The organism is Dyadobacter sp. CY343 (assembly GCF_021390335.1).
Taxonomy (GTDB): domain Bacteria; phylum Bacteroidota; class Bacteroidia; order Cytophagales; family Spirosomataceae; genus Dyadobacter.
This window is the reverse complement of the sequence record NZ_JAJUXK010000005.1, coordinates 173,015-230,685: the sequence shown is the minus strand read 5'-3', so window position 1 is coordinate 230,685 and position 57,671 is coordinate 173,015. Positions and strand designations below refer to the sequence as shown.

Sequence of the window (57,671 nt, the reverse complement as noted above, 5' to 3'; positions counted from 1 at the left end):
ACTCGCATTTGACGGTAAGGTAATACCGGCGGATAAAAGCAATCTGAAAGGCGATATCCGGATCACTAAAAAAACGGAAACGACGGTGGATGCCGAACTTGATATTCAAACCAGGGACGACGAAGAATTTATGGTGTACGACGTGAGTGATATCAAGCTGGTGGAAAATGGGAGCACAGTGGAACTGGTTTACGAAGGAGAAACAGTAGCCAAGATCACCGGTAAGAAGCTCGTGGTCAATGCGACCGACGATACCGGCACCGATTTCACGCTTACTGCCACACGCTAGGCAGGAAATTTCGTTTCGGAATGGACGTGTTGTCTTAACTTTACGGCAACACGAACCATTTCACAGATCTTGAAAAATAAAAAAATCATATTCCTCGTCCTCATCGTTCTCACGCTCGGCTTTATTATCTACGACTCTACTTCCATACCTGGGGTAGATGATCTGGAAGGTAATTTCAAAGAAGTAGCCGTTTACCGAAACGAAAATAACACCGGCCCGATCCAGCGTATCTACGCGGTGACAACCGAAAGCCGGGCGTGGGACGAGATGGAAAAATACGGGGAGCTGATGCCGTACACCAAATATGGTACGACAACTGTTTATTTCTTTGATGCGTCAAAACCTGCACCCGGCAAGTTGGTTCCGGGAGAGCCTAATTTTGATGTTGCATTCAATGCCAATTGTCTTGCTATGTATTCCAAAGACCAGAATGGCGTAGTTTCTTTTAAAAAATCTCCATTTTCCGCACCTCTGTGATATCTCTCGCGCTGATGTAGGGAATGATATCATTTACAGCTGATTAGGCATTATTTATAGCATTAATATTGCTATACCAATATACTCATCGGCTTCTATCCACTGACATATTCCAGGCTGACTGGTCAATAAGGGTGATTTTAAACAAGTATTCTGCCTATCCTTCAAGGCTTTAATAGTTGTTTATTTCCAAACCCTAAAACCAAGCCTATTATGCGAATTATACGTGGTTGTTTACTGACCCTGTTCGGACTGGCATTTTTTGCTATTTCGGTGCAGGCGCAGTCCCGGCAGGTAGCCGGTAAGGTGCTCGACGAGGCCAATGCGGCTGTTCCGGGCGCGAGCGTTTTAATTAAAGGTACCACTACGGGTACGAACACGGACGCCGACGGAAAGTTCTCGATCGGCCTTCCCGAAGGAGATCAAAAGCTCACCGTTTCTTCGATCGGGTTCCAGACTATCGACGTGAATGTGCCGCGCTCGATGACGGAAATCACAGTGAAACTTTCGGCCGATGTGAAAAGTCTGGGCGAAGTGGTGGTAACCGCGCTCGGTGTGCAGCAAAACACACGGAATGTGGGTTATGCGATCCAACAGATCGGCGGAGGGAGTATTCAGGAAGCACGTGAAGTGAACTACATCAACTCGTTACAGGGAAAACTCGCAGGCGTCCAGATCGGTGGTAACAGTGGCTCTATGGGCGGATCTTCCCGGGTTACGATCCGGGGTTTGAAATCCATTTCGGGTAATAATAACGCATTGTTTATCGTCGACGGTGTGCCGATGGCGAATATGAATATGAATGCATCCAGCGTAACCGGCGGCCAGGGAACAGGCGGCGGCGGCTTTGATTACGGAAATCCGGCACAGCTGATCAACCCGAATGATGTGGAGAATATCTCCGTTTTGAAAGGAGCTGCGGCGACGGCACTTTATGGTAGCCGCGGGCAGAATGGGGTGATTTATATTACTACCAAAACAGGCAAGGGATCGGGTAACCTTTCTCTGAATTATGACCTTAATGTGCAGCTGGACCAGGTTTCTTACCTGCCTAAATTCCAGAACGTATATGGCGGGGGCGGCAGCTCAAATTTCACCAAATTGTATGTGAAAGATAATCCGAGCGGCTTCCTGCCGGGCGGAGGTACTTATGATGATAATGATGGAAAAGGCAAATACGACCTCATTCCCGACTACGGAACCGACGAATCGTGGGGGCCGAAAATGGACGGGACGCTCGTGCGCCACTATTGGTCGTGGGACCAGGACCGGAACAATCCGAATTTTGGAAAAACTGCTCCATGGAGCCCACAGCCCGATAATGCAAAGGATTTCTTCAAAACGGGGGTTACGTTTTCCAACAACCTGTCGGTGGCTAGCAGCAGCGACAAAGGTTCTATCCGTTTTTCCGTCGGACAAACGAAACAGAACTTTATCTACCCGGGCAGCGAGCTGAAACGCTTTTTTATCAGCTTGAATACCACCTATAAGTTTACGGACAAATTCACTTTCAGCGGCGGGATCAACTACGTGAACGACCATTCGAAAGGCAGGCCGGGAACTGGCTTTATGGGCAATAACCCGATGCTTTTCTATGTGATGTATGGCCAGCGGCAAATTGACAATAACTACCTCGAAGATTACAAATATGCCGACGGGACCGAGCAATCGTGGAACCGGACTGCGTGGAATATCCAGAAACCAGCGTTCAGCCAGAATCCTTATTGGAACCAGTATGAAAACTACAATACGGACAGAAATAACCGCTATTTCGGCAATGCAGGGTTAACTTATAAATTCACCGACTGGCTTTCGGCCGACGTGCGTGTATTTTCCGATTACTTCGATCACATGGACGAAGTGCGGAGTGCGAAAGGATTTTTTGTGGGTAGCTACGCAAAAAGGCAGCTTCGGAACAACGAGAACAATTACCAGGCTACTTTGAATGTCAATAAAAACCTGAGCGACAAATTCAGTCTGGAAGCTGTGGCGGGGAGTAATATCCTGAGTATCAAATCAAGTGTGGAATCCGGCACGACCAACGGCGGGCTGCAAACCCCGCTTGTGTATGTGCTGCAAAACTCAGTGACGCCGGCTACGGTTTCTACCACTTACGGAAACAAACAGATCAACTCGCTCTTCGGATCGGTTACATTGGGTTATAACAAATACCTGTACCTGACCGCCACAGGCCGTAATGACTGGGCTTCGACTTTGAAACAAACGGGTAACTATTCCTATTTCTATCCGTCGATCGCAGGTTCGTTCGTATTCTCTGACGTGATCCAGAAAACTTCCTGGCTGACGCTTGGAAAAGCGCGGTTATCTTATGCACGTGTTGGAAATGATGCTGATCCTTATTCAGTATCAAGGTATTACGATATCGTGACGCAGTTTGGCACATTCCCGCTGCAAAGTACGCCGGACAGATTACACAATGCCCGCCTGAAACCGGAACTTTCGGCAGAAGTGGAAGGTGGTGTTGATCTCAAATTCTTCAATGAAATACTGGGCGTAAACTTCACTTACTACGATCGTCGCACCGAAAACCAGATCTGGAACGTACAGATCCCGGCGGAGAGCGGATTTTCTACCAAGATCGTAAATGGCGGAACGGTGCAGAACAAGGGTATCGAACTCTCGGTGAATATCATGCCGATTATGACCAAGAATTTCAGCTGGAGAGCGTCCCTTAATTTTTCCAAAAACAAAAACCGGGTACTTAACCTGAACAGCTCGGATGAAAGCATTCAGGGAATCGAGCGATTTGTAATTGGGACAGAACGCCGCACAAACCGCGTTTCGATGGTGGCGCAAAAGGGAAAATCGCTTGGTACGATGCTCGGAACAGATTATGTGTACGATGCCCGAGGCAACAAGATCGTAGGCGCCAACGGAACGTATGCAGTTACGCCTACACCGGTGATCATCGGCGACGCTAACCCTGATTTTATTGGTGGGTTGAACAACACATTCAGCTACAAAAGTCTTTATCTGGCGGCGCTTGTCGATTTTCAAAAAGGCGGTGATTTCTTCTCTTATACCAATTTGTATGGAAACAAATCGGGGATGTTTGAAGAAACTGCGCTGCCTGGAATTCGTGAAAACGGACTGGTTAATCCGGGCGTGAAAGAAGACGGCAGCCCGAACGATATTGTAGTAGCGGCACGAACGCACTTCAATTCCGACGGCGGTAACCGGATCAGCAAAGCGAATCTGTACGACGGCAGCTTCATTTACCTGCGCGAGGTTAGACTTGGCTGGCAACTACCGGATGCATTGGCGAAAAAGATCAAAATGCAAGCATTGCGCTTTACCCTTACCGGTCGCAATTTGTGGTTGATCAAAAGCAATGCACCCAATGTGGACCCGGCGAATATCACCAACTCGATCGGTAACCAGATCGGCTTTGAAGGCGGCGCATTACCTCCGGTACGCAGCTACGGGGCGAACCTGAACTTTACATTCTGACCGGTTTTTTCAAGAACTCAATCCAAATCATATTCATATGAAATTGAAAATCATTATCCTGCTGGCGGCGTGCATTTTCGTCCTCCCCGGATGCGACAATTACGATACCCTGAACAGCGACCCCGCGCGGTCGAGCGAAACGCAGCCTGAATTTTTGATGGCCAATGCGCAAAAACGGGCTTCTGACTTGCTTTACGACACTTATTTCAACGGGCGTGTCGGCATGCAGCTCGCACAATACTGGACCGGAACAGACAAAACGGGTGAAAGCCGGTTCCTGTTTACAAACGACGGGCTTTGGAACGGCATGTACGCCGGGCCGCTGATGGATTTGCAGGAAATCAGAAATTACTACGAAAGGCATCCGGCAGAATCCAGCGAGCACATGCTGGCCGCGACGGAAATCATGAAAGCCTGGCTTTTCCATATCCTCACGGACGTTTATGTGGATATTCCCTATTCGCAGGCATTGAGAGGCGACGTGACGGTTCAGCCGGTTTATGACAAAGGAAAAGATGTGTATACGGCATTACTCGCTTCGCTCAAAACACAGGTGGATATACTCGCCGGCCCAACTTCCGGCGCGATCCGCGGTGATATTATCGGAGGCGGCAGCGCGGCACAATGGATCCGGATCGGTAATGCGCTGCGTATGCGGATCGCCATGAGAATGGCCGATGTGCAGCCTGCGGAGGCAAAAGCGGTGATTGAAGATGCTGTGAAAAACACTTTTACCGCAACAACCCAGGACGCATTTTTCCCTTACAATACCGCGGCGGCGACCAACCGCTTTCCTTATAACGATGTAGACCGCCCACTCGTGGAATTCGCGGTGACTTCAACGGTAATCGACTACCTGACAGAATTGAAAGATCCCCGCCTTCCCGTGTACGCCCGGCCGGACGAAACCAATGGAAAATATGTAGGTAAACCTTATGGTACTGAGGCGAATACACCGACAATGATCGGACTGTCAAAACCCGGCGTAATGGCTTACAGCGGTTCGGCGAGAGGGAATATGATCACTTATGCGGAAGTTGCATTCATTAAAGCCGAGGCCGCGGCGCGGGGCATGAATGTGGGCACTGCTACGGCAGATACGCTTTATAACGAAGCAGTTACCGCTGCGCTAACGCAATGGGGAATTACAGATGCAAAGGTCGTGAGCACTTACCTGGCGAGCGTTCCTTACAAAGCGGGCAACTGGAAAAATGTGATCGGATCCCAGAAGTGGCTGGCTTTGTATATGCAGGGTATTCAGGGCTGGATGGAAAGATTGAGACTGGATATTAAAAAGCCGAGCGGCGCGGATCTGTTTATTGCACCGGTTTCGGGAAGTCTGGATCAGGAAGTGAAAGATGGTGTTGTAAAACGACTGAAATATCCGAGCGCCAGCCGAGCTTCTAATGCGGTTAACAGCGAGGCCGCCGCCAAAAGTATCGGCGGAGATTCGCAGGCCACCAAGAACTGGTGGGATATTAACTGAAAGATCAAGCTCCGGATCCACAGCCCGGAGCTTTTTTTTAACCAAAAATCAATAATATAACCTTAACATTTGCGCCCCGCTGAGTTCACACTGCTGCCCTACTTTTAGGTTTCAATACAACCAAAAGCCGGACTGCCTGATGATCGGACATTTTTTCAGCAAACGTTACGCCTATTGCGGCTTCCTACTCCTCATGCTCTGGCCAAGTGTCGAATTCAAAGCTACTCTCGGCGCCATTTCCCTCAAACATGCCCACGATCCGGTTCTTGCGGACACAGCCGAAACCGGTCAATTTTCAGTCCTTACCTACAATATCGCTGGCTTACCGGAAATCATTTCGAGCGCACAAACCGAGCGTGCAAGCAGTATTGCAGAGATCGGAAAACGCTTAAACCGCTTCGATATCGTGCATGTGCAGGAGGATTTCCATTACAATAAAGAGCTTTACTTATCCGGGAATGCGCACCCTTACCGGAGTGAATCGAAAGGCAGCATTCCCTTTGGCGACGGCCTGAATACGCTTTCCCGCTACCCACTCTCTGCTACTGAACATATCTCCTGGGACGATTGCACCGGCGCAGATTGCCTGACCCCGAAAGGTTTCACTTTTTCGCGCGTTCAGATCGGGAAAGAACTGTTTATCGAATTTTATAATATTCACTCCAATGCATTCAACGATCCGGAGGCAGCCGCCGCGCGACGAAAGAATATCGAGCAGCTATCGACATTTATAAAAGAAAATTCTGCGGGGAATGCAGTGATTGTGATGGGAGATTTAAATGGCCGCTACCATTTTTCTTCCGACAATATTCAGGAACTGCTGATTGCAAACAGCCTGCGCGACGCCTGGATAATGCTCGAAAACGAGGGCCTGCTTCCCGCAGCTTCACCCAATATCCCGCCCCGTGACATTCTGAATATAACCGAAAAAATGGAGTCGATCGATAAGATCATGTTTCGCAGCAGCGACGCGCTTGAACTGTTTCCTGCGGAATACGCGCTGCAATCGGAGCTGTTTGAAGATCAGTCGGGGAAGCCCTTATCCGATCACTTACCTGTTGGCTTGACTTTCAACTGGAAATTAAAACACGAAAAAAGAAGCTTCCAATACGTTACTAATACAGTTTCGCGGCAACCTTGAAGGTATTTGCATGTGCATGAATGATAGTCCGGAGCTCGGGCGAATAGCCGCCGCCCATGCTGCATTGAACAGGAATATTGTGCTTCACCGCCAGCTTCAACACCATTTCGTCCCGCAGTTCGCAGCAACGAACCGTACACGACATCCTGCCAATTTTATCAGTCTCCAAAATATCAACACCAGCCTGATAGAAGATAAAATCGGGCTTTATTTTTTCAACCAGATCGGGCAAGATTTTTTCCAGCGTTTGCAGATATACATCGTCGCCGGTCCAGTCTTCGAGCGGCACATCGAGGTCACTTGTCTCTTTTCGAAAAGGATAGTTGTTTTTTCCGTGCATTGAAAAGGTAAAAACCTGCGGTCTGCCTGCGAATATATTGGCTGTTCCATTTCCCTGGTGCACATCCAGATCGATGATCAATACCTGCTTCGCTTTCCCGTGATCCAGCAGATATTGCGCCGCCACCGCCTGGTCATTGATCATACAAAAACCCTCCCCCTGATCGCGCCCGGCGTGGTGCGTACCCCCGGCGATATTGAATGCAATACCCGTCTCAAATGCTTTCAGCGCGCCTTCGACGGTTCCATTGGTGATACGCAGCTCCCGCTCGGCCAGCAAGGGTGTCTGCTCAAAACCGATCCGCCGCATTTCCTGGCGGGTTAGTTTTCCGTGCAGAAACCGGTCGGCATATTCGCGGCCGTGCACCGCATATACCGCCTGCATATCGATTGGTTCCGGGTCAAAAAAATCAGACTGCTCGACAATACCTTCCCGCAACAATTGCATGGGCAGCAGCTCATATTTATCCATTGGAAACCGGTGCCCGTCAGGCACGGGGTACTTATAAATGGGATTTAAAGCGATTGGAAACATTCGGTTGATAAAAAAATTCAGGATGGCGGGAAACCTATGACATAGGGCTGTCACCCGGGCCATTTTCCTTTGTGTTGTAGAAATAATGTTTAATCTTAAAATCGAAAGACAATGGTAAATGTATTCTCCGAAATCGCATGGTTAAGTGTTTTAGCCGCATTTGTTCCTTATTTTCTTTTGGGCGCGTTGTGGTTCACCCTGCTTTTCCCCACGCCCTACAAAGTTTCCTTAGGCAGGGAAAATAACATGCCCGCAAAACCTGCACCGATATTTATTATCGGCCCGGCGATTTGCTGTCTGGTTATTACCATCGCCAGCGCGGTATTAATGTATATGTTAAAGATCGATTCTTATGAAGGCGCGCTAAGTTTTGCATTGACCGTCGGAATCGGATACCTGGTTGCCAACACTGTCAATATTGCGATCAACCCGAATATCCCGCGGCCACTTTTGTATGGACTGATCAGCGGCGCGTACCACCTCGTGGGTATTGTCATTGTTTGTCTCATTTTGGTTGCTTTAAAATAGCGGTTCAATGGGGAGCGACATATGATGTGTTACTTTTTGTTAAATTCAGCAACCGGTTATGAGTGAGCGCATGTTACATACTAATTGTCAAAATGATTGATCCGGAAGTAACACGTCTTTCACGTCTGGTAGCATTACTGACCCTGCTTCAAACCAAACGTGTGGTGACCGCCACTGAATTAGCGCACAGGTTTTCTGTCAGCACGCGCACGATTTACCGGGATATCAGGACACTTGAAAGTGCGGGTATTCCGGTGGTAACACTGGAAGGAAAAGGCTACGCGATGCTCGACGGCTACAGGTTACCGCCCGTGATGTTTACGCGGGACGAAGCGATTGCATTACTCACTGCTGAAAAGCTCGCCGCGCAGCGCACCGACGCGACCACAGCCCAACTTACCGGCGCGGCTATGGACAAACTGCGTGCCGCACTCCGCCACACCGACCGCGATCATCTCGAAACGATTGCGCCGCACATTCAAGTACTCGAACCGGCTAGTCCGCCTGCCAATACGAATGCATACCAGCAGCTCGTGACTGCCGTCACTATTCGCAGTGTGGTGAATATCAATTACCTGGCGGCGGAAACGGGCTTGTCAACCGCTCGGGATGTAGAACCGATCGGTATCTATCTGAGTCAGCACTGGCACGTGGTCGCCTATTGCAGGCTCCGGCAGGCATTCCGCGATTTCCGGCTCGACCGCATTCAAAACCTGAAACTCACTGAGGAAACATTTACCGCCCGACCCGAAACGTTACAGCAATACTGGGCCGAAGAAGCGAAGCGGCGATCCAGGGAAAAGGTCATAATCCGTTTCCAACCAGCTGCCGTCATCCCGCCCCTGGCACAGCACATGCTCGACACCCGGCACCACTACGGCTGGACCCACGAAAAGCCGCTACCTGACGGAAGTATAGAAATGCTATTCCTCATCGGCTCGCTCCCCTACCTCGCCACCTGGCTCCTCCCTTTCACGAATGCAGTTACAATTATAGAGCCGGAAGAGCTGAAAATCCAGTTGCAGGAGCTCGCTCAAAAGGCTTATGCTCATTTTTTTGAATTGTCATCCCCGGGCTGAAGCCCGGGGCAATTGATTTGTTGGGCGGTAGCGCGGCGGCCGCCCCCCCCTGGGAGGCACCACCCCCAACCCCCTGGGAGGGGGCTTTGCATTTTGCATTCAGACCAACGAAAAGTCCCTTTAGGGATTTAGGGTAAGCATGCACTCACGCTCACCACCCCCAACCCCCTGGGAAGGGGGCTTTGCATTTTGCATGAGACCAACGAAAAGTCCCTTTAGGGATTTAGGGTAAGCATACACTCACGCTCACCACCCCCAACCCCTTGGGAGGGGCTTTGCATTTTGCATTCAGACTGACGAAAAAGTCCCTTTAGGGATTTAGGGTAAGCATGCACTCACACTCACCACCCCCAACCCCCTGGAAGGGGGCCTTGCATTATGCATTCAGACTGACGAAAAAGTCCCTTCAGGGATTTAGGGCAAACATGCAACAACGAACAAGTCCCTTCAGGGATTTAGGGTAAACAAGCCCCCGCCCCTGTTCCCAAATCCCCCCTCTATTCGACCCATTTACACCTACATATTCCTTCATTTAATGCTTAAAATTGCATTTCCAGTTAATTAAAAACCAAAACATTTATGACACGAAAAGCAAAACTGACCTATTCGATGCTGACGTCGTTGGATGGTTATACCGAGGATGCGGAAGGGAAATTTGGATGTAGCGCGCCTAATGATGACTAGGTAATGTCTTATATCAATGAGCTCGCGTCTTCCCTGGGCACCTATTTGTATGGAAGGAAAATGTATGAGACGATGGTTTATTGGGAGACGGCCCACGAACAGCCAGATATGACGCAGGTTGCGTTGACCTGGGCTGATCAGTGGAAAGCGGCGGAAAAAATCGTGTTCTCAAAAACCTTGACTGAAATCCGCAGCGAACGTACCCGGATCGAACGGGACTTTGATGCTGAGAAAATAAGGCAGTTGAAAGCAGAGTCTCCACATGATATTTCTGTCGATGGAACTGAACTGGCGGCGGTGGCGATCAAGGCAGGACTCGTTGATGAGATACATCAGATTATCTGTCCCGTGCTTGTTGGCGGTGGAAAGCGATTTTATCCCGATGGCGTAAAATTGGATCTGAAACTGTTCGACGAGCGGCACTTTGATAGTGGCGTAGTTATCCTGAAATACGCTGTTCTAAACAAATAATACTGGTAGTTATCACTTCCTAATGTGATTTGTCCATAATCCACTGGCGGCCCTTATTACGGTACCCGTGAATATTGGCACTAATAAAAATAATCACAGCAGCTCCGATAGCGGTAAATACAACCGGCTGCGCACCATTCCAGTTTGCGACAGCCACCGCTACCAGCGCCCACACACCGACCATCGCCGATTCGCGCAAGTTTCGTTTCCAGGTAATTGCAATATTAATGGCCGCAGCGGCTAGGATCATACCAATGGTCCAGGTTTGCGCCGACAGACCAAATCCGTTCCATTCAATTTTAGTAAGGTAAGCCGCAACATTGGCGATCAATGCAACATTGATCCAGCCCAGATAAAAAGCAAAAGGCCAGCTTTCCAGCGCGATCCGCTTGAAAGAAATGAGGTCCATCTGCATTCTGGTCGCGATGACAATGCGGATCAGGCAGATGAGCAGCCCAATCATAATGATAACCGACAAGCCGGTGTAATCATAAAGCCAGGCGATCACCCACAGACAGTTGGCAACACACGAAAGCACAAAAGTCCACCCGATCCTGTTCACCACTTCCGGCGTTTCACTTTTGCCCAACAAACCTTTGCTTTGATATATCACAAAGCCGATCAATCCCAGGTAGATAAACCCCCAGATCGAAAATGCATAACCGGCTGGTGTGAACAGGTTTTCGTAAGAAGCCGAAACCGAGGCCATTGTTTCATTATTGAATACACCCGTGTTTGACAGGTAATTGACGATGATCGTTATGATGAGGGCGACGATATTCGATATCTGTAAGGTCTTTTGCATGATATTAAGTATTGATATTTTTCTTCAAATGCGATAAAGTCAATACACAATTATTGTTCCCGGAGGCAGCAAGAGCGACAACAGGCTCCCTGATCAGCTATTTTTACCAGAAAGAAGGTCGCTCAGTGGTTCCTCCGGCAGTGCGGCAGTCGGTGCAATTCGCTGATGCTACCAATACCGAATCTGCCCGCACACCCCAATACGTCAGCAGCAACTGGGCTGTATTCAATGCACAATTGTCGTCGCGTCCCCTGCATCTTAACGGGATTGTGTCGGGCTCGGTACACCTTGGGAAACTACCCAGTTTGGGCGTGATGGTAAGTCTGCGCGTTTCCTCCGTCGAGGCGCTGAAATACCCGAAAACCAAATCTGCCGGGTCCGAAATATTCCGGATATTCCCTGTCACCTGAGAAGGTTGCGGATCAAAAAGGCTTCCTGTCGCCTGAGTGGTTTTGGCAAGATCTGTCCAGTATTCGAAAGCAGGTCGCGAGAGCCCGTACTGTTTAACGAGGATACTATATTTAATGTAAAGCTTATTGGTCGAAACCGGCACTCTATTCAGCGGGAGATTTTTGATAATATCGCTGCTCAGCCGGATCGTACTACCCAGCAGAATACTGCCCGAATTTTTGCGACCCCAGCATTTATTGATGTTTTCTTTCCTGATAACAATCTGTTCATCAACCTTTTCCAATGCCGAATAGTAGGTAGCATCGTACTCCCAGGTCTCATCGAATTTCCACCGGTAAAATTGCGTCCGGTTTTGCGCGTCGTGGGTATTCACATAAAAAACCGCCTCGTTCTGCACCGGATCGACTTTATAGGTCAGACTGTCGATCTCCGGCGTGCGGTTCACAGCCACATATTCCGACATATATTCCTGTCCATTCTCAGTTATGATCCGGATCCTGTATTTACCAGACATATTATATAAACGCGGCGGGAGCTGGTACAAGCCTTTTTTGGTTTCAGCAAATGTATGCACTGCTCCGGCTTCCTCTTCCACCGTCACCGAAGCGCCTGTTACGATAACCGGCGGTGTAGTTGTATTCACATGCTGCGTCCTTCGCAGCTCGATCCGGCTGGTATCCGTTCCGCCCGCATTGAAAAAACCATCGACAACCAGGTAGTTTCCATCTGAGTTGATTTCAGGCGGCGAAAACGGCTCAATACAGCTTTCTGTGAGAAACAGTAGCAAAGACAACAGCAGCAAAGCAGTGAGAAGCGGACTGTACAATCTGGGATTTTTCACTTCGTCAATGATTTAAATGACCTTAAATCAAATTGCGGTAACCAGGTAAATTGCAGAAATACATTTTTGACTTGTACTTAAAAGAGTTAGCGCAGCAAACAATACCTGATTTTTGGGCCGAAAAATTTTGAGAATGTTATAAATTGACGCCGGTTCTATGCCAGAGCGGCACTACACTTACTGCACTGCGTTTTTCCATGGAGCCGATCTCAATGAAATCTTCTTCGAAACAGGATACGCAACCCGGGATAAAAACGGGCTTTTTCAATTTTAGTCAGATCGAAAAATACTTCGTGAATGCCGGCCAAGAAAACGTTTTCCAGCGAATATCCGACCGGACTTTCCAGGATCTTGACCTCGAAGATGTATTCCGGTTTATCGACAGAACCGTTTCGTCCGTTGGCCAGCAATACCTCTACCACCGCATTCGCACGATTCCCCTGGGCACTTCGCGCACCGAAGAGCTGGGAAGCTTTATTTCTATTTTAACCAAAAACCCTCCTTTGAGAGCTACTGCGGCAGCAAGTATATCGAAACTCAACCAGAAAGACGCTTATTACATTACCTCGCTGTTCCAGGAGAAATACATGCCGCGACCGAAATGGTTCTGGCTCATTCAATACCTTTCAGGTCTGAGCGTTGCCGCAGTATTACTTTCCTTCTTTTTTCCTCAAATCCTGATTTTCCTGATCGTCCTTTTGCCTGTCAACCTAGGTATTCATTACTGGAATAAAAACCATTTGTACAGATATGCCAGCTCACTTCCGCAGCTAGTTTTGCTTAACAAGACCGCCCGCAATCTATTAAAAACTGCGGAATTTGAAGGACAAGATCCCGATTTACAAAAGTCGGTGCGCGTACTCGACCGGCTTGGTATCACAATGTCGGTTTTCCAAATTGAGGCCAAACTGCAAAGTGAGATCGGGCAGTTCATTGAATACTTTCTGGAACTGATCAAGGCGCTTTTTCTCGTCGAGCCGGTCCTGCTTTTTGCTACATTAAAAATGCTGGATAACAGGCGGCAGGACATCAGCAATGTGTTTCATTTTGTGGCAGGACTGGACGTAGCACTTTCTACGATGAGTCTGCGCGAAAGTCTTCCTTACCACTGCGAGCCGACATTCGTAACAAACAACCAATTGACCGTCAATGAGTTGTATCACCCGCTAATCTTCAATGGAGTTGCAAACAGCATCGAACTGAACCGAAAATCAGCGCTTTTGACGGGCTCCAATATGTCCGGCAAAACTACCTTTATCCGCACCATAGGGATCAATGCAATTCTTGGTCAGACGATCCGCACGTGTTTTGCAAAGGAATTCGTCATGCCTGTTATGCAGGTACATTCTTCTATCCGGATATCGGACGATCTGCTCGGTGAGAAAAGTTATTATTTTGAAGAAGTTATGACGGTCAGGCAACTATTGGAAGAGAGCAGGTCCGGTGCCTGCAATCTGTTCCTGCTCGACGAACTTTTCAAAGGTACCAATTCAGTGGAACGCATTGCGGTGGGCAAATCCGTGCTCAGTTACCTTACGCAAGGCGGAAATCTGGTACTCGTTTCCACACACGATCGCGAGCTGGCAGATTATCTGGCAGACACTTTTGACCTCTATCATTTCACCGAAGTAATCGATGGAAATGATATCCATTTTGATTACAAGATCAAGCCCGGAAAACTGACCACAACGAACGCAATCAGGATCCTCGAACTAAACAGCTACCCTGCGGAAGTTGTAAATGAGGCACTTAGATTGTCGGCGCATATGAAAGAAACCAGCGATAATGCGTAAAAAAGGCACATTACTAAACGTAGGTGCCGAGGAAATGTCACCGCTATATTACTACTACATCGGGAGTTTGGCAGCATTCCCGTTCCATCTATGGATTAATAGTACTCTTGATTTGTAATTCAAACATATATCGCAGTAAATTGCGCAGTCCGGATGTCTTTTGGTCGGGTGCTCCGCTTTGCGGGACTTGTTCATTCCGGGCTTCCCTTCATAATAATAACTATTGACATGTCTCAAATGCAGGCCATTTTATTGGAAAGCTTGCCTGATGCCGTTTTTCAGCTGGATAACTTTGGGAATATTCAGTACTGCAATGCCGCCGCCACCGTACTGACTGGCTATGCGCAAAATGAGCTCCTTGGAAAGCCGGTTTCTTACCTGACACCAAATCAGGTCGACAACTTCAAAACCACTTACGAACTCAACCTTGCCACTACAAATGGCATATTGGCTGTCAACGGTTGGCATTTAACAAAAGAAGGCCGCAAATATTGGGGGGAGGTTACCTACTCCACGATCCGCCAGGCTTCCGGCGAGCAGCTGGGTTTCGCTTGTATTATCCGGGATATTACCGAGCGGAAAAATGAAGAAAACGCGCTGATTGAAAATGAAGAGCGATTTCGTTTGCTCGTCGAAGGTGTGCAGGATTACTCGATTTATATGCTCGATGTAGATGGGAATATCGTAACCTGGAACGAGGGAGGACAGCAGCTTACCGGATATTTGTCAAGTGAAGTTATTGGAAAGCATTTTTCCATTTTCTATAATCCAAATGACCTGCTTGCTGAAAAGCCTGCCAGAGAGCTGGAAACGGCCAAACGCACGGGAAGGTATGACGAAGAGGGTTGGAGGGTCAAAAAAAACGGTTCCGTATTCTGGGCCAGCATTGCGCTTACAGCCGTTTACAATCGTGAAAACAAATTGATCGGCTTTTCCAAAGTCACAAAAGACCTGACCGAACAAAACCGCGAGGAGGCGGCTTTAAGACAAAGTGAAGAGCGGTACCGCTTGCTGGTTGAACAGGTGATAGATTATGGGATCTTCATGATGGATGACAAAGGAAGGATCGCCAGCTGGAACGAGGGCGCTAAACGAATTAAAGGATATGACCATAAGGATGTGATTGGCAAGTACTTTTCCCTGTTCTATCCTGAGGAAGAGATATTTAACAACAAACCTGCCTACGAACTGAAAATCGCGCGCCGGCATGGCAAGTATGAGGAAGAAGGATGGCGGATCCGGAAAGACGGGAGTCGCTTCTGGGCGAATGTGGTAATTACCGCGGTATATAATGCGGATCGCGTCCTGGTCGGGTTTTCGAAAGTGACGAGGGACCTTACCGAGCGCAAAAAAGCGGAACAGGCTGAGCGGGAAATTTCGGGGAAATACCGGCAGATCGCCCGTGAGCTGGAAACTATTAATGCCGAACTTTCGCGTACCAATAATGACCTGGAACAGTTCACCTCCATCGTCTCGCACGATTTACAGGAGCCGCTGAGAACGGTTAAGAGCTTTCTGCACCTGATCACCGACCGGGTTGAAAAAGGAAAATTCGACGAATTACATGTATTTGTCAGCAAATCCGTCATCGCCGCCAACCGCATGAAGGAACTGATCGAGAATGTGCTCAATTACTCACAGGTAAATAAAGGCCAGATCAGTATGAACAGCTGGCCGATCGACGAGCTGCTCGAACACGTAACCCAGAACCTGAAAGGCACGCTGGACGCAACCGGCGCGACGATCTATATCGAAAAGGAGGCCGGTGAAGTGGTGAAGGGCGACAAAATTCAGCTCACGCAGCTGTTTCAAAACCTGCTTAGCAATGCGATCAAGTTCACGAATGGTGAAAAACCGTTTGTGAGGCTCAGATACGGGCTGGAAAACGGCACACTCCGGTTTTCAATCACCGACAACGGTATCGGCATGGACGCTGCGAGTACGAAAATGATCTTTGATCCGTTCAGAAGACTGCACAATGCCCGCAACTATCCGGGCGCAGGAATGGGCCTCGCGATCTGTAAAAAAGTTGTTGAGCGGCACCAGGGCCGGCTCTGGGTTGAATCCGAACCAGGCGTCGGCAGTACATTTCATTTTACCCTCTGGGAAACAGGCCCAAAACCATCCACTACACATGAAACACTATAAACTGATCCTTGTTGAAAACGACGACGACGAGCGCTTTTTTATGAAAGAAGAGTTCGAGGCTTTCGGCGCATTCGAAATCCTGGGCGACTTCATCAACGGCGACACGCTGGTCGAATATCTGGAAGCAAATCCGTCTGCGAAGCCGGATATTATTCTTTCTGACCTGAATATGCCTGGAAAAAATGGCTATGACATTATATCCTTCATCAAGTCCGATCCGCAATATGCCCGCATCCGGGTAGTGATCACGTCCACTTCATCGGTCGTTTCTGTTCGTGAGAAATGCATGGCGATGGGCGCGAGCGACTACCTGATCAAACCTGAGATTTTTGTTGACTACGGGGCTTACGTGCGAGAATTTTACCAAAAGATGGAAAAACTCGATTAAGCTTTTTCCAGTCAATCGATCAGAAACTGTCGGAATTCGGAATCGATCTGAAAAACCGTCACGCCGCTGTCGAGCATTCTTTTGCAATCTTTTCGGGCGTCGGAAAGCATGTTTACGGATTTCCGGTAATGGAATGCATTGACCGCCGCAATAGTCAGTATTCCGCGTGACTTTGCCCATGTTACATCCTCGGCACGCAGGTTAGCCGGCCTTTCGAAGAAAAAATAGTGTTCGTTCTGATAGCCGGGTTTCAGGCTATTTTCTTCCAGCTGTTTCCTGGAACAGCTCAGCTTTATTTTTCCCGTAAAAAAATCGGTCGATTCATCGGTTCCGATCATCAGCGCGGATTTGCGAAGCTGGTATTTATCCAAAAGACCAATAAGCTTATTGAATAATGTGGTATCCAGGCCCTGGATCTTGTTATCAAGCATTACACCCATCTGATGCTCGCGGCAAAACCGGAATACGTCTTCCAGCAACACCGGACCGCCGCCGTCGAGCGCACTTTTCAGCTTGCTTACCTCGCTCCAATCCATCTCAACCACCTTTTTATCCAAACCATAATATCTCTTGAAAGTAGCATCATGATTAGCGATCAGCCGACCATCTTTCGTCACCCGCACATCCGTTTCGATCATCGAATAACCCTCTTTCGCGGCCTGCATCAATGCCGGCAGGCTGTTTTCGGTGTAGGTACTGTCCACCACTCCACCGCGATGCGCGATCAATTTCACAGACTGGCCGGCAACACGCAAATTCGAAGCCAATACAACCGCCAGGAGCAGAATCCATTTTACCATCGTCTCTAAATTCTATTAGGCAATACAAATGAGCGGATAATCCGTATTAAATCGAAGTATCTGTGAGACTTTCCATAAAATCGATCACCTGCTGCATTTCCGGCTGCGTGAGTTTCAGTTTGTCCGGCGCGAGTGTCTGGTTCGGAACGTCCAGCCCAAGTCCGGCGCCGCCGCCTTCATTATAAAATTCCATTACTTCCTGCAAAGTAGCCAATGCGCCGTTGTGCATGTAAGGAGCGGTTTTGGCGATATTGCGAAGTGAGCTGGTTTTGAATGCGTGCTGCCACTGCGGAAAACGATTGTAAGCGCCCCTGCCCAGGTCCGAGTCCATCACCGGATGCTTCCAATCTGCATTACTCGTCGCGCCGAGCACTTCGGATTCGGTGCGCTGATAATCCGGCGGCACGGTACCATTGAAAAGGGGCACAAAATGGCAGGTGCCACAACGCGCCTTACCCATGAACAGATTAAAACCTGCTACCTGATTATCTGTCAATGCGCGCTTGTTGCCTCGCATATACTGGTCAAACTTGGAGTCAAACGGACTGAGCGAGCGCACAAAACTGGCAAGCGCATTCTGTACATCAATAGATTTGATTACCTCAACTTCCGGAAAAGCCTTTCTAAACAGTATGGTATATTCCTCGTCGGCCGTGATCATCCCGGTGATTTTTTCCAGCGAACCGTGCATTTCTGCCGTATTGTGGATCACGTCGGAAGCCTGGTCTTCCAGCGACGGCGAACGGAGGTCGTAAAACATCGCCTGCTGCAATGCTGCATACTTGATCGTCGGCGCATTGCGGTTGATATCAGCACCGGAAATTCCTTTGCTCTTTTTGAAACCATCGGTATAAGCCAGCTGAGGCGCGTGACAGGAACCGCAGCTCGACTTGCCATTTCCCGACAGCCGCACATCATAAAACAGCCGCTCGCCCAGTGCAATGCGTTCGGAGGTAGATTTAAACTTAGGGTTTGAAACCAGCGCTTCTGAGTCGAAAGCGCCTTTGTCAAACATGGTGGCTACGCTTCCTTTTAATAGTTTACGGTCGTTGATGAAGGGTATATTTGACAACTTCTGATTTTGGTGCAGCTTGATACAAAGCGGATTGATGTGGTCGGCGATAAAGGTCGCGCGGTCAAAATCATTGAATGATTTTCCTTTTTTGATAAATGTGATAGCCCGCTCAATTTCCTTGTCAAGCGCTTGATACTCGGGAAATAAATGGGCGTAGGCCGATAGATAATCCTGTAAAGAGTTGAGTACCACTTCACTTTCTGCCAGTGCGTTTCCGGAAGCGGGGGTATCAAAGCCGGAAATGCCCAAAGTGATCAGCCTGAACAGTTCAAGCCGCAGCGCATCGAGCACGTGAGAATCGGTGATCCGGATATCGGCCCACAACATTTTGATCCGCTTGGTATTGACCTGCATTTTGCGGATATGTCGCACCAGCTCTTCCTGATCCAGTTTCTCATCACTGTAAATCAGCTCCTCGATCACCTGCAACCCACCCGGCTCGAACACCGCATTTTCTTCATCCTCCACTTCATCCAGCGGCGCTCCGTTAACCTGTTTCACGGTAGTAGGCGCAAAATATTCCGCAAATGCTTCCACTTTTTTGTATTGCAAACGAAGCCGGATAAACTCCTCCTGCAATTCTTTCTTGTCCGAATTTGTCCGCGCCTGTCCCAGGAAATCTTCGTTTCTGCTGATCACTGTATTCAGGTCTGTTAAAAACTTTTCAGATACCACTTCGATCGGAGTCTGCTGCAAACAGCCGCTTAGCAGCATTGGAAACACAAAAATGGCGAGCTTAAAAATTGATTTCATACAGCCGGATAAGCACATCAGGAAGACCTCCGTGAAGAAGCCTTCCTGATATTATTTTTTATAAAAAACTATTGTTTGATACCCCTGACGATCACAGTCTGGCCGCCTTCCTTGTTGGTAGAAATACCACTTCCGTCTGCGCCTTTGTATTTTTCATCCTGCCAGGTATGGGGATGCAGGTTGATCATGAACGTTTCAGGAATACCCACCACGTCCGAAATGTCGATCATCGCACCATATTCCCAGGTACTCAGCGAGTTGTTTCCAACCGAATTGTATTTCGCATTGAATGCTGGCTCGTCGCGTCTGTGGTTCATGCGCAGCATCGCCTTGCTTTGTTTTGTAGCAATATTGTATTGCCAGATCGTTCCGTCGTGATCGTTGTCGCGGTAGAAAGAATCACCGTCTTCCTGCACGTAAACGTAGTTTTTGGTTACGCAAATGTTGTCAGGGTTCACGATAAAGCCACCTGGTTTGTCGGCGCCGTCCATGATGATGTTCAGCTTGCCTTTCAGCGGGTTGGTTTTGTCAAATTCCAGATGATACACGCGGCCCCACATATTTTTTCCAGCTACCGGCGTTACTTTATCCGCCTGACTTACACCGGTTGCAGTAAAGTAAATTTCGCGGCCAGCTCCATTGCCGCCTTTTACGTAATCAATATCCTCAACCCGCGCAAACTGGATCATTTTCTTGTCTACGGTTTGTGCCTGCAATTCGGTTCCTGTGCTTGTTTTTACGTTATCGAATGGCACAAATTCCACATCGTAAGCTTGTCCCTGCACCATATCAGTCTCTACACTTTCCTGATTTGTCCGGCGCAATGCATACAATTTGCCATTGTTAAGATCACCCACCACGTCCGACACGTAAGCTACCAATTGTCCGTTGGTATCGTCCTCACCAATTATAATTACTGTTTTTCCAGGAAAAGCATCTTTTGGAAGCGGTACTGCATTTTCTGCATTCCATTTTCCGAATGCGGCCACTGTACGGGTTTTGTTCTTTTTATCAGCAGGCGCGAAAGGATCGATCGCGTGTGTCATGGACTCGGAGCTACTCTCTCCGGCAGTCAGGAATACCGGCCCGAAACCGTGCTCTTCCTGTGTTGCCAATGTAGCCGAGCAAAGTCTCCATTGTCCGCCTTCTGCATCTACAATGTACTCACCTTTAATAGGTTTCAATTCTTTATCCAGAAAAACGCGCGATACCGAGAACAGGATCTCGTGGTTGTTGATCATCACATATCCTTCTCCGTTCGGGTTTTTCACGAAAGCACCACCGTCTGGCTGCGCGCCGTAGATAAAGTCGGGAGAATCAGCCAGCTTATCATCAGAACTGATCAGGGTTGTGATTTTGAGGTCTTCAAAACCGGGAAGTGATTTCAGGAGCGAAGGGTTGACCGAACGGTCGATCAATTTTGACGAATCCACAGGCACATCGCCGTGGTCTTTCAGGCTGCAACCCGAAAATGTCATAGCGCCAAGGATCAAGGCAGCGGCGCTGAGATTTTTAGTTAAAGTAAGGTTCATAAGCATGGTGAATTAATTTCCACAAAGCTATATGAACCTTAACTCCGGTATTTTACGCCTGTGTTAAGCTATTGTGAAGAAAACACTGGCGGCTAGTGTTTACTGTCTGAAACCCTTGTTCAGTTATAAGTCTAATAATGTAATAGAGCGTTTCTTGCAGCACTTACTAATACGTCCGATCATCCGCCGAAGGCCCGTAAATAGAAGGTACTAAAATCTCGTTCAACCGCATGTAAACTGTCAGCTGTCCGCGGTGGTGGACCCAGTGATTGAGGGTGGAGCCAACACCTTCTAAAATAGGCTGCGAATAAAGCTCCTCTTCCCCATTTTTTAGATAGAAAGTCCTTCCAAGTGCCTCATCTGTGGCACTTTGCAACGCATTCTTAGCACCAGCCATATTATCGTCAAAGAAGGCGAGCAATTCTTCTGTCGTAGTCGGCTGGCTATGTTTATACGTCTTGAAATTCACTTCCCCTTCTTCTACCATCACCTTAATCCATTGTGGCATTTCAGCCACCAGAAGCGTCAGGTAGCCCATTTGCATTGATTTCGGGTGAGGTTTGTATTCAAATAAATCAAAGGGAATCCTTTCGAGACATTTTCTCGTAGAACTGTACTCTGCTTCCAGTTCTTTGATATAAGCGGCTGCAAGTTCGGTGTTGTCCATGATTCAGATTTTGGTTATGTTCAGGCAGTTAAAAAATAATGCCTGCTAACCGGTTGCTACTGCATGAAGTTTTCCAATATTCGCGGACTTTATACGCCCATTCAACCTACTGTGCGCCAGTCGGCTGAGCACGTTTCTTATCAGGAATCACTTCCTGATCCTGCGCTGCTTAGCTTTATTTACTGCTACTGGTCACTCAAAACGAATCAGGCGCTTTCCGAACCTTTTCAATACCGCGTAGTGGCCGACGGTTGTATCGATATCTTTTTCGAACTGGCCAACCCGCAGGAGAATTTCGTAATGGGATTTTGTAAAAAATACACGGAGTTCCCGCTCGAAAATAGCTTTCATTATGTGGGCGTACGATTTTTACCAACGATGTTCCCGCAGCTATTCAAAGTCGACGCGTCAGATTTGAGTAACCGATATGAGGACCTGTCAAATGTGATACCGGCAACGGCTGACTTCATTACCACCAGTTTCCACGACAAATTGAGCTTACCAGAGATCAAAGTCCGCTTTGACCAATATTTTTTAAAACTCGTTTCGCAGGTATCTTTCAATCACGACGACCGGTTTTACAATGCATTAGGCCTGATCCTTCAAAATTCGGGCGTTCTGAATGTTGAAACCGACATTGATACGGGATTAAGCAGCCGACAATTACGACGGCTTTTTGAATATTATGTCGGAGATACGCCCAAGACTTTCAGTCAAGTAGTACGCTTTCAGAATATCCTCCGCGCCAAACCTTCGCAGCAAAGTCTGCGGGAGAATAAGCTTTTCTACGATTCCGGCTATTACGATCAGGCGCATTTCATTAAAGAATTCAAAAATTGCTACGGCGTTACGCCAAGCCGCGCGTTCGGTAGGTGAATATGTCCGATTTTTACAATGTTCCGGTTGCATTCCGGGAGAACTTTGCATCGTCACATTCCACCTAAAAGATCAGGAAATGAAACGATTAGTAATGATGCTGGTTCTTATTTGCCTTTGCACAAATGCATTTTCACAAAACAATCCAACCACTAAAATCGCAAGAAAAATGAAACTGAACGCAGGAATTATCACTGGCAAAATGGCTGAAACCAAGGAATTCTATACCAAAAAACTAGGATTCGGCGTGACGTTTGAAAACGAATTCTATCTATTGCTGCACACACCGGACAAGCAGTCGGAGATCAGCTTCCTCCTACCCGATCACCCATCCCAGCAGCCCCTTTTTCACAAACCTTTCCAGGGTCAGGGAACCTACTTCACGATTGAGGTCGAAGACGTAGATTCACTATACAAAACATTGAAAAAGAACGGAGTAGTAATCCAAATCGATCTCCGCGACGAACCCTGGGGCGACCGCCACTTCGCCGTCACAGATCCGAACGGCGTCGGGATAGATTTTGTAAAATATTCGCCGCAGGATAAATAAGTAAAAAGATTGTCGCAGATTATTCGTGCCTTATTCGTGCATTCGTGGCAGCTTCTCAACAGCGCGCTGCAACATATCCGTTTCCTGCAAGATCTTGTTTCTAAGAAAAGAAGGATACCCAGGATTCTGAATCAAAAATGCATTCACCACCGCCGCCGCTTCCTTAGATGAATGTCCGGAAAAAGTACTGTGCAGCCAGCGGGTTGGAAAGAAAATGTCTCCGGTTAGCTGGATTTCCTGTAACATTTCCAGCGAAGGCCGGAGATATTTTACCGCCGATTTCGCCCGCAAAGGATGGTGCAGATAACCCAGTGCGTCAATTACCCAGGCTTCTTTCTCCCGACTTGCTTCCTTTTTTAACGATTCAAAAAACTCGTCACGAATAGGTTCTGACGGATTTAACGCAGGGATTACAAACTCCAATTTGGCTTTTCGATCCGGATTTTTCGTATTCGTCAATTGCTCCTGCAATACTTGTTCTGAAATTTCCGGTTGCTTTAATGCGAGCTCGCAGGCAAGCGAAATCTTGTCGTCTTCCGAGAGAACCAGATCCTTGATAACCAGCTTTCCATTCCACAGCGATTTCATTTTTTCAAGCCCGTCAGAGGTAGTCGCCAGATTTTTAAAAGATCTGAAATAGGACGTTTTGATCCCCTTATCTTTCGTTTCATTCAGCAGTTGCCAGAGTACTTTTTCAAGTTCGTGCTGCTGACTGCTTCTTTCTTTTTCGTTTAAGAAACTCCAACATGTGCGCTGCAATATCCCCAGCATGTAGTCGATCAAAAGCGGGTTACTTTCCTTCGGCAGCATTTTTAATAAATTAGTTACCAGCAACTCAGGATTTGCCTTGGGATCGCGCAGAAAGCCTTCCCAGATATTGACCCACATAGCACCTTTAAAAACCGGGTCGTTAAATATCGAATCCGGCTCATTGTAGTGCTCAATGAAATATTTCTTACTCAGGCTATCCATTTCAAAATAGCCGTAACCGCTCGCATCGCCATTTGGAAAAACCAGCTTTCCGTCCTGCGTATCGCGTTCTTTTGAGGTAAGTGGCTGCTGCCATATTCTGCCGGAAACCGAGTCTTTAACCTGCATTAATGTCGTTTTGTAATCCTTTTCGCCGATTTCGTAGGCAGGCATACCCGGCGTTTTCACCCACACATCACTCCACTTAGCAATTTCCTGTGGCGTCTTTTTATCGATAATACTTATGAGATCATCCCAGCGGGCATTTTTGAATGCATAGGTTTCTAGATATTCCTGCAAACTCTGCTGCATTAGATTTCTACCGATCATTTTTTCCAGTTTGCGCATCACGATCGGCGCTTTCATGTAAATGATCGCACCGTAAAGCGTACCTGCATTTTTCAGATTCCCCAACTCCTGCAAAATGGGATTAGCGCCGCGCGTCCGGTCCACTTCGTATGCATTCGGGTAATGCGCCAGTAAAAAACGCAGCTCGTGGTTGATCTCAGGAAAGCTCGGCTGCACGATTTTCGCGGCCATGAAATTGGCAAATACCTCTTTCAGCCACACGTCATTGAACCAGTCCATCGTCACCAGATCGCCAAACCACATGTGAGCCGATTCGTGCGCGATCACACTTGCGCGTGCCAAGAGGCGGTTTACAGACGGATTTTCATCCAGAAACAAAGCAGATTCATTATAGAAAATGGAGCCGGGATGCTCCATTCCGCCATATTGGAAAGAAGGGATCAATACAAAATCAAACTTTCCGAATGGATAAGAAAAGTCCGTATATTTTTCCAGCCAGGTTAGCGACTTTGCATGGAGATTGAATACTTCGCCAAGGTTTCGATTGACTTTCGCAGTGTCGGTTTCCCGATAATACATCGTCATTTCCCGCCCGCCGACCTGTTTCGTGGCCTTGGAAAACTGGCCTGCCGCAAATGCGAAAAGGTAGGAACTGATCGGTTTCGTCTCGCGGAACTGATAAATATTTTTCCCGTTTTCCTGCGTTTTGGAACGCAACTTACTATTTGAAACTGCTTCCCAACCGGCTGGTGTTTTGAGAGTTAGCCGGTAGCTCGCTTTCAAATTAGGTTGATCAAAAAGCGGAAAGCAAGTCGACGCGCGATCGGGTACGAAAAGTGTATAGAGATAATCCTCACTGCGATTGAGTGAAAGATCGCCCGCGATAAAGCTGACATGAATGCTGTTTTTCCCTTTATTTAAATGCTTTGAAGGAATGACAATATGCTCATTCACAAACTGGTAGTAGACATTCTTCTCTCCGATCGTAACACTGGTAATGCTACTGCTATCGACATTGAAATCCAGCACCAGCGCAGAGTCCAGCGACGCGAGATTGAACGTGACCGTTTCCTCCCCCCTGATCTGCCCGCTTTTCCCCTCCGGAATATCCAGCGTGATTTCGTATTGGATACTGTCGATCGTTTTCTTGCGGTATTCGTTTAGCGCAAAGGAAACTCCCTTTTCGGGAGTGGTATTACTTCCCATCTTACAGCCTTGCAACAAGTAAATGGTTAGCAACAGTAAACAAATTTTCTTCATATTTGGCAAAAAATTGGCACACTAAACAAGATCAATAATGACCGACTCTGTCTCTTTCTACGAAGGTTACAATATCCGAAGATTTTACGACGAAGAGTCGGAAATGTGGTTTTTCTCGATTGTTGATGTCGTGCAGGCGCTGACGGACTCGACTAACCCGACAGATTATTTGAAAAAACTAAGAAAAAGGGATCCGGAACTCGGTGGCTATGTAGGGACAAATTGTCCCCAGATAGCGATGACAACTTCATCGGGAAAAAAGCGGAATACCCTGGCAGGAAACGTTCAGCACATTCTGAGGATTATTCAATCCATCACATCGCCGAAGGTGGAACCGTTGAAGAAATGGCTTGCAAAGGTCGGCTACGAAAGAATGCAGGAACTGACTGATCCTTCACTTTCAGTCAACCGGGGGCGAGAAATGTGGCAGAAGCACGGAAGAAGTGAAAAGTGGATCCAGCAGCGGATGATGGGGCAGGAAACCCGCAACAAGCTGACAGATTACTGGAAGGACCATGAGGTTAGAGAAGGTAAAGAATTTGCGCTACTCACCAACATTATTCATCAGGAATGGGCGGGATTGACAGTAAAGGAACACAAAAAGTTTAAAGCACTGAAAAGCCAGAATCTCCGGGATCACATGAGTGAAGCTGAATTAATTTTCACAGCACTCGCTGAGCTAAGTACGCGGCAAATTGCCGAGGTGCAAACTGCAACGGGCCTCGAACAAAATAAGAGAGCCGGCAAACAAGGCGGTGGAATAGCCAGGAAAGCCCGGGTCGAACTGGAAGAAAAGATCGGACGCAGCCTGATTACCAATGAAAATTATCTACCCCCAAAGACGAGTGAAAATGACGAGTAAATTTCCCAGAATCAAACTGTTGCTATTTGTATTTCTTGCCTCGATACCCGCTGCTTTCTCCCAATCCCTCGTTCCTCTCACTGTCGGGAAAATTATGCGGGATCCGAAAATGTGGATCGGGACTTCGCCTTCGGATATTACCTGGGCTGATGATTCAAAGACCATTTATTTTAATTGGAACCCGGATAAAAATCCTTCTGATTCGCTGTATGGATATTCGTTGAGCGATAAAAAGATCAGCAAAATCAAGCTCGCCGACCGGAAGAAACTGGCCGGGAGAAACGGGGTTTATAATCGCCGGCAAGATGTCAGGTTGTATGAAAAAAACGGTGATATATTCATTGTGGACCCGAAAGGACAGCCCTGGCAGATCACGAATACCGTTGACCGTGAGACAAACCCGGTGTTTAGCCAGGATGAGCTGAGCTTTATTTTTGTTCGGAATAACAACTTGTTCAGCATCAAGCTCACGACGGGGCAAAACACCCAGTATACCGATTTTAAAACCGGAAATAAGAAGGATGACCCCAAGCCGGGCGAGCAGGAGAAGGTCTTTAAGGCGGAGCAGCTGGCATTGTTTGAGGTTTTGAAAGAGCGTAAAGAAAAGAAAGACCTGGGCAAAAAAGTGACAGAAGCGGAAAAGCCGCAGCGACCCAAAGAGATCTATATTGGCGATAAGTCAGTTAGTCACCAGCAACTGAGTCCCAACCAAAAGTTCGTAACCTACCGACTGACAAAGCCTGATAAATCTGCGAAATCTACCAATGTTCCGAATTATGTGACAGAGTCGGGTTTTACCGACGATATTTCAAGCCGCGTAAAAGTAGGCGCGCCGGCTTCCTCCTATGAATTTTGGGTTTATGATATTGAAAAAGACACAACCCGCAAGCTGAGTGTAAAGGATATTCCCGGAATTAACGACAAGCCGGACTATCTGAAAGACTATCCGAAGCAGGACACCGCCTGGAAAAAGAAGGAGCGTGACGTAGTTATTCACGGACCGATCTGGTCTGAAAATGGGGAAAATGCAGTTGTCGTAGTCCGTTCGCTGGATAGTAAAGATCGTTGGATCATGCAGCTGAATATCGATTCACTTTCTTTGAAACTGCTTGACAGACAGCGCGATGAAGCGTGGATTGGTGGGCCGGGTATCGGCGGGTACCCGACGAGCGCGGGCGAAATTGAGTGGCTTGATAATGAAACCATTTATTTCCAAAGTGAGGAAACAGGATATTCACATTTGTATTCATTTAATATAAAAACTGGTAAAAAAACGGCGCTTACCTCCGGGAAATTTGAGGTACAGAATGTGACGCTTTCGAAGGATAAGAAATCTTTTTACATTATCACCAACGAAGTTCACCCCGGCGAACAGCATTTGTACAGGTTTGCTTCCACGGGCGGCAAGCGGATGCAGCTGACGCAAAATACCGGCGCGCACGAAGCCACATTGTCGCCGGATGAAACCAAGATTGCAATCCGATATTCAAACAGTACCTCGCCATGGGAGCTGTATATTATGGACAACCCGAAACCAGGCGAAAAACCGGCTCAGCCACAACGGGTTACAGAGTCGGTATCAAAAGAATTCTTGTCCTATCCCTGGCGGGAAGCAAAGGTCGTGACGATCAAGGCGACTGACGGGCTGCCAATTTATGCACGTGTTTACGAGCCAAAAAAATCAAATGGAAAAGCTGTTATCTTCGTACATGGAGCAGGGTATTTGCAGAATGCGCATAAGTGGTGGAGCCAGTATTTTCGCGAGTATATGTATCACAACTTACTGACAGACAAAGGCTATACCGTCCTTGATATGGATTATCGGGCCAGTTCCGGCTACGGCCGCGACTGGCGCACCGGCATTTACAGGTTTATGGGCGGAAAGGATCTGACAGATAATACCGACGGCGCCGCGTGGCTTGTGAAAAACTACAAAATCAACCCCAGAAGCATCGGCGTTTACGGCGGTTCCTACGGCGGCTTTATCACGTTAATGGGGCTTTTTACAAAACCCGACGTGTTCAAGGCGGGAGCAGCATTGCGGCCGGTTACGGATTGGGCTGCCTATAATCACCCTTATACTGCCAACATTCTAAATGAACCACAAGCGGACAGTTTGGCTTACCGAAAGAGCTCTCCTATTTATCATGCGGCGGGTTTAAAAAATCACCTGCTAATCTGTCACGGAATGGTGGATGTAAATGTGCATTACCAGGATGTGGTGCGGCTGTCGCAAAGACTGATTGAACTTGGAAAAGACAATTGGGAACTAGCCTCCTACCCTATGGAAGACCACGGGTTTGTGGAAGCCTCGTCGTGGACGGACGAGTACAAGCGGATATTGAAGCTTTTTGAGGATCATTTATAAAAAAACGCCCGGGAGAATGTTCTGCCGGGCGTTTACTTTCGGAAATTCAATCTGTTAAGCCGCATTGTTCACACTGCGAATTAATGGATACCCGCCAAAATCCTCCCATTTGTGCACGATCAGATCCTTTTCGCGGTTCGTATGAAGGCCAAAGTCGATCAGTATCTCTCCGTCGAGCAGCCGGTTTTGGAAATATTCCGCGTATTCATCAGACAATACAGAGCTCGACAATGCGCGTACACCGCCTTTTGTCAGATCGCCCGCTACTACAAGGGCCAGTCCCGGAATCGCCACAAACCTACCCAGCACATCCAACGCTTCCGAGATCTTGGTTACCTGTTCCTTCTTTGTTGAAGTGCTATCCTGATAAAAATAATTTTTTGGGTGATCGAACAACTTATCAAATGTTCCCTCCGCCATAATAAGCGTGATTTCATCCGCTCTGTAACCCAGCCGCAGCAACGTCTGATATGCGTTTTCTGCGTCCTTCCTCGTGGCAAATACTCCTGTTACAGTATTAATGCTTTTCTGTTGATGTAATGACTCCATAATAATCGGTGTCTAAAAGGTTTAAAAGTACTTATCTTTTAAAATGTCAGATAAGAATGCCTCGTATATATAAATTTCGTGCCGAAAGCGCCGTACAACCTTGTGGTTTAAAACAATCTTTTTTACAGTTAAATACATCAAAGTCAGTAGTTTTTGTGGCGTTTGTTCTACATTTCAGCATTATCTCAGCTCAAAAACAGTAAAAAGAATCAGCACTGACTTATGTTACAGGCTTATCAATTCATCTATAACAATATGAACAGACTGTTTTCCAGAGTAAAAATTTCAGGTTGCGCCGCGATCCTGATTGTTTGTGGTCAGGCGATATCAGCATTTGGCCAGGTAGGAGTTGGAACGAAAGCACCGAAAGGCGCAGAAATGTACCTTGACGGCAGCCGCAAGATGCTCGACGAAAAATGGGTCTATTGGGAAGGGCCGCGCTTCAAGGCCAAACCACCTATTAAATGGACGGTTGTAAACGATCCGGTCGACAAGGGTACGGTGATCAATTGCAATGATCCGGCTTCCGCCGGCGGATTGTATGGTGCTGCGGATATTGTCACAAAAAAGGAATTCAAGGATTTCCGGGCGCACGTTGAGTTTCTGATCACAAAAGAAGGAGGAAACAGCGGCGTGTATTTGCAAAACCGCTATGAAATCCAGGTACTTGACGGCGATACAACTTCGCACGGAATGGCAGCGATTATCAACGAAACCAAGTCGCCTTACCACGCCTACAATGGCGTCGGCAAATGGAATTCATATGATATTCTTTTCCGGGCGGCTCGTTTCAAAGACGGAAAAATCGTGCAGCAACCGATCGTTACCTTGTATTTCAACGGCAAGAAAGTGCATTCGAACCACAAGATATCTCAGGTTTGGGGAGGCCCAAATTCAGGTATTGACGGCGGGAACAATGGAGGAAAAGGCATAACTGACAAGCCAGGCGGTCTTAAACTGCAGTCCGAAGGACACGATGTATATTACCGGAATATCTGGATCAAAGAAATGGAGCTGGATAAAGCTGATACGGATTTTTAACCGAATGGAAACCAAATCAGTCAGACTTGTTGATTTAAGCCACGTTTTATTCGACGGACTGATCACGTACAAAGGTCTGCCCGCGCCGATCATTTGCGACTTTCTCAGCCGCAGGGATTCAATTGGTAAATACGAAGAAGGCACTCAGTTTCAGATTGGCAAAATCGAAATGGTAAGCAACACGGGCACTTATATCGACTGCCCGTTTCATCGTTATGAAGACGGAAAAGACCTTTCCGAAGTTGCGCTGGAAGCTTTTGCCAATCTGGAAGGTGTGACCATCGATGCTTCCGATATACAGGAAATCGGTGTGGAGCTTTTTAAAAATGTAGATGTCAGCAATAAGGCGGTGATTGTTAAAACAGGCTGGTCGCAACATTGGAACACGGATCAATATTTTGAAAACCACCCCTTTCTGACCAAAGGCGCAGCCGAATATCTCCGCTTGCACGGCGCAAGGCTGGTTGGCATCGACAGCCATAATATTGATGATACAAGAACAAATAGCCGGCCCGTCCATACTATTTTGCTTGGTGCGGATATTCTGATCGTCGAGCATATGTGCAAGCTCGATCAGCTGCCTCGGGATAACTTTCTTTTTACCGCAGTTCCACCCAAAATCAAAGGCGTCGGAACGTTCCCTGTGCGTGCGTTTGCAAGCATTCTGGCATAGGATTAGTGTTTTTCCGAAAAAAACAGTCGGATTATGCTTTCAAAAACACTAAGTCTTGCGGGAAAAACTGCTTTTATCACCGGTTCCAGCCAGGGAATCGGTAAAGGTATTGCCCTCGCGATGGCCGAAGCTGGCGCTAATATTATCTTGCATTGCCTTAAAGATGAAACTGATGCAAAAGAAGTCGCACGCGAGATCAGGAAACTGGGCTCGTCTGCTGTGATCGTGAAAGGCGATATTTCCAAGCCAAAAACAGTGACTGCTATTTATAATCAGGTTGTTAAAGACGGAAACGTCCCGGATATCGTCGTCTTGAATGCATCGGTGCAGATACCTAAACTTTGGCACGAACTCACGCTGGAAGAATTTGATATTCAGGTGAATGCGAATTTCAAATCTACATTTATACTCATGCAGCGCTTTGCGCCTGAAATGGTTTCAAAAGGCTGGGGAAGGATATTGACGATCGGGAGCGTGCAGCAGATCAAGCCGCATCCGTCGATGATGGTGTACGCTGCTACCAAGTCGGCGGTATTGAATATGGTTCAGAATGCAGCCATGCAACTCGCCGATAAAGGTGTGACCGTTAACAATCTTGCGCCTGGCGTCATCGGTACGCCGCGGATTGAGGAAGATGTTCCGGAAGGTGAAGAACGCATTACACAGCGACTGGGTACACCTTCGGGCCAAATTGGCGATCCCCAGGATTGCGCCGCGATGGCCGTCCTGCTTTGTTCGGAAGCAGGACGGTTCATTACCGGGCAGAATATTTATGTTGATGGAGGTATGAGCCTCTGATCATTACTTTTTGTATGCGATCTTGAAAATTGTCCCGTTCAGATCGTCTGTCACGTACAGCGCGCCGTCAGGACCTTGCGCCAGTCCGCAGGGGCGGTGTTGGATCGGGCCGGTCGGATTCACGAGATCCGTTCCCGCAAAATTATCTGCAAAAATCTCCCACTTTCCAGCCTTGCCATTTACAAAAGGAACGAAAGCGACGAGATAGCCCTTTTTAAGCTCGGCAGATTGGCTGTGAAATGCGACGAACGCTCCGTTTTTATATTTGGCAGGAAACATATTACCGGAATAGAACAGCAATGCATTCGGTCCCAAATGCGCAGGGAAACCAACCAGCGGGTTGATCGCTTTTTCGCCTGCGGTTTTTTTGCCATCTCCGCCATATTCGGGCGCCAGCATTTTTTTGTTCTGAAAATGGTCGTAGTAGATGTACGGCCAGCCGGCGTCGTCACCTTCTTTCAACCGATACAGAGTCTCCGCAGGAAGTTCGGCGCTTTGCTTAGGCGTATAGTATTGCGGGTACATATCGTCGAACTTGCCGCGACCATGGACAGTCACGTACAATGCGTCTGTTTTGTTGTCCCAGTCGATACCTACTGCATTTTTCACACCCGTCGCGAAACGCTTTCCATCTGAAAATTGCTGTCCAGCCTGGTCTGCTTTGAATTTCCAGATTCCGCCTGCTGAGTCGAGTATGGTACAAGGCGACATTCCTTTGCCTGAACCGGTTTCGCGGCAATTGTCGCTGTACGATCCTACTGTGACGTAGATATTGCCTTTGTTATCCAATGCAATCGGTTTTGCATTATCACGTCCTTTGTCTACCAAGCCTTCCACGATCTGCTCAGGCTTGTCGAAATCAATGATCTCTTCCTTTTCATTCAGTTTATACCGAAAAACCCCTTTATTGGAAGAGCTGTACAGGTAACCGTTTTTGATCGCAATACCAGTTCCCGGATATTCGCCGAACAGTTTTTGCTCATCGATCGCACCGTCGCCGTTTGTATCGCGCAAAAGGTAAATGCCTTTCCCATCTTTCAGTTTGGACAGTTTCACATACATATCTCCATTTTTCCCAACAACCATGTGGCGGGTCGCACCCAGGTCGCTGGCCAATATGCTGGCAGAGAAACCAGCGGGTAGCTTGATATCTTTGGCTTCAACGGGGGAATATAAGGGGCCAGGATTTTCGGTAAAACTTTTGTAAGCTGTTAGGATTGATACGCCGGTTAATGTCAAAAGTAACGCAGCAGATTTGAATAACTTTCTTTGCATGAAATGGTTGGGTTGGAGTTAAAATGATTTTGTCAAAAGTAATAGCCTTTCAAAGTTTTTTCATGAATCCCCGGCCCTGATCCTCAATTTATTTTTCTGGCCCGACATGTATTTTGGAATAACTTTTTTTAACACCTTTGGAAGCCAGAACGGCTTTCCTGTAACTTAGAGAACTAACAACCTACAAATCTTTTAATTTCAAAGAGCTATGAATCCATACGATGACGACGAAGAAGTATTTGACGACGATCTTCCCGGCAATTATCCTTCGGAAGAAGATATATTCCGCAAAGGTCTGATCGAAGCGGATATTGATCCAGAAGATATTTCCCGCATGAAACGTCCCGCCGAGCTGGATGCAGACGATTGGAACGAAAAGTCATTCGATGACGATCTGACCGGCGAAGATCTCGACGTACCAGGCTCGGAAGATGACGACGAAGACGAAGCAATCGGTCGCGAAGACGAAGAAAATAACTATTACAGCCTGGGAGGCGACAACCACGAGGCCCAGGAAGAAAATCAGGGAGACTAGCTTCTACCCTACCATTAAGAGCCTGGCAAATGTTTGTCAGGCTTTTTTTATACATTTGAATATCACATAATAATATTACACGCTATGGGTAAAATGCATGAAATCTCCAAAGTAGGAAAAATTGCAGTAGAGCCGAAGTCTTCCAAACGCCTAACTCTGAACGATTTTTCTTTTTTTAAATCCAGAGAATTGCTTAAAAATCTACATACATCTCTTCGGGATACCGTCATTGCGGAAAGGCGGGGCGCAGAATGAATTTATTTCTTGACACGTCTTCATTGGTAACATTATATCATGAAGAGGCTGACACTGAAATAATGGATGCAGTATTCAATTTTGAAATCGTAACGAATATTTTTCTATCAGAAATTTCGAAAGTTGAATTTGCCTCCGCATTTTGGAAGAAAGCGAGAACGGGAGAAATTAGTACTGAGCTAGCGAATCAGATCATTAATATCTTTGAGCAAGACTGCGAAACATACATATTCGTTCCTGTTGATGATTCAATCATAAAAAGTGCAAAACATTTGATCGGAAAATATGGGAATAAGGGTCTTCGAACGCTTGACAGTATTCAGCTCGCGACCGCTTCCTGTTTGCGAAATAAGGTCGATCATTTTAAATCAGGCGACAAAGTGTTAACATCACTTCTGGCCAAGGAATCGTTGTCAACAAATATTCTGTAAGCAAAACTCCAAGTATGAAAATCAGCGATTCCCCTTTTTTCAGAAAAACCGGTGAATTATGGCTGCATTTACGGCTGAGGCATTTACGAAAGAGCTGATCGCGATATTGGATTACTGGGAAAAATATGGGCCCGATCATGAGAAAGGTGGCTTTTATGGTCAGGTGAATTATGATAATCAGCCTGTTAAAGACTCAGATCGGTCGGTTGTTTTGACCGGGCGGATCTTGTGGACTTTCTCACTGGCACACCGGCTATTCAAGGAAGCCAAATATCTGACACTCGCCGACCGCGCTTACCAGCAGCTTTCAAAGCATTTTATTGATCCAAAACACGGCGGCGTATATTGGTCAGTGACAGCCAACGGCGCTCCGAAAGAGACCAAAAAGCAGATTTACGGCAATGCATTTGCGATGTACGGATTGAGTGAATACTACCGAATCACGCACCACAAGCCCGCGCTTGAACAAGCTATTTCGCTATTTAATCTCATTGAAAAACACGCATTTGATGCAGTAAATGGGGGTTACAGGGAAGCAGCTGCACAAGATTGGTCTGTTACCGATGATTATATTTTGAGTAAAAGTCCGTGGGTCAAAAGCATGAATACGCATTTGCATTTGGTCGAGGCTTACACCAATCTGTACACCGTCTGGCCGGATAAAAAGCTCAAAAAGCAGACTGCCGCTATGCTCGACACGATCATCACGCATATTGTGAACCCAAAAACCAATACCATGCAGCTTTTCTTTGACGAAAAATGGAAGGCGAAGGATGATATTGTTTCGTACGGTCACGATATCGAAGCCTCCTGGCTGCTTTTTGAAACCGCCGAGATCCTGCACGACGAGAAGCTGATCGCGAAAATGAAAGAGAAATCCATATTGATGGCGAGAATGGCCAGCAAGGGTTTAAGTCAGGACGGATCGCTGAACTATGAATATGACCCGGCCACCAAACATACCCAAACCGACCGGAGCTGGTGGGTTGGCGCCGAGCAGCTTGTCGGATTTTACAATGCTTACCAGCTTACGAAGGAGGAGCAGTTTAAAGTAAAAGCCGAAAAAAGCTGGGATTATGTAGTGAACAAGTTCATTGACCACGAAAAAGGCGAGTGGCACGGGACCGTTAAAGAAGACGGTACGCCGGTTAAAGGCGATAAGATCAGCTTCTGGAAATGTCCTTACCACAATGCGCGCGCCTGCTCCGAAATGTGGCGGCGGCTGTCGAAAGCGTAAGTATCAGTATGGATGTTAGTTGAAAAACATCTCGTCAACCAGCACCAGTGCGCGGTTACCTTTTGAATTGTGCCACTCGGGTATCTTCACGACTGGCTTCACAACCACCTTCACGAAGGAAACTGTCTGCGGTTTAAATGTACCTTCAACCAGTTTTAAAGTGGCCTTATCCCCTTTTGCGGGCAGCGGGGCTTTGAAGGTAGAGATTAACTTAAGATCATCTCGGCTGTTTCCTCCCCACACTTCCACACTTTCCGGCGGGAAAATGCCCGTCGCTTCCTCGATCATGTAATGCATCCCGACCGAAGAAAGGGTGATCGGCTTTTTGAATTCCGACACCAGGATCATGTCATTGTTCCTAACTCCTGCCCAGTTGTTAGCCCAGGCAGGATTATTAGCTCCTATAACACCCAATTTCTTGTCAAAAAATGTCTTCGCTCCCTCCGCCTGATGCACGCGGTTGAGCGGCGCGAGGAGATTTACGCTGTCCGGTTCGTATGCACTTTTGAAAAAATCAAATACCGCCAGATCGCTTCCATACCAGCCATTTTTATAAGCTTTTGCTTTGATTGTACCGCTATTCGTGAGAATCGTTTTGTTGTTGAAAAGCGGCGAATTGATGCTGTCCGGCTCGGTTCCGTCCATTGTGAAACGGATATCCACGCCTTTGATCGGGTGTTTCAGTTCAAGCGGGGTTGTTTTGGCAAATATCATCGAGCTGTTCTTCACCTGCGGCGGATTGAGTTTCAACGGATTTTTACCATCGTCTTTGAAACCGCCGATTATCTCCATATTCTTGATATCCTTCTGCAAAACAGCCACGTCCGCAGCCGATAATTTAGTATCCCAGACCGCCACCGTTTTAAGACTTTTCAATTGTGGCAATACACTTTTTAAATCGGCTAAAGTGAGCTTCGTGCCCGAAAGTGTCAGACTTTGCAGGTATTTAAGTGAAGCCAGTTCTTTCAAACCGGTCGCAGTAACATCCGTAAAATTCAGATCGAGCTTACGCAGATTCTCAAATTGCTTTACGCTTTTCAGATCCGCATCCTTAACCGGCATTTTATTGAGGTTCAATGAAATAACCTGTTTTTTGATTTCGCTCAGCTCGTCAAGTTGCTTTGCATTGAATGCAGATGCATTGTAAATATTCACCGCAAGAGCCGGCGACTCACGCGCGAGCGGAAGAATAGTGCGGTAGTCAGAATTCAGCTTGGCGACCGTTTCTTCATCCGCCGCCGGAAAATCAAACTTATCGACCGCTTCCGCAGGTTTCAGGTAAGTGGTGGCCAGGATGCGGAGTGAATCCGTTGAAGCGAGTTCGGTTATTTTTCTTTTAAATTCTGCCTTCTGTTTAACCCACAATGTAATCAAGGAGATCTCCTGTAAAGTCAGCTGCGCTTTCCCGGAAGGTGGCATATGCTTTTTTTCTTCCATTGGTAAATGCACGCGCTGCAATAAAAGGCTCATTTGTGGATTCCCGGGTACGATCAGCTTCCCCGATTTACCACCTTTCATGATCGATTCGGGATCCGAGAGATTCAGCTCACCTTTGATCTTGTCTGGATTGTGACAGCTTGTACATTTTTGGTCAAATATTGGCTTGATAACATTGGTATACACAACCGCTTCTTCCAGCGGCACTGCGGCCATTTCATCATTTCGTTCAATAGGCTCCCAGATAAAATTGCTGCCGTGCGTTAATGCGGCGCCATAATGCCCGGTCAGCACGAGAATAGTGACCGTGACAAATGCCCCAGCCTTCGCGACCGGCGCTTTGTACCAACCCGTATTGCGAATCCAGTAAATGATCGAAGCAATGAAGAAAATACCTGCACCGGTCCATTTATGGAGGGTCAGCGTGTCGCCGGTGTATCCTTCTTCGCGTGAAAGAAAAAGACCCATAATTACTGTGATAGCGGCAAATAATGCGCCAATCAACAGCAGGTTTTGAAGGAAATTTTTGTAAAAAGTATTGGTCGCGTATTCAGGTTTGAAGCGGAAAAATTCGAGCAGCATCGCGATCAGCAGAATCACGATCGGGAAATGCAAAATCAGCGGGTGCATTCGCCCGATGGTTTGCAGCCAGGTGGGAACAACAAGCTTGCTTTCAAAAAGCAATAGAAAAAGGATAAAAATGTTGGCAGCAACGAGCAGCTGTTCCGCAAAAAACCTGAATCTTAAATTCATTAAAGTTTTACCAAGGGTTTAGTCAAATAGGAAAATACTGAACGGATCAGCTGATAATATCTCGCACCACATTACCCGAAACGTCGGTAAGCCGGTACCTTCTTCCAAGGTGTTTAAAGATCAGTTTTTCGTGATTCAGGCCGAGCTGGTGTAATATAGTAGCCTGGAAATCATGCACATGAACCGGATCTTTGGCTATGTTGTAACCTAGTTCGTCCGTCTCTCCATATACCATACCCGGTTTGATACCGCCACCTGCCATCCAGATCGTGAAGCATCTCGGGTGGTGATCTCGCCCGTAATTATCAGCGGTCAATTTTCCCTGCGTGTAACTGGTACGCCCAAATTCGCCTCCCCAGATCACCAATGTTTCGTCCAGCAAACCCCTCTGTTTCAAATCGGTAACCAATGCAGCAGAAGCCTGATCGACGTCCATTGCCTGCTTGGTGATCTCGTAAGGCAGGTTTCCGTGCTGGTCCCAGCCCTGGTGATATAGCTGAACAAACCGCACGCCATTTTCGGATAACTTTCTTGCCAGCAAACAGTTAGCAGCATAAGTACCAGGCACCAGACATTCTGGTCCGTATAATTTGATGATATCGTCAGACTCTTTCGAAAGATCCATCACTTCGGGCACCGCAGTCTGCATCCGGTAAGCCATTTCATATTGCTTGATCTTCGCTGTGATCTCAGGGTCGCCGAACTCCTGATAAGACATTTCGTTCAATTGCGACAGGTTATCAAGCATGGTCCTACGCTCCGTCCGGTCCATTCCTTCGGGATCGCGCAGGTACAAAACAGGATCCTCTCCCTTGCTAAACTGCACGCCCTGGTGAACAGAATCGAGGAAGCCATTTGACCATAATTTGGAATAAACACCCTGACCATTACCCACGCCACGGGAAAGCAACACGGTAAAATTCGGCAGATTTTTGTTTTCATTTCCCAAACCATAGCTCAGCCAGGAGCCCATGCTAGGGCGATTTCCCTGTTGCGAACCAGTTTGCAAAAACGTTAAAGCCGGATCGTGATTGATCGCCTCCGTGTACATCGAGCGAACGATGCAGATATCGTCGACAATCTTCGAAGTGTAGGGAAGCAAGTTACTCACCCAGGCCCGCGACTGACCATATTGTTTGAAATCCACAAAGGAACCCACGAGCGGGAACGAAGCCTGATTGGCCGTCATACCTGTCAAACGCTGGTTTCCACGTACGGAAGGCGGTATTTCTTGCCCGAGCATTTCCCGGAGTTTTGGTTTATAGTCAAAAAGCTCCTGCTGCGACGGTGCTCCGTTCTGGAACATATAGATCACGCGCTTTGCTTTAGGGGCGAAATGCGGGATTCCCGGCGCGAGGCCCTCTTCTTCCAAACTCCCTTCCTTTAAAAGATCCGGCATTAAAAGTGAACCTAACGCCACTCCTCCAATCCCGAGGCTCATCGTAGATAGAAACCTGCGCCTGTTAAAATTGAATCCGTGCTCTAATATTTCTTTTTCCATGTTTGGTGGCTTTTGGCTGTTAGCTGTTAGCAATTAGCTGTTAGCTGTTGGCTTTTGACTCTTGACTTTTGACTTTTGTTTATTTATTGTGTGAAATCGGATTTACCGGACTTCACAAGCTGCTATTACTAGCCATTGGCTAATAGCTAACGGCTAATAGCTAATACCCAATAGCTATCCTCAACTCTTCGTTATCGTTTCCTCCAAATTGTAAATCGTCGAAATCACCCGCATTAACGAGGCTAATGCTTTTTTATCGACGTTTCTTGTCAGCGGGTATTCACCGATCGCTACCATTTTGTTGGCGGCGGCGGGGCTGATGGATTTCAGCTCTTTGTCGTAGTAGGCTGTCAAAACACTCAATTCCTTTTCCGACGGTGTACGGCAGACGATGAGGCGGAATGCTTTGATGATCTTATCCTTGGACTCGGTTTTTTCCTGCAACAATTTAGCAGAAAGTACGCGCGATGCTTCGAGAACTGCCGGATCATTCATCATCACCAATGCCTGCAATGGCGTATTGGTTTTCAACCTTTTAACCTCACACAAATCCCGGTTACTAGCGTCGAAAATGGCCATAGTAGGCGGTGGTACCGTTCTCTTAATGAGCGTATACATTCCCCGGCGGTATAAACTCGCTCCGTGATCCTGGTTGTAAACTGAAAGTAGGCCACGCCCAGAAGTAGCGCCTTCCCATAACCCTGCTGGCTGATAGGGTTTCACGCTCGGGCCGCCAATTGTCTTATTCAGAAGCCCGCTGCTTGCAAGTACCAGATCCTTAATAAACTCCGCGTGAATACGATACCTGGAACCACGCGCCAGTAAAATATTGTCCGGATCAACAGCCAGTTTTTCTTTCGATACGACAGCAGATTGTCTGTAAGTAGCTGAGGTAACCATTTGTTTTACAAGCCGTTTGATGTCCCAGTTGTGTTCCATGAAATCAACAGCCAGCCAGTCTAGCAATGCGGGATGTGATGGAAGCTCGCCCTGCATTCCGAAGTCGCCCGACGTTTTTACAATACCTTTTCCGAAAAATTCCTGCCAAAGGATATTGACGTAGACTCTGGAAGTCAGCGGGTTTCTTTTATCGAAAAGCCACTGAGATAATCCGAGTCTGTTTTTAGGATATTTTTTGTCAAAAGGCAAAATTGAGCTCGGTGTTCCGGGCTCGACTTCGTCCCCCAATGCATCGTAAACGCCCCTTTTCAGAATATGCGTTTTCCGCGTAGAGTCCAGATCGCCCATTACGGACACGATCAGACGGTTGGTATCTGGCTTATTTACAAACGTCAGAATGCTTTTTACATCCTCGTCGCTGATTTCCATCAAAGGCTTTTTCGCATAAGTTTCCGGCCCGCCGATCACCGATTCAATACCAACTTCACTTACATTATTGAAGAAGGCAAACATCTGATAATATTCCTTTTGCGAAAGCGGATCGTATTTGTGGTCGTGGCAATGTGCACATTCGAGGGTTACGCCCAACAACCCTTTGCCAAAAAGATCATTCCGGTCTGTCACGTACATGATCCGGTATTCCTCAGGTATTACGCCACCCTCTTCCGTTATTTTATGATTGCGGTTGAAACCAGTAGCCAGCAGCTGCTCCTTACTCGAATTAGGAAGCAAATCGCCCGCCATTTGCCAGGTCACGAAATCATTATAATGCATATTTTTATTAAAGGCGTGGATCACCCAATCGCGCCATGGCCACTGCGTCCGATATCCATCGTCCTGGTAACCGTGAGAATCCGCATATCTAGCCAAATCCAACCAGTGAATCGCCATTTTCTCCCCGTATGCAGGATTTTTCAATAGCTGGTCCACCATCTTTTCGTACGCGTTCTCGCTCTTGTCAGCCAGAAACTCGTCCATCATTTTTAATGTGGGCGGCAAGCCGGTCAGATCGAGGCTCAACCGTTTCAACAAGCGTTCCTTATCCGCTTCTTCGTTAGGTTCCAGTCCTTTTTGTTCCTGTTTTTCGAGGATAAAATGGTCAATCTCATTTTTTGGCCAGTCTTCGTCGTCGACTTCCGGCACGGCTGGCTTTTTAGGAGCCACAAATGCCCAGTGTTTTTCGTACTTCGCACCCTGCTTGATCCATTTTTCAATGAGGGTAACCTCCCGCTGGGTCAGTTTGAGGTTTGAATTCGGCGGAGGCATTTTTAGTGCGGTATCCGTAGTGGTAATGCGCAGATACGCTTCCGACAGTTCGGGTTTACCGGCCACGATCGCGTGCGCTTTGGGATTTTCCTGCAATGCTTTGAATGCAGCTTCGGGGTCGTCAAGTCGAAGACCAGCCTCGCGCTTGTTGGCATCGGGGCCGTGGCAAGCCAGACATTTATCAGAAAGGATTGGCCGGATATCGAAATTGTAGCTTACCTGATCAGGTATCTTTTCGTCCGTAACTTGCGTCGACGAGCTGTTATTGCAGGATTTAAACACCAATGCGCACCATACCAGAAGTACGATACAGGTAATTCTTGTCTTAAAATTCATGGTAGCAGGTTCAGGAATCAATCACACTTTTTCGTTCTTCTAACTAAGATAACTTAAAAAATGCACATTTATTGATACAATAATGCATATTTCAAACAAACCAACTGTCCTGCTCTATACTGTTCATTCCAGAATCCTAAAAATAAAACCGGCTGAGAATTTCCTCTGTCAGAAATTCCCAGCCGGTTCTTAACCGTTAGATAAATGCTTGTCTAAAAACGAAATACGCCCAAAACTAAGCACCAATGCACTTTAATAGCTATTTCGCCGAGGCGATCCATTCGTTGATTCTGTCTTCCAACAGCTTCAAAGGCACACATCCCGATTCCAAAACCAGCTTATGAAAGGTTTTGATATCAAATTTGGCTCCCATTTCTTTTTCTGCTTTCGTGCGAAGTTCCCGGATTTTAAGCTGGCCGATCTTATAAGAAAGCGCCTGCCCCGCTCCCGCCATGTAGCGCTCCACTTCCGCAGTAATACTCTCGGCCGACTCCGCTTCGTGGTCCAGCGAATATTGGATCGCCTTCTCGCGGGTCCAGCCTTGTGAATGCAGGCCCGTATCTACTACCAGCCGAATCGCGCGATGCATTTCGGCGCTCAGCATGCCGAAATATTGATAAGGATTTGTGTAAAGTCCCAGCTCCTTGCCCAAAGATTCGGTATATAATGCCCAGCCTTCTCCGTAGGCACTGTACCATAGGTTTTTACGAAATTCCGGTAATGCTTTATTTTCTTGTTGTAATGAGATCTGATAGTGGTGGCCGGGAATCGCTTCGTGCAGAAAAAGGCTTTCGTCGGACACATTATTGTACGTTTTTACATCCGGAATGGGGACATAAAAAACGCCCGGCCGAGAACCGTCGGCCAGCCCCGGATTGTATTCAGCTGCGGCAGAAGATTCCCGGAAAACCTCTGTTCTTCGCACCTCAAAAGGTGTTTTTGGGGTCAGCTCGAATAGTTTGACCAGATTAGGTTTGATCTTTTCGTGGATCTTATTGAAATGCGCGACCACCTCTTCCGGCTTTTTGTACGGCATCAATTCCTTATTCTTACGCACCGCATTAAAAAACGCTTTGAGATCCCCTTTAAAATCGACCTGCGCCTTGACCTTTTCCATTTCCTTCGAAATGCGCTCTACCTCGCTCCTGCCCAGATTATGTATCTCGTCGGCGGTCATTTCAGTGGTCGTGAAATACTTGATGTAGTATTCATACATCGCTTTCCCTTGCGGCAGGGCGTCGAAACCGTCAGTTTTTCTGCCGGCCGGCAAATATTCCTTCTCTACGAATGCGTGCATTCTTTCAAAAATCGGGATGATCTTCGACTGCACCATTTCGCTGTATTCCTTTTCGAGGCGGGCCTTGTCCGCTTCTGAAAAATCTTTTGGGAAGTTTTTTACCGGGGTGTAAAACAGGTGATCCTGCACGGGTCCATGATTCATATCGGCCAATTGCGGAATTACTTTTTTAATCAGAGAAGCTGGCAGAACATAGCCTTCCTTGATCCCTTTCCGCATATTTACCATCGCGGTATCGCACCAAACTACAAATCCGTCTGCCCTTTTCAGCCAGTTTTCATAATCTTTTACTGTTTTGAAAGGCTGCACGCTGCTTCCGCTCGCCATTTGACTGATCAGCAAATGCGTCGAGAATATCTGGTTGATCGGCATTAGCTCGGTCGGGAATTTTAACCCTTCCAAACCGATATTACATTCCCATTGGAGCAGATCCCAGCTTGTTTTCTCTTCTTCGGTCAGCCTGTCGCGGTCGTAGCGGGAGAGTTCGTCGAGGTATTTTTTGTGAAATGCGCCCGCTCGCGACTTTCCGGCCTGGGTCAGGTCGTCGGGCATTTTGTCATTGTAGCGATTGTCGCCGTTGAATGTCGCTTCAAGCGGATTCAGCTGCATTCTGTCATCGTGATAAGCAGCAAAAACTTCACTTATCGGGCGCAGCGATTCCGACTCGCTATCCTTTTTTTGTTGGCAGGATTGTGTCAAAACGCACAACAAAAGCAGTATCGGTAACACCAGGTTTTTCATAACATCGATTTTGATCAATGTAAATTAAGTAAAACTGGCGCAAGAAATTGTGATTGGGGAATGAAACAAGTGAGTTGGGCCTGCTTTTCGAGACCCAAATATTACCCACGGAGAATCTGTTAGAGGAGAACCGAAATTTCGTCTTCGACCTGGTGCCTTCTCGACTGGTGCCTTACTACCACATTTCCGGTAAATAGGATCACCAGACCTGCGATTGAACAAAACGCCATCATACCTAGCATCGGAACGGCGGTTTGGTTGTGGAATAAGCTTACCAATGCAGAAATGATCGCGCCCGCGCCCATTCGCCAGCTGCCCATCAATGCAGAAGCACTTCCGGTATGTTTGTTGAATGGCGCCAATGATAACGCAGAAGCGTTAGGCCCCGTAAGTCCCTGGCCGCAAAGGAAAATGAACATGATACTGATCAACCCCAATAAGGAAAACATATTATTATAGACCCCAACGATCATGATCAGCCCGACTGCGCTTTGGCAAATCAGGGTCACTTTAATAATCTGCTCGCTGGTGAATTTGCGCAGCAAAATATGATTGAGCTGCGTTGACCCGATCATCGCGAACGCCAGGAATGCGAAGATCCAGCCATATTGCTGCTCTGAGACTTTGTAGATATTCATAAAAACGTCAGAAGATCCCGCGATATAGGCAAACGGTGCGGCAGTTGCCAAACCTCCTGCCAGCGTATAAAGCAAAAACTGCGGCTGCCCCAACACGATCCCGAATCCATTCATAACCGCTTTGGGTTTCAGGGACACTGAGGGATCGGCTGCTCTTCCGGTGGGGAGAAAAAAGTAAATCGCAAGCATCATCAAGCCCACAATACCGGCCAGGATCACAAAAATCCACTGCCAGGCGATCGCAGAAGTAACGTAACCGCCTATTGTAGGGGCTATCATCGGAGAAACTGCGATAACGAGCGTGATCAGCGAAAATACTTCGGCGCGTTTTTGAGGCGCAAAAAGGTCACTCACCAATGCCTGCGACGCCACCAGACCAACACAACCGCCCATCGCCTGGAAAAACCGCATCGCGATCAAAGCGTCGACCGAAGAAGTAAGCGCGCAACCCAGCGAAGCGATCACATATAGTCCGAGACCGAAATAAAGCGGTTTTTTACGACCAAAACGATCTAAAAGCGGCCCGTAAAGTATTTGTCCCAGGCAGATTCCGATCAGGTAACTGGTCAATGAAAGCTGGACACGATCGATGGTGGTGGCGAGATCAGAGGCAATCCGGGGGAAGCCCGGCAGGTACATATCGATGGAGAACGGGCTGACGGTTGCCAGCGAACCCAGGATAAGAATGATAAAAAAGTACTGTTTATTCGTCATGACTGTGTGATACTATTGTACAATTAACGGGGCCAAAGTGCGATTAAGTTCCTGTATTTTAATAAGTACAATCTTTTCGCAAATGATGAACATTGCTGGTATTCTTCCCCTACTTTCCGCATTGTGTTGCATAAAAGCGTTTCGGCGATCTGTTAAAAAAACAAATCCCGGTCATTTTCATAACCGGGATCCAAGTGTGTATGTATCTAATCTCTGATTACTTGTCGTCAACTTTTTTCTTCACATCGTCTCTAGCTTCTTTCGCTTCTTTTTTCGTTGCGTCATAAGCTTTTTCCGTGCCTCTTTTTGCTTTCTTAGCGCCTCTTTCTACTCCGTCGCCAACTTTCTCGGCTCCGTCTTCAATGTTGTCGCCAGCTTTTCTAGCATCTTTTTTCAGTTCTTTCTTAGCCTTTCTGGCGTCGGACTTAGTTTCTTCAACGGCCTTTTCCGTTTTCGTCTGCTCCTGTGCGTATGCTACTGATGAAAGTCCTATCAATGCAGCTAAAACAAATGCCTTCTTCATGATTTTCGAGTTTTGTTGAATTGTTCTTGTGAGCTATTCAACAAAAATCATTCCGCAACTAGTAAACTCATGTCATTGAACGTAAATCAAGAAACTCCGTTAGGGTCAAAATGCGGGTATTTCCGAAAGTTTTCAGTTCCAATAAGTCTACTTTGTTACCAGTCAATAGAAATTGGGCGTTAGCTTCTTGAGAGAGCGCCAGAAGAAAATCATCCTTCGGATCGGGGCTGACCTTGACGCTTATGGTAGTAAATACAAAAGTGCACCTCTCACTTATTAACTCCATAAATGAGTTAATCTGGCTCGCAGTAACGTATTTGGTAAACTTAGGTCTATTGATGACCTGAAATATTTCAGATAATAATGTTGGATCTACAAGAATTTCAAGAGCGGGATCAGAAAAAACCGCATTGAGACGGTTTCTGGAATTAGTGTTTATGAATGCACTAATATAAAGGTTCGTATCAATGACAATTCTGATCACAAATTCCTGTGTTCAGTACGAGACTTACTAATTTCCTCAAAAATGTCCTCCTCAGATATCTCGGTCACATCAGGTAGTGATTTGGACAAAGTACTCCATCGTTCATTCCACGAAGGCTTTGTCTCTCTAACTGCGATCAGTCCTAAATCTACGAGATCATCAAGCAGCCGCTTTGCCTTCGGATTTTTTATCTCGATTGTCAACGTTTCCATAGTTCAAGTTTTAGTCTAATATACCTATTAACGTTTGCTCGAACAAATTCAACACTAATAGCAAAAAAATACCCGACCACTCCGGCCGGGTATCTGAAATACATTTCTAAAAACCACTTACCTGGATGTTGTGGGCAACTTTAAGGTTACTACTTCCACATTCGGTGCGGGTGAAATTGTTTTCACTTCCGTTACTGAATGCATTTGTACTTTGGAATTTACATCCATGCTTTGCACATCCGTACGTTCAACCGCAATATGGGGGGCGATTACGAGTGAAACGATCGACATTAACTTGATCAGGATATTCATAGAAGGTCCCGAAGTATCTTTAAATGGGTCACCAACTGTGTCTCCCGTCACAGCAGCTTTATGCGGCTCCGATTTTTTGTAGAAGGTTTCGCCATTTATTACAGCTCCTTTTTCAAAAGATTTCTTCGCATTGTCCCAGGCACCGCCGGCATTGTTTTGAAATATCCCCATTAAAACACCAGAGACCGTAACACCAGCCAAAGTTCCGCCAAGTACCTCAGGCCCAAACAGAAACCCAACCAACACCGGCACGATCAGGGCAATCAAACCAGGCGCTACCATTTCACGAATCGAAGCCTGAGTCGAGATAGCAACGCATTTATCGTATTCAGGCTTGGCAGTACCTTCCATAATTCCTGGAATCTCGCGGAACTGCCTGCGCACTTCTTCTACCATTTTCATGGCAGCGCGACCTACCGCAGCGATCGCCAGGGATGAGAATATAAATGGGATCATCGCGCCGACAAATAGCCCGGCGAGTACATTCGCTTTGTATATATCAATGGAATTAATGCCCGCAACACCACAGAACGCAGCAAATAAAGCCAGCGAAGTCAATGCAGCAGAGGCAATCGCAAAACCTTTTCCGGTGGCTGCGGTCGTGTTACCAACTGCATCCAGAATATCTGTCCGGCCGCGCACTTCTTCCGGCAAATGTGCCATTTCTGCGATACCACCTGCATTATCAGCAATCGGCCCGAATGCGTCGATCGCAAGCTGCATGGCGGTAGTCGCCATCATACCAGCGGCGGCAATCGCAACGCCGTATAAACCTGCAAATTCATAACTGATAAAAATACCAGCAGCCAATACAAGCGTTGGAATTACGGTCGATTCCATACCAACAGAAAGTCCGCCGATGATATTCGTCGCGTGACCTGTTGAAGACTGATTGACGATCGATTGAACCGGACGTTTTCCCATCGCTGTGTAGTATTCCGTAACTGTCGACATAATCGCGCCTACAATAGAACCGAGCAGAATGGCCCAATAAACGTCCATTGAAGTAAAATCAACTCCTCTTATTGTCAAGGTACCTTCTGGTAACATCCAGATCGTCAGCGGATAGCTGACAACCAACACGATAATGATAGAGCCCCAGTTTCCGCGATTAAGCGCACCTTGCACATCGCCGTTATCATTACTCACCCGTACCAGCAGCATTCCAATAATTGATGCGATCAGTCCCATTCCGGCGATCACCATCGGAAGCAAAATCGGTGCGATCCCGCCAAAATTGTCGGTACCTTCTGCAATAATTTCCCTACCCAATACCATAGTTGCGAGGATCGTAGCCACATAAGAACCGAATAAATCGGCGCCCATACCGGCCACGTCACCAACGTTATCTCCCACATTATCAGCAATTGTTGCCGGGTTACGCGGATCATCTTCCGGAATACCGGCTTCGACTTTACCTACCAAGTCAGCACCTACGTCAGCAGCCTTTGTATAAATTCCTCCTCCTACCCTTGCAAAAAGTGCGATTGACTCTGCACCCAGCGAGAAACCCGCCAGTACTTCAAGCACTTTCTCCATCGCCAGACCATTCACGTCCGTAGAATCTCCTACAAAAAAATAATACAGAATGATAAAAAGTCCACCTAAACCGATTACCGCCAAACTAGCCACGCCAATCCCCATGACCGAGCCGCCTGTGAAGGAAACTTCCAGCGCTTTGGTCAGACTCGTACGTGCCGCCTGTGTGGTCCGGACATTTGATTTTGTAGCGATATTCATCCCGATATATCCGGCAAATGCAGACACGAACGCGCCGATAATAAATGACAAACCGATAAAAGGACTTGAATTTTCAACGAGGGTACCGGAGTAGCCTAATAAAATAGAGACGATTATTCCGAAAACTATGAGTACACGCCATTCGGCTTTCAGGAAGGCAAGGGCACCATCTGCAATTGCGTCCGCTATTTCTTTCATTTCAGGATTTCCTGCATCCTGGCGGACAACCCAGCCTCTTTTGAAGAACATCACCAGGAGGCCGATTAGACCGAACACTGGCACTAAATAGGTAATGATACTCATGCGATATACAATGTTTGGTTGTAAGGTTTATAATTCCGTAAATATAGAGAATGAGACCTCATAACAAAATCGCAAAAGGCTTATTTTTGGTTAATTCGTATAGATTTTATAAAAATTTGGAGAAGATTTTGAGGAAGAAAAGCATTGGAATTTACCGCTCCGGACGTATTGTCACTGTTAACTAACTAGCTTACAACCCCTTTGTACTTTTTGGCCGGGTGGTTGTGAGGATCGCGAGGCTGATCAGGAAGGTTCCTATCCCAGTTGCGATAGCCAATAAGGTTCCTCCCAGAAAATACTGGACAAAATTGAGGTGAATAGATTCGAGGGAAAGGTTTTTCAGATCGTTAATCTGAACCCCATTCTGATAAAACAAACCGCCGAATTTATAGCTCAGGAATATGATCAGCGGGATCATCGGCGGAATGCTGATATTCGCCGCGGCCAGAAAAAGCACCTTATTCATTCTGAAATAAACCGAAAGCGGTATGCCCACCAGCAGCTGAAATCCCCAGATCGGCACGATTCCCATGAAGAATCCGAACCCTATTGAGCGCGCTTTATCGAAGTTGGATTCGTCGGATTTAATAGCCTCCGCTTTAATTATTTTCCATAAACCCTTCCTCCGCACTTCCTCAATCAGTCTTTTGGGGAGATAGTAAAGGAGAGTCAGGATCACCAGCCAGGTATTGAGAATACTGATCCTTGTAAAATCGCGAAACGGCCTGAAATGCGTTACGCGCTCGTTTTTATCGTAAATAACGTTGATATTAACCGGTATGATCGGCACCTTGCGCCAGGCCATTTTCACGATTACTTCAATTTCCGTCTCGAATTTGGTCGTAAAAAGCTTGATAGTTTTCAGCGGCTCCAGAGGATATAACCGAAAGCCGGTTTGCGTATCGGGCAGTGTGATGCCCGTCTCGAATTTGAACCAGAAATTTGAAAATTTATTACCAAAAGAGCTCTTGCCGGGCACTCCCTCCTGCTCCATATTCCGCGATCCCATTAGCAGCGCGCCAGGGTGTTGCAGGGCCGCTTCTATAAACACCGGAATATCACTCGCAAGGTGCTGACCGTCAGAGTCAAGTGTAAGTGCATATTTATACCCCAGCTTCATCGCTTCCTTGAAGCCACGCCGAAGCGAGTAGCCTTTTCCGCGATTGGGAAAGTTGTTCAAAACCCTGAGCTTCACACCATAAGAAGCCAAAATGTGCAAGGTACTGTCGGTGGAACCATCGTTGACAACAAAGAAGGTAACCCCCGCCGCATAAGGCATTACCGAGTCGATAACCCGTCGTACAGTATTCTCATTATTGTAGGTGGGAATGATAATGCAGCACTGAATATCCGAAAGCGTCATTTTGTAATACGGGACTAATAGAAATCGATTTAAAATGTCCGCTGAGTAAATAAAAAGAGCCTCATTCGTAAATGTAAGTTGCCTGGATTTTGAAAAAAACCGTACTTCCCCATTGTCCGGTTGCAGATACTTCCACTAATTCTTCCGCCTTGTACTTTATATTGATCGTTACCAGCGGATTGGCCGCAGGATCGAGAATTTTCAGGAACTTACACGTTCTGAGCATTTTAAGTCTCAAAGGCCGGCCCCGATGCTGCGCGAGAATATCCCGGACCATTTGCATTTGTATCACGCCGGGCGTAACGGGTGAACCTGGAAAATGCCCTTCAAAAATCGAATGCGCTGCGTTCACAGATACCTCGGAAATAAGCTGGCCGTCGACAAATCCGGTATGTTCAATGTTATAAATTTCCTGCGGCATTGCTTTGGAGGGTATACTTATAAAATCTCGAAGAGGCTATCATTTATTTGCGAATTGAATTTTTCGCTATGGAATCTCAGTAAATTCCGATCGCCTCCTTTGTCGAAAAAAGTCAGTTCCTTCAACCTGAGGGTACTTTTTGGGAATACCATTGTGATTTTGGAATAGATATTCTTCAATCTTCTGTTCACCGGCGTCAGAACGATCATATACTGATCGTCGCTGGCCAGCGCTGCGATTGAAAAAGCCTTATTCTGCTGAAAATCTCCATTAACGAGCCCGATCATCAGCTCCTTGATCTGAGCCGCCATTCTGCTTGCCTGCCCTACGTTTTTTTCTTTCCCACCCTCCTCGATCCGCAGCTTGTCGCCATTGATCATGATCACATATTTGACTGGATTTTTTTGCTCCCAGCGCATTTTATTCTGTTTGAAATAGAATACCCCAGACGAGCGCTCAGGCTCTTTCAACACAGCCAGGTGCTTTTCTTCGGTAAATGCAGCCTGTATGGAGGTGGTAGCCTGCGACGTTTTTTTTAGTTCTGCCAGGATTTTTGCCTGATCCGCCGCTGGCTGGAAACTCTGAGCATTTAAATTCAGGCAAGAAAATACGAGCAGCAGACTAATAATGCTTTTATTGATCATAGGGTGCTTTTTCAATCAGTTGAGAGAGCGGGACGATCTTGATCCCTTTTTGCAGACAATGCTCGATCACATCTTCCAGTGAATCGGCGGTGACTTTCAAATTATCGTGCAGTAAAACGATGTCCCGCGATTTCAATTTGGACATAACCCTATTGATAATCTGATATTTATTGTCCGCCCGGGTATCCAGGCTCCTGACAGACCAGCCAATAGAATGCAGCCCGAGTTCTTTCAAAACCGAAGCGTAAACGGGATTTGTAACCCCAAATGGCGGCCGGAAAAAGAGCGGGGTTTTATTGATTGTTGAAGATATGATTTCGGAACAGTGACTAATATCTGCTTTTAATCTGCTTTTTGAGAAAAAACCCAGAAAGTAGCTGTGACTAAAAGTGTGATTCCCTATTGTATGTCCCTCATCTTCAATTTGTTTTAAAAGCTCCGGATATTTAGCAGCCTTTTTCCCGATGACGAAAAATGCTGCCTGAATGTTCTTTTCTCTTAAAACTGCCAGAATCTTCGGAGTTGTGTCAGGATCGGGACCGTCGTCGAAAGTAAGTGAAATCGCCTTTCTTTTTCCTTTGTTGACCGATTTGAAAAAGTAGTTGGACTGAATGTTGAAAGAACCGTAGGCAGTCGCGGCGAGGTACAGGAGCACTATAATAATCCACACGATCCAGGCCAGGCCGGTGTCCCAGAAAATGATCCCGCTTAATGCAAAAACGGTGATAGAAATGAATGTAACCAGATTATGCTTCAACGCTTTGTACCAAGGTTAGGCCCAGATTTTCTTTTCTGAGCGCATTGAAGATAAGGATATTTTTGAGCGATCTATCCTGACTGATCAGATCAACCGCATAATTCAATGCAAATGCGGATGCCGTAGGATAAACGCCAGATAACGATAAATAATTGATACACTTCTCAGGATCTAAACCCGCTTCTCGCCAAATGGTTTTGTATTTACCTGCGTTTGCATTCCCTGGAACAGCGTAGACAACCCTATTTAGATCACTTATTTCCAGTGAGTTAGTATCTAAAAAGCGCGTTAATTTCGCTACCGGATCCTGCGCAAATGCCACCGGCTCGCAATCAGCAATGCGAGCAACAGTATCGTGTCTTTTTTCTTTCGAAATAATAAAAAACGAAGCTCCGGACGTCAGGGGAAAACCTGGCTTGTAGCCTAAATGCGTCGTAATCTCGGAAAGAATTTCAATATGTTCGTCGGCAGCACCAACCAGAATATGCTGCTCTCCTTCGTCCAATAGCAATAATGCATCCACCATAGCGTGCTCGAAAGAGAGTGTGTTCTGCGTGTGGGTCATGTTGTAACCGTGGTTGCCAAGGCTCAGCGAAATCTGACCCGCCATTGTATTATGCGTGGATTGGATAAATGCAGTCGGCGGTAAAAGTCCCTCCACGGTAAGGGAGGTATTGAGAAACTTGTCGGTATCCTGCAAACAGCCCAAACCAGTTCCCGTAATGATCGCATCCGGCTGGTCCAAACCGGCCTGAGCGAGGCAATCTTTGGCACAAGCCACCGCCATTCGCAGGATCTTGCTCATTCTACGCAACAGACCAGCGTCTATAAATGCTTTGTAATCGGGGGTAATCAATGCGGGAGACACCACCGGGCTCATGGAATCGGAAAACCCGGTTTTACCGAAAGTATCCTGATGTGAGATCGTCGAGGCGGCAATTATATAGTAAGTATTTTTGTCCATATCACGCATGATCTGCGAATACCAGGGAAGAATTATTTCCGCCGAAACCAAAAGAATTCGAGAGTACGGCGTGGATCGGAATATCCGTTTGCAGGCTTGTAACGGGTGTCAGGCGCGTTTCTTCAATGGGGTTTCTAAAATTCAGATTAGGGTAAACCAGACCATTTTGAATCGCCAGCACCGAGAAAACTGCCTCTATTGCCCCGGCTGCAGCCAGGGTGTGGCCGGTGAATGCTTTCGTAGAGCTAAACATCGGGATATTAGCTCCAAATATATTTTTCAGTGCCACCGATTCAGACAGATCATTATTTTTTGTGCCGGTACCGTGCGCATTCACATAACTGATCGCTTCCGGCTGAATCCCGGATTTTCGCAATGCATTTCCGATCGCCAGCGTCGCGCCGGTTCCTTCCGGCGATGAGGCTGTTTGGTGATAGGCGTCGGCAGCATTTGCCCAGCCACTTAGGTAACAAATCGTTTTATTTCCCGAAAATGCAATGCTTTTATCCCCCTCCAAAAGCAAAAAGGCAGCTCCTTCGCCCAGATTCAACCCACTTCGCGTTTCATCAAATGGCCGGCACCATTGATCATCGTAGATCATCAGCGATCTGAAACCATCAATTGTGAAACGGCTAAGTGCATCCGAGCCGCCTACGAGCACTCTGTCCAGCTTATTTTGCAGGATCAGTCTCGCGCCAAGCACAATCGCATTAGCACCTGAGGAACAGGCCGTTGACAGGGTATTTACATAATCCGTGATGCCCATTTCCGCAGCGATCCGCTCCGTTGTAGAGCCGCTATCGTGCGTTTTCAGCAGCGTATACTCCGGATTATTTTGGGCAAGATAATCTTTGTAAAAAACCTCACTTCGATCCATTCCGCCCACCGAAGTAGCTGAGATAATGCCGGTTCGTAGCTCGCTATTTAACTTATTTTCGCCCCACGCTTCCTTTGCGGCGTGAAGCCCTAAAAGTGAGGTACGGGAAATATGTGAAGAATCAAGACCCCATTTTTCTTTCAAATCGGCATTGGAAGCTTTCACTTCGCCCACTAAAAAAGGCCGCGAATCTTCCAAATAAGTTATTTTGCCGATACCTGATTTCCCTTCCCGCAGTGATTGCAGGTTTTCTGCCACTGAAAATCCAATAGCCGAAACGACACCAATACCGGTAATGCGTACGCTCATTTGATAATCAGCTTTTCCTTTTACGAATGTATTCGGCCATGGAATTAATGGATCTGAAAGCTACTTTGCCTTCGTCCGGATTGGTAACCTGAATGCCGTGGTATTTTTCGAGTAACACAATCAGTTCCAGCGCGTCGATCGAATCCAGGTTAAGACCCTCTTCATTGAACAACAAGTTATCGTCGGAAATGTCCTCAGGGGTAATGTCTTCGAGGTTGAGCTGCTCTATGATCTGTCTCTTAAGATCTTCTTTTAAGATGTCCATTGTCGATGTGATGTTGAAATGCTTTTAGTTTATCGATGGTTTCTGGTTAAATAGGCTGGTCAAATTTTCCGCATTCAGCGGCGTCCCAGTTTCTTCATTTTCTTCAACAAAAAATAAGAACACGTCGACTTTCCCTTCCAGGATTTCGAGCCAGCCGCAAAGCGCAGCTTTCGATCCGCCTGCTTTTGTGATATTCAAGTAATTGATAAAAAAACCCGGCTCAAAATTAGGCAAAATGGCAAACATATTTTCTCCGTACCATTTGTTCAAAATCGCGATTTCTCCCAAAACGATATTAGGCAGCGTGTAAACGAAAAGTGACGGACTCGGAGACGAATTACCCTCATACGACCTTAAAAAGCGTATATCTGTGTCGGTGCTCGATGAACCGTTTGCAAAAATCATTGCAATTTCATCGTCCGGATAGCTACTGGCTACGCGCAGATTACCCCGCTTGATCAGTTCAGCGCCCAGAAATCCTGCCTGGGAAAGCAAGTCCATTTTGTAAAATTTCGGGTAAACAAATTCCTGTTCCTTATAAATCTGCTTGAACCAGGAATCTTCCGAATCTATATGCCGACGGGAAATTACTTCTCCATTCACAGCACAGAAATCCTCATTTAACCGGCAATATCCTGTTACAAAATTCATATACTCCTGATTACCAAGGATGCATTCCCGCCACCAAATCCCGAGGCGGTTTTTAACACAGCCGATAAGCGCCGTTTCTCATTTACAGTAATGACATTTAGCGGCTTAGAAGTTCCTTTCTCGCTATAACCCAAACTTTTGACCAGCTCGCTATTGCGCATCATTTGGATGGAAGTGGCTGTTTCGATCAGTCCGGCAGCGCCTAAGGTGTGACCAAAATAGCCTTTCAGACTACTAAGAGGGATATCGCTCATACTCAGCCTATCGAATGCAATCGATTCCATTTCATCATTATAGATCGTCGCAGTTCCATGCGCACAGATAAAGTCTATTTCAGCTGTGTCTATCTTATTGCTGATCAGCGTTTTATTCACACTTCTGAACAACCCTTCTCCTGTCCTCGACGGGCCGGAAATGTGGTTGGCATCATTGGCACTTGCGCCTGCCAGCAGCTGAAATGGGGCTTCTTTAAAAACGTCTTTTGAAGTTGATAAAACCACGGCTCCACAACCTTCCCCCAGCGTAATTCCGTTTCTCGCATTGTCAAAAGGAGCACAAGGTTTGTCGCTTACAGCAAAAAGGGACTGGAAACCATTCACTACAAAATCCGAAATAACGTCGCATCCGATCACGATTGCATGTTCATAAATGCCGGCCTCAACCAACTTTCCCGCCGTATTGATCGCCAGCACGCCCGAAATGCAGGCATTGGAAACAGTGATCGGTTGATTGGCTAACTTAAAACGTTGGGTAAGAGCCGCAGCAGGTCCCGCGAACTGATCTTTAATATTAGTATCAAGCGCACCTTTGGTGGAACTGATGATAACGATCGTGCGGGTTGAGGTGATAATTTGCGAATCGATGAGCGCCGAAACCTTAGTAAGTGCCTGAACGAGCAGGTTTTCAAACCGCCTGGTCGTGTTCAGCGCGAGCATCTTTGCCAGATACATTCCCTCACCTGCATATCCTGCTCCCTCAACAAACGAAATACCCGACCGGTTTTGGGCCAGGGCATTCCAGTTTTCCTCCGCAGTGTCGCCGAGCGGACTGATAATTACCTCGGCACCTATATAACTCATTTCTAATTCGCTGGTTTTTGGAAACAGGACTATACCTGATTCCTTTTTTTCCATTCCCGGTAAAAATCGGGCGTGATCAATTCAAGTGTGCGCGTTTCTTTATCTAAAAAAACCTGCATGGTTTTGCCGATCGCACATACTTCGCCGGTTGTCTGATTAACTACTTCATATTCAAACTGGATTTTCGCAGACTTGGTGGGCACATATCTGGTGATCACTTTGATTGCCTGTCCGTAATAGACCGGCGCCTTGTGGTCGATTTCCGATTTGACGATTGGGGTAAAATATCCGTGGTCAAAAATTTTCAGGTATTCCAGTCCGAAAGTTTTACCAAAAGCCTCGCGTCCATCTTCAAAAAATTTGAGGTAGTTCCCATGCCAAACTACGCCCATGGCGTCGGTTTCACTAAATCTTATATCAATTTCGATTTCCGAAGCAATCATTATTATCGTTTGTTTGGGGTCATTCCGTCACTACAATTTTCATTTCACAACCCAGCAATATACGTCCTTCCAGGAAACTTTCACCTTTCACAAGGTAAATATTTCCCAGCTGGTGCAGCGGGATTACGATTGTTTGGACGGTTGCCCCGACGGGAGGAAGCTCAAAAACTTCAAGCTTACCGATCGCCCCGATGAACCCGATCTTTGCTTCCCCAGCCTGCTCTTTCGCCAAATAACCGAATGAAGCCGCACAGGTTTGCGCGATATTTTCAATCAATCCGGTTTCCTGAAAATAGCCGTTTGAAACGAGCAAATTATCAGCTTCAATGCAAAACTCAGTTTCAAATCGCGCCTCAGTTGCGCTGATCAGGCTATCAACCATAATAAACGGCGCACGGTGCGGAATGTAGTCGGTGATCGATTCCCTGGTAATCAGCATTAATTGAAAAAATTATAGTAGTTAAACCACTGCTCGGGGTATTCCTTCACCTTTTTTTCCAGCTCAGTGACGTACAATCGGGCGATTTCCTCCGGCTTCATCTTAGAGGTGATGGGCAGAGTGGCGCTGAGGTGATAACTGTATTTGCCATTTTTCGCCACGAATACAAAGGTCACCGGCGCATCAAATTTCGAGGCAATCACAAATGGACCGTGAGGGAACTTTGCTTTTTTACCCAAAAAATCAAGCTCAATAAATCTGGCGCCTTCAAGATAACGGTCTGAATGAATAGCAACGAATTCATTATTAATCAATGCGTTGCGAATGGAAATAATATGTGAAAGATCATTCTTGATGGCAATCACTTTAAACCGGGATCCGCCGGTCGACAGATCCATATATTGCTTGATGCTCTCCACTTCCGCGTCCAGCATTACTATGTTGATTGTTGGGGTAATGCGGCCTTTGAGCAGGTTTCCGGCGGTTTCCCAGTTTCCCAGGTGTGCGCTCAGCAGTATTCCGCCTTTGCCCTGGTCGCGGATATCGATCAGGTACTGCTCGTTTTCGAAAGTGTGGGTGAATTGTTCATTCTTGCCCAGCA

The 57,671-nt window shown here is 46.9% G+C and carries 52 protein-coding genes (2 of these 52 running past the window's edge); 21 read left to right on the top strand and 31 right to left on the bottom strand.

Annotation, left to right across the window (positions count from 1 at the left end; genetic code table 11):
- The 5 genes from LZG94_RS18705 to LZG94_RS18685 form a co-directional block, all read left to right on the top strand.
- Positions 1 to 289, top strand: partial view of a hypothetical protein gene (locus tag LZG94_RS18705; RefSeq protein WP_233793319.1) — the 3' portion only. The gene continues 137 nt to the left of window position 1, outside the view; 289 of the gene's 426 nt are visible here — the last part of the coding sequence; the start codon falls outside the window, past its left edge; its stop codon occupies positions 287 to 289.
- Between the two features lie 69 nt (positions 290 to 358).
- The gene (locus LZG94_RS18700) at positions 359 to 766 is read left to right on the top strand and encodes a hypothetical protein (protein ID WP_233793318.1); all 408 of its coding nucleotides are present in this window, start codon (positions 359 to 361) and stop codon (positions 764 to 766) included.
- Between the two features lie 213 nt (positions 767 to 979).
- Entirely contained in the window at positions 980 to 4,237 is a 3,258-nt protein-coding gene (locus tag LZG94_RS18695) for a SusC/RagA family TonB-linked outer membrane protein (RefSeq protein ID WP_233793317.1), read from the top strand.
- Between the two features lie 37 nt (positions 4,238 to 4,274).
- Positions 4,275 to 5,723 carry a SusD/RagB family nutrient-binding outer membrane lipoprotein gene (locus tag LZG94_RS18690; protein ID WP_233793316.1) on the top strand — a complete coding sequence of 483 codons (1,449 nt, stop codon included), beginning with the start codon at positions 4,275 to 4,277 and terminating at the stop codon, positions 5,721 to 5,723.
- Between the two features lie 139 nt (positions 5,724 to 5,862).
- A complete protein-coding gene (locus LZG94_RS18685; RefSeq protein ID WP_233793315.1) occupies positions 5,863 to 6,864 on the top strand; it encodes an endonuclease/exonuclease/phosphatase family protein in 1,002 nt (333 codons plus the stop codon).
- On the opposite strand, the gene LZG94_RS18680 is transcribed toward LZG94_RS18685, so the two are convergent.
- Entirely contained in the window at positions 6,839 to 7,738 is a 900-nt protein-coding gene (locus LZG94_RS18680) for a histone deacetylase (RefSeq protein WP_233793314.1), read from the bottom strand. The two genes, LZG94_RS18685 and LZG94_RS18680, sit on opposite strands and share 26 nt — an antisense overlap.
- 111 nt (positions 7,739 to 7,849) lie before the next feature.
- On the opposite strand from LZG94_RS18680, the gene LZG94_RS18675 reads away from it, so the two are divergent.
- The 3 genes from LZG94_RS18675 (at position 7,850) to LZG94_RS18665 (ending at position 10,500) form a co-directional block, all read left to right on the top strand.
- On the top strand, positions 7,850 to 8,266 hold the full coding sequence (locus LZG94_RS18675) for a DUF1761 domain-containing protein (protein WP_233793313.1): 417 nt from the start codon (positions 7,850 to 7,852) through the stop codon (positions 8,264 to 8,266).
- 92 nt (positions 8,267 to 8,358) lie between these two features.
- A complete protein-coding gene (locus LZG94_RS18670; RefSeq protein WP_233793312.1) occupies positions 8,359 to 9,345 on the top strand; it encodes a YafY family protein in 987 nt (328 codons plus the stop codon).
- A 687-nt stretch (positions 9,346 to 10,032) separates the two neighbouring features.
- Positions 10,033 to 10,500, top strand: a complete 468-nt coding sequence (locus tag LZG94_RS18665; RefSeq protein ID WP_233793311.1) for a dihydrofolate reductase family protein — start codon at positions 10,033 to 10,035, stop codon at positions 10,498 to 10,500.
- A gap of 19 nt (positions 10,501 to 10,519) precedes the next feature.
- Here LZG94_RS18665 and LZG94_RS18660 read toward each other — a convergent pair whose 3' ends face one another.
- Together LZG94_RS18660 and LZG94_RS18655 are read right to left on the bottom strand one after the other, a co-directional pair.
- A complete protein-coding gene (locus LZG94_RS18660) occupies positions 10,520 to 11,305 on the bottom strand; it encodes a tryptophan-rich sensory protein (protein ID WP_233793310.1) in 786 nt (261 codons plus the stop codon).
- Positions 11,306 to 11,408: 103 nt separating this feature from the next.
- Positions 11,409 to 12,557: a DUF4249 domain-containing protein gene (locus LZG94_RS18655; RefSeq protein ID WP_233793309.1), complete on the bottom strand. Its 1,149-nt coding sequence runs from the start codon at positions 12,555 to 12,557 to the stop codon at positions 11,409 to 11,411.
- 197 nt (positions 12,558 to 12,754) lie between these two features.
- Here LZG94_RS18655 and LZG94_RS18650 point away from each other — a divergent pair, with 197 nt between their 5' ends.
- The 3 genes from LZG94_RS18650 (at position 12,755) to LZG94_RS18640 (ending at position 16,886) form a co-directional block, all read left to right on the top strand.
- Positions 12,755 to 14,350: a MutS-related protein gene (locus LZG94_RS18650; RefSeq protein ID WP_233793308.1), complete on the top strand. Its 1,596-nt coding sequence runs from the start codon at positions 12,755 to 12,757 to the stop codon at positions 14,348 to 14,350.
- 228 nt (positions 14,351 to 14,578) lie between these two features.
- Positions 14,579 to 16,498: a PAS domain S-box protein gene (locus tag LZG94_RS18645; protein WP_233793307.1), complete on the top strand. Its 1,920-nt coding sequence runs from the start codon at positions 14,579 to 14,581 to the stop codon at positions 16,496 to 16,498.
- A complete protein-coding gene (locus tag LZG94_RS18640; protein WP_233793306.1) occupies positions 16,485 to 16,886 on the top strand; it encodes a response regulator in 402 nt (133 codons plus the stop codon). Before LZG94_RS18645 ends, LZG94_RS18640 begins: the two co-directional genes overlap by 14 nt.
- Before the next feature lie 11 nt (positions 16,887 to 16,897).
- Here LZG94_RS18640 and LZG94_RS18635 read toward each other — a convergent pair whose 3' ends face one another.
- The 4 genes from LZG94_RS18635 to LZG94_RS18620 all read right to left on the bottom strand — a co-directional run bounded on the left by LZG94_RS18635 (position 16,898) and on the right by LZG94_RS18620 (position 21,713).
- Positions 16,898 to 17,686, bottom strand: coding sequence for a glycerophosphodiester phosphodiesterase family protein (locus LZG94_RS18635; RefSeq protein ID WP_233793305.1), 789 nt, complete (start codon positions 17,684 to 17,686; stop codon positions 16,898 to 16,900).
- A gap of 46 nt (positions 17,687 to 17,732) precedes the next feature.
- Complete coding sequence (locus LZG94_RS18630) at positions 17,733 to 19,514, bottom strand: cytochrome-c peroxidase (protein ID WP_233793304.1); 1,782 nt, start codon at positions 19,512 to 19,514, stop codon at positions 17,733 to 17,735.
- Positions 19,515 to 19,582: 68 nt separating this feature from the next.
- Complete coding sequence (locus LZG94_RS18625) at positions 19,583 to 21,046, bottom strand: PhoX family protein (RefSeq protein WP_233793303.1); 1,464 nt, start codon at positions 21,044 to 21,046, stop codon at positions 19,583 to 19,585.
- Positions 21,047 to 21,212: 166 nt separating this feature from the next.
- A complete protein-coding gene (locus LZG94_RS18620; protein ID WP_233793302.1) occupies positions 21,213 to 21,713 on the bottom strand; it encodes a DinB family protein in 501 nt (166 codons plus the stop codon).
- 63 nt (positions 21,714 to 21,776) lie between these two features.
- Here LZG94_RS18620 and LZG94_RS18615 point away from each other — a divergent pair, with 63 nt between their 5' ends.
- Positions 21,777 to 22,589: a DUF6597 domain-containing transcriptional factor gene (locus LZG94_RS18615; protein WP_233793301.1), complete on the top strand. Its 813-nt coding sequence runs from the start codon at positions 21,777 to 21,779 to the stop codon at positions 22,587 to 22,589.
- A gap of 79 nt (positions 22,590 to 22,668) precedes the next feature.
- A complete protein-coding gene (locus LZG94_RS18610; RefSeq protein WP_233793300.1) occupies positions 22,669 to 23,139 on the top strand; it encodes a VOC family protein in 471 nt (156 codons plus the stop codon).
- A 30-nt stretch (positions 23,140 to 23,169) separates the two neighbouring features.
- On the opposite strand, the gene LZG94_RS18605 is transcribed toward LZG94_RS18610, so the two are convergent.
- Positions 23,170 to 25,677, bottom strand: a complete 2,508-nt coding sequence (locus LZG94_RS18605) for a M1 family aminopeptidase (RefSeq protein ID WP_233793299.1) — start codon at positions 25,675 to 25,677, stop codon at positions 23,170 to 23,172.
- Positions 25,678 to 25,714: 37 nt separating this feature from the next.
- On the opposite strand from LZG94_RS18605, the gene LZG94_RS18600 reads away from it, so the two are divergent.
- Both LZG94_RS18600 and LZG94_RS18595 read left to right on the top strand, forming a co-directional pair.
- Positions 25,715 to 26,539, top strand: coding sequence for a BRO family protein (locus LZG94_RS18600; RefSeq protein ID WP_233793298.1), 825 nt, complete (start codon positions 25,715 to 25,717; stop codon positions 26,537 to 26,539).
- Positions 26,529 to 28,907, top strand: coding sequence for a prolyl oligopeptidase family serine peptidase (locus tag LZG94_RS18595; protein ID WP_233793297.1), 2,379 nt, complete (start codon positions 26,529 to 26,531; stop codon positions 28,905 to 28,907). Before LZG94_RS18600 ends, LZG94_RS18595 begins: the two co-directional genes overlap by 11 nt.
- A 54-nt stretch (positions 28,908 to 28,961) precedes the next feature.
- On the opposite strand, the gene LZG94_RS18590 is transcribed toward LZG94_RS18595, so the two are convergent.
- A complete protein-coding gene (locus tag LZG94_RS18590) occupies positions 28,962 to 29,456 on the bottom strand; it encodes a hypothetical protein (protein ID WP_233793296.1) in 495 nt (164 codons plus the stop codon).
- A gap of 255 nt (positions 29,457 to 29,711) precedes the next feature.
- Here LZG94_RS18590 and LZG94_RS18585 point away from each other — a divergent pair, with 255 nt between their 5' ends.
- The 3 genes from LZG94_RS18585 to LZG94_RS18575 are packed head-to-tail and all read left to right on the top strand — an operon-like array spanning position 29,712 to position 31,968.
- Positions 29,712 to 30,497 (top strand): DUF1080 domain-containing protein, encoded by a 786-nt coding sequence (locus tag LZG94_RS18585; protein WP_233793295.1) that lies wholly within the window; start codon positions 29,712 to 29,714, stop codon positions 30,495 to 30,497.
- 4 nt (positions 30,498 to 30,501) lie between these two features.
- Positions 30,502 to 31,170 carry a cyclase family protein gene (locus LZG94_RS18580; protein ID WP_233793294.1) on the top strand — a complete coding sequence of 223 codons (669 nt, stop codon included), beginning with the start codon at positions 30,502 to 30,504 and terminating at the stop codon, positions 31,168 to 31,170.
- A gap of 33 nt (positions 31,171 to 31,203) precedes the next feature.
- The gene (locus LZG94_RS18575; protein WP_233793293.1) at positions 31,204 to 31,968 is read left to right on the top strand and encodes an SDR family NAD(P)-dependent oxidoreductase; all 765 of its coding nucleotides are present in this window, start codon (positions 31,204 to 31,206) and stop codon (positions 31,966 to 31,968) included.
- A gap of 3 nt (positions 31,969 to 31,971) precedes the next feature.
- Here LZG94_RS18575 and LZG94_RS18570 read toward each other — a convergent pair whose 3' ends face one another.
- Positions 31,972 to 33,243: a sorbosone dehydrogenase family protein gene (locus LZG94_RS18570; RefSeq protein ID WP_233793292.1), complete on the bottom strand. Its 1,272-nt coding sequence runs from the start codon at positions 33,241 to 33,243 to the stop codon at positions 31,972 to 31,974.
- A gap of 208 nt (positions 33,244 to 33,451) precedes the next feature.
- Here LZG94_RS18570 and LZG94_RS18565 point away from each other — a divergent pair, with 208 nt between their 5' ends.
- The 3 genes from LZG94_RS18565 to LZG94_RS18555 all read left to right on the top strand — a co-directional run bounded on the left by LZG94_RS18565 (position 33,452) and on the right by LZG94_RS18555 (position 35,701).
- Positions 33,452 to 33,778, top strand: a complete 327-nt coding sequence (locus tag LZG94_RS18565) for a hypothetical protein (RefSeq protein ID WP_215231803.1) — start codon at positions 33,452 to 33,454, stop codon at positions 33,776 to 33,778.
- 251 nt (positions 33,779 to 34,029) lie between these two features.
- Positions 34,030 to 34,464 (top strand): type II toxin-antitoxin system VapC family toxin, encoded by a 435-nt coding sequence (locus LZG94_RS18560; protein ID WP_233793291.1) that lies wholly within the window; start codon positions 34,030 to 34,032, stop codon positions 34,462 to 34,464.
- A gap of 58 nt (positions 34,465 to 34,522) precedes the next feature.
- On the top strand, positions 34,523 to 35,701 hold the full coding sequence (locus LZG94_RS18555; protein ID WP_233793290.1) for an AGE family epimerase/isomerase: 1,179 nt from the start codon (positions 34,523 to 34,525) through the stop codon (positions 35,699 to 35,701).
- Positions 35,702 to 35,716: 15 nt separating this feature from the next.
- Here the strand turns inward: LZG94_RS18555 and LZG94_RS18550 are convergent, their stop codons facing one another.
- The 21 genes from LZG94_RS18550 to LZG94_RS18450 form a co-directional block, all read right to left on the bottom strand.
- Positions 35,717 to 37,891 carry a c-type cytochrome domain-containing protein gene (locus tag LZG94_RS18550; RefSeq protein ID WP_233793289.1) on the bottom strand — a complete coding sequence of 725 codons (2,175 nt, stop codon included), beginning with the start codon at positions 37,889 to 37,891 and terminating at the stop codon, positions 35,717 to 35,719.
- Positions 37,892 to 37,937: 46 nt separating this feature from the next.
- Positions 37,938 to 39,392 (bottom strand): DUF1501 domain-containing protein, encoded by a 1,455-nt coding sequence (locus tag LZG94_RS18545; protein ID WP_233793288.1) that lies wholly within the window; start codon positions 39,390 to 39,392, stop codon positions 37,938 to 37,940.
- A gap of 180 nt (positions 39,393 to 39,572) precedes the next feature.
- Positions 39,573 to 41,894 carry a PSD1 and planctomycete cytochrome C domain-containing protein gene (locus tag LZG94_RS18540; RefSeq protein ID WP_233793287.1) on the bottom strand — a complete coding sequence of 774 codons (2,322 nt, stop codon included), beginning with the start codon at positions 41,892 to 41,894 and terminating at the stop codon, positions 39,573 to 39,575.
- A gap of 259 nt (positions 41,895 to 42,153) precedes the next feature.
- Positions 42,154 to 43,932, bottom strand: coding sequence for a DUF885 family protein (locus tag LZG94_RS18535; protein WP_233793286.1), 1,779 nt, complete (start codon positions 43,930 to 43,932; stop codon positions 42,154 to 42,156).
- A 119-nt stretch (positions 43,933 to 44,051) separates the two neighbouring features.
- Positions 44,052 to 45,284: a multidrug effflux MFS transporter gene (locus LZG94_RS18530; RefSeq protein ID WP_233793285.1), complete on the bottom strand. Its 1,233-nt coding sequence runs from the start codon at positions 45,282 to 45,284 to the stop codon at positions 44,052 to 44,054.
- Positions 45,285 to 45,501: 217 nt separating this feature from the next.
- Entirely contained in the window at positions 45,502 to 45,807 is a 306-nt protein-coding gene (locus LZG94_RS18525) for a hypothetical protein (RefSeq protein WP_233793284.1), read from the bottom strand.
- A gap of 67 nt (positions 45,808 to 45,874) precedes the next feature.
- A complete protein-coding gene (locus LZG94_RS18520; protein ID WP_233793283.1) occupies positions 45,875 to 46,291 on the bottom strand; it encodes a putative toxin-antitoxin system toxin component, PIN family in 417 nt (138 codons plus the stop codon).
- A complete protein-coding gene (locus tag LZG94_RS18515; protein ID WP_233793282.1) occupies positions 46,288 to 46,503 on the bottom strand; it encodes a hypothetical protein in 216 nt (71 codons plus the stop codon). Before LZG94_RS18515 ends, LZG94_RS18520 begins: the two co-directional genes overlap by 4 nt.
- Positions 46,504 to 46,620: 117 nt before the next feature.
- Complete coding sequence (locus tag LZG94_RS18510; protein WP_233793281.1) at positions 46,621 to 48,858, bottom strand: sodium-translocating pyrophosphatase; 2,238 nt, start codon at positions 48,856 to 48,858, stop codon at positions 46,621 to 46,623.
- A gap of 190 nt (positions 48,859 to 49,048) precedes the next feature.
- Entirely contained in the window at positions 49,049 to 50,221 is a 1,173-nt protein-coding gene (locus LZG94_RS18505) for a DUF2062 domain-containing protein (protein ID WP_233793280.1), read from the bottom strand.
- A 61-nt stretch (positions 50,222 to 50,282) separates the two neighbouring features.
- Positions 50,283 to 50,642, bottom strand: coding sequence for a 3-hydroxyacyl-ACP dehydratase (locus LZG94_RS18500; RefSeq protein WP_233793279.1), 360 nt, complete (start codon positions 50,640 to 50,642; stop codon positions 50,283 to 50,285).
- A gap of 17 nt (positions 50,643 to 50,659) precedes the next feature.
- Positions 50,660 to 51,286 (bottom strand): outer membrane lipoprotein carrier protein LolA, encoded by a 627-nt coding sequence (locus LZG94_RS18495; protein WP_233793278.1) that lies wholly within the window; start codon positions 51,284 to 51,286, stop codon positions 50,660 to 50,662.
- The gene (locus LZG94_RS18490) at positions 51,276 to 52,043 is read right to left on the bottom strand and encodes a polysaccharide deacetylase family protein (RefSeq protein ID WP_233793277.1); all 768 of its coding nucleotides are present in this window, start codon (positions 52,041 to 52,043) and stop codon (positions 51,276 to 51,278) included. The genes LZG94_RS18495 and LZG94_RS18490 overlap by 11 nt, the downstream gene beginning before the upstream one ends.
- Entirely contained in the window at positions 52,033 to 53,007 is a 975-nt protein-coding gene (locus LZG94_RS18485) for a beta-ketoacyl synthase chain length factor (protein WP_233793276.1), read from the bottom strand. Before LZG94_RS18485 ends, LZG94_RS18490 begins: the two co-directional genes overlap by 11 nt.
- A gap of 1 nt (position 53,008) precedes the next feature.
- Positions 53,009 to 54,193: a beta-ketoacyl synthase gene (locus tag LZG94_RS18480; protein ID WP_233793275.1), complete on the bottom strand. Its 1,185-nt coding sequence runs from the start codon at positions 54,191 to 54,193 to the stop codon at positions 53,009 to 53,011.
- 7 nt (positions 54,194 to 54,200) lie between these two features.
- On the bottom strand, positions 54,201 to 54,458 hold the full coding sequence (locus LZG94_RS18475; protein ID WP_233793274.1) for a phosphopantetheine-binding protein: 258 nt from the start codon (positions 54,456 to 54,458) through the stop codon (positions 54,201 to 54,203).
- Positions 54,459 to 54,482: 24 nt separating this feature from the next.
- Positions 54,483 to 55,109: a hypothetical protein gene (locus LZG94_RS18470; RefSeq protein ID WP_233793273.1), complete on the bottom strand. Its 627-nt coding sequence runs from the start codon at positions 55,107 to 55,109 to the stop codon at positions 54,483 to 54,485.
- The gene (locus LZG94_RS18465) at positions 55,106 to 56,242 is read right to left on the bottom strand and encodes a beta-ketoacyl synthase (RefSeq protein WP_233793272.1); all 1,137 of its coding nucleotides are present in this window, start codon (positions 56,240 to 56,242) and stop codon (positions 55,106 to 55,108) included. The genes LZG94_RS18470 and LZG94_RS18465 overlap by 4 nt, the downstream gene beginning before the upstream one ends.
- Positions 56,218 to 56,631: a thioesterase family protein gene (locus LZG94_RS18460; protein ID WP_215231822.1), complete on the bottom strand. Its 414-nt coding sequence runs from the start codon at positions 56,629 to 56,631 to the stop codon at positions 56,218 to 56,220. The genes LZG94_RS18465 and LZG94_RS18460 overlap by 25 nt, the downstream gene beginning before the upstream one ends.
- A 19-nt stretch (positions 56,632 to 56,650) precedes the next feature.
- A complete protein-coding gene (locus tag LZG94_RS18455) occupies positions 56,651 to 57,070 on the bottom strand; it encodes a hypothetical protein (RefSeq protein ID WP_233793271.1) in 420 nt (139 codons plus the stop codon).
- A protein-coding gene (locus tag LZG94_RS18450) for a lysophospholipid acyltransferase family protein (RefSeq protein ID WP_233793270.1) crosses the window boundary here: on the bottom strand, positions 57,070 to 57,671 show its 3' portion. It continues 265 nt past the right edge of the window; the window shows 602 of its 867 coding nt (coding positions 266-867); its start codon lies beyond the right edge, outside the window; the stop codon is at positions 57,070 to 57,072. The genes LZG94_RS18455 and LZG94_RS18450 overlap by 1 nt, the downstream gene beginning before the upstream one ends.

Coding starts and splice junctions, on each gene's coding strand:
- LZG94_RS18630 (WP_233793304.1), bottom strand. CDS start 19,514: ATGAAATCAATTTTTAAGCTCGCCATTTTTGTGTTTCCAATGCTGCTA.
- LZG94_RS18495 (WP_233793278.1), bottom strand. CDS start 51,286: ATGATCAATAAAAGCATTATTAGTCTGCTGCTCGTATTTTCTTGCCTG.
- LZG94_RS18695 (WP_233793317.1), top strand. CDS start 980: ATGCGAATTATACGTGGTTGTTTACTGACCCTGTTCGGACTGGCATTT.
- LZG94_RS18605 (WP_233793299.1), bottom strand. CDS start 25,677: ATGAAGAAAATTTGTTTACTGTTGCTAACCATTTACTTGTTGCAAGGC.
- LZG94_RS18500 (WP_233793279.1), bottom strand. CDS start 50,642: ATGCCGCAGGAAATTTATAACATTGAACATACCGGATTTGTCGACGGC.
- LZG94_RS18625 (WP_233793303.1), bottom strand. CDS start 21,046: ATGAACCTTACTTTAACTAAAAATCTCAGCGCCGCTGCCTTGATCCTT.
- LZG94_RS18675 (WP_233793313.1), top strand. CDS start 7,850: ATGGTAAATGTATTCTCCGAAATCGCATGGTTAAGTGTTTTAGCCGCA.
- LZG94_RS18610 (WP_233793300.1), top strand. CDS start 22,669: ATGAAACGATTAGTAATGATGCTGGTTCTTATTTGCCTTTGCACAAAT.
- LZG94_RS18565 (WP_215231803.1), top strand. CDS start 33,452: ATGAATCCATACGATGACGACGAAGAAGTATTTGACGACGATCTTCCC.
- LZG94_RS18650 (WP_233793308.1), top strand. CDS start 12,755: ATGGAGCCGATCTCAATGAAATCTTCTTCGAAACAGGATACGCAACCC.
- LZG94_RS18615 (WP_233793301.1), top strand. CDS start 21,777: ATGAAGTTTTCCAATATTCGCGGACTTTATACGCCCATTCAACCTACT.
- LZG94_RS18660 (WP_233793310.1), bottom strand. CDS start 11,305: ATGCAAAAGACCTTACAGATATCGAATATCGTCGCCCTCATCATAACG.
- LZG94_RS18550 (WP_233793289.1), bottom strand. CDS start 37,891: ATGAATTTAAGATTCAGGTTTTTTGCGGAACAGCTGCTCGTTGCTGCC.
- LZG94_RS18690 (WP_233793316.1), top strand. CDS start 4,275: ATGAAATTGAAAATCATTATCCTGCTGGCGGCGTGCATTTTCGTCCTC.
- LZG94_RS18600 (WP_233793298.1), top strand. CDS start 25,715: ATGACCGACTCTGTCTCTTTCTACGAAGGTTACAATATCCGAAGATTT.
- LZG94_RS18485 (WP_233793276.1), bottom strand. CDS start 53,007: ATGGACAAAAATACTTACTATATAATTGCCGCCTCGACGATCTCACAT.
- LZG94_RS18670 (WP_233793312.1), top strand. CDS start 8,359: ATGATTGATCCGGAAGTAACACGTCTTTCACGTCTGGTAGCATTACTG.
- LZG94_RS18645 (WP_233793307.1), top strand. CDS start 14,579: ATGTCTCAAATGCAGGCCATTTTATTGGAAAGCTTGCCTGATGCCGTT.
- LZG94_RS18515 (WP_233793282.1), bottom strand. CDS start 46,503: ATGGAAACGTTGACAATCGAGATAAAAAATCCGAAGGCAAAGCGGCTG.
- LZG94_RS18580 (WP_233793294.1), top strand. CDS start 30,502: ATGGAAACCAAATCAGTCAGACTTGTTGATTTAAGCCACGTTTTATTC.
- LZG94_RS18560 (WP_233793291.1), top strand. CDS start 34,030: ATGAATTTATTTCTTGACACGTCTTCATTGGTAACATTATATCATGAA.
- LZG94_RS18620 (WP_233793302.1), bottom strand. CDS start 21,713: ATGGACAACACCGAACTTGCAGCCGCTTATATCAAAGAACTGGAAGCA.
- LZG94_RS18530 (WP_233793285.1), bottom strand. CDS start 45,284: ATGACGAATAAACAGTACTTTTTTATCATTCTTATCCTGGGTTCGCTG.
- LZG94_RS18535 (WP_233793286.1), bottom strand. CDS start 43,932: ATGAAAAACCTGGTGTTACCGATACTGCTTTTGTTGTGCGTTTTGACA.
- LZG94_RS18685 (WP_233793315.1), top strand. CDS start 5,863: ATGATCGGACATTTTTTCAGCAAACGTTACGCCTATTGCGGCTTCCTA.
- LZG94_RS18475 (WP_233793274.1), bottom strand. CDS start 54,458: ATGGACATCTTAAAAGAAGATCTTAAGAGACAGATCATAGAGCAGCTC.
- LZG94_RS18555 (WP_233793290.1), top strand. CDS start 34,523: ATGGCTGCATTTACGGCTGAGGCATTTACGAAAGAGCTGATCGCGATA.
- LZG94_RS18640 (WP_233793306.1), top strand. CDS start 16,485: ATGAAACACTATAAACTGATCCTTGTTGAAAACGACGACGACGAGCGC.
- LZG94_RS18545 (WP_233793288.1), bottom strand. CDS start 39,392: ATGGAAAAAGAAATATTAGAGCACGGATTCAATTTTAACAGGCGCAGG.
- LZG94_RS18665 (WP_233793311.1), top strand. CDS start 10,033: ATGTCTTATATCAATGAGCTCGCGTCTTCCCTGGGCACCTATTTGTAT.
- LZG94_RS18480 (WP_233793275.1), bottom strand. CDS start 54,193: ATGAGCGTACGCATTACCGGTATTGGTGTCGTTTCGGCTATTGGATTT.
- LZG94_RS18570 (WP_233793292.1), bottom strand. CDS start 33,243: ATGCAAAGAAAGTTATTCAAATCTGCTGCGTTACTTTTGACATTAACC.
- LZG94_RS18635 (WP_233793305.1), bottom strand. CDS start 17,686: ATGGTAAAATGGATTCTGCTCCTGGCGGTTGTATTGGCTTCGAATTTG.
- LZG94_RS18470 (WP_233793273.1), bottom strand. CDS start 55,109: ATGAATTTTGTAACAGGATATTGCCGGTTAAATGAGGATTTCTGTGCT.
- LZG94_RS18575 (WP_233793293.1), top strand. CDS start 31,204: ATGCTTTCAAAAACACTAAGTCTTGCGGGAAAAACTGCTTTTATCACC.
- LZG94_RS18595 (WP_233793297.1), top strand. CDS start 26,529: ATGACGAGTAAATTTCCCAGAATCAAACTGTTGCTATTTGTATTTCTT.
- LZG94_RS18585 (WP_233793295.1), top strand. CDS start 29,712: ATGAACAGACTGTTTTCCAGAGTAAAAATTTCAGGTTGCGCCGCGATC.
- LZG94_RS18460 (WP_215231822.1), bottom strand. CDS start 56,631: ATGATTGCTTCGGAAATCGAAATTGATATAAGATTTAGTGAAACCGAC.
- LZG94_RS18680 (WP_233793314.1), bottom strand. CDS start 7,738: ATGTTTCCAATCGCTTTAAATCCCATTTATAAGTACCCCGTGCCTGAC.
- LZG94_RS18505 (WP_233793280.1), bottom strand. CDS start 50,221: ATGACGCTTTCGGATATTCAGTGCTGCATTATCATTCCCACCTACAAT.
- LZG94_RS18510 (WP_233793281.1), bottom strand. CDS start 48,858: ATGAGTATCATTACCTATTTAGTGCCAGTGTTCGGTCTAATCGGCCTC.
- LZG94_RS18540 (WP_233793287.1), bottom strand. CDS start 41,894: ATGAATTTTAAGACAAGAATTACCTGTATCGTACTTCTGGTATGGTGC.
- LZG94_RS18525 (WP_233793284.1), bottom strand. CDS start 45,807: ATGAAGAAGGCATTTGTTTTAGCTGCATTGATAGGACTTTCATCAGTA.
- LZG94_RS18590 (WP_233793296.1), bottom strand. CDS start 29,456: ATGGAGTCATTACATCAACAGAAAAGCATTAATACTGTAACAGGAGTA.
- LZG94_RS18465 (WP_233793272.1), bottom strand. CDS start 56,242: ATGGAAAAAAAGGAATCAGGTATAGTCCTGTTTCCAAAAACCAGCGAA.
- LZG94_RS18455 (WP_233793271.1), bottom strand. CDS start 57,070: ATGCTGATTACCAGGGAATCGATCACCGACTACATTCCGCACCGTGCG.